The organism is Bradyrhizobium sp. ISRA464 (genome assembly GCF_029910095.1).
Classification (GTDB): Bacteria; Pseudomonadota; Alphaproteobacteria; order Rhizobiales; family Xanthobacteraceae; genus Bradyrhizobium.
The window spans coordinates 2,556,689-2,613,875 of sequence record NZ_CP094526.1; the positions used below are offsets into that span (position 1 = coordinate 2,556,689).

General features: G+C 64.6%; 49 protein-coding genes (2 of these 49 cut by a window edge). 24 read left to right on the plus strand and 25 right to left on the minus strand.

Annotated elements, in window-relative coordinates:
* The 6 genes from MTX19_RS11925 to MTX19_RS11950 all read right to left on the minus strand — a co-directional run.
* Positions 1-16, minus strand: partial view of a SoxY-related AACIE arm protein gene (locus MTX19_RS11925; RefSeq protein WP_280983761.1) — the 5' end (the start) only. 458 nt of this gene lie to the left of the window's left edge; the window shows 16 of its 474 coding nt (coding positions 1-16); the start codon lies at positions 14-16; its stop codon lies off the left edge, out of view.
* A 66-nt stretch (positions 17-82) separates the two neighbouring features.
* On the minus strand, positions 83-496 hold the full coding sequence (gene soxX / locus MTX19_RS11930) for a sulfur oxidation c-type cytochrome SoxX (RefSeq protein WP_280984766.1): 414 nt from the start codon (positions 494-496) through the stop codon (positions 83-85).
* A 28-nt stretch (positions 497-524) separates the two neighbouring features.
* Positions 525-1,796 carry an FCSD flavin-binding domain-containing protein gene (locus tag MTX19_RS11935; RefSeq protein ID WP_280983762.1) on the minus strand — a complete coding sequence of 424 codons (1,272 nt, stop codon included), beginning with the start codon at positions 1,794-1,796 and terminating at the stop codon, positions 525-527.
* A 55-nt stretch (positions 1,797-1,851) separates the two neighbouring features.
* Positions 1,852-4,053, minus strand: a complete 2,202-nt coding sequence (locus tag MTX19_RS11940; RefSeq protein ID WP_280983763.1) for a molybdopterin cofactor-binding domain-containing protein — start codon at positions 4,051-4,053, stop codon at positions 1,852-1,854.
* A 10-nt stretch (positions 4,054-4,063) separates the two neighbouring features.
* A complete protein-coding gene (locus tag MTX19_RS11945) occupies positions 4,064-4,513 on the minus strand; it encodes a (2Fe-2S)-binding protein (protein ID WP_280983764.1) in 450 nt (149 codons plus the stop codon).
* Positions 4,514-4,665: 152 nt separating this feature from the next.
* The gene (locus MTX19_RS11950) at positions 4,666-6,066 is read right to left on the minus strand and encodes an MFS transporter (RefSeq protein WP_280985975.1); all 1,401 of its coding nucleotides are present in this window, start codon (positions 6,064-6,066) and stop codon (positions 4,666-4,668) included.
* Between the two features lie 396 nt (positions 6,067-6,462).
* On the opposite strand from MTX19_RS11950, the gene MTX19_RS11955 reads away from it, so the two are divergent.
* From MTX19_RS11955 to MTX19_RS11965, 3 genes are read left to right on the plus strand one after another with little or no spacing between them, the layout of a single operon-like run.
* Entirely contained in the window at positions 6,463-8,238 is a 1,776-nt protein-coding gene (locus MTX19_RS11955) for an iron ABC transporter permease (RefSeq protein WP_280983766.1), read from the plus strand.
* Positions 8,239-8,262: 24 nt separating this feature from the next.
* The gene (locus tag MTX19_RS11960; RefSeq protein ID WP_280983767.1) at positions 8,263-9,288 is read left to right on the plus strand and encodes an extracellular solute-binding protein; all 1,026 of its coding nucleotides are present in this window, start codon (positions 8,263-8,265) and stop codon (positions 9,286-9,288) included.
* 3 nt (positions 9,289-9,291) lie between these two features.
* On the plus strand, positions 9,292-10,407 hold the full coding sequence (locus tag MTX19_RS11965) for an ABC transporter ATP-binding protein (RefSeq protein ID WP_280983768.1): 1,116 nt from the start codon (positions 9,292-9,294) through the stop codon (positions 10,405-10,407).
* Positions 10,408-10,437: 30 nt separating this feature from the next.
* On the opposite strand, the gene MTX19_RS11970 is transcribed toward MTX19_RS11965, so the two are convergent.
* The 6 genes from MTX19_RS11970 to MTX19_RS11995 all read right to left on the minus strand — a co-directional run bounded on the left by MTX19_RS11970 (position 10,438) and on the right by MTX19_RS11995 (position 16,549).
* On the minus strand, positions 10,438-11,223 hold the full coding sequence (locus tag MTX19_RS11970; RefSeq protein WP_280983769.1) for an ABC transporter ATP-binding protein: 786 nt from the start codon (positions 11,221-11,223) through the stop codon (positions 10,438-10,440).
* Entirely contained in the window at positions 11,211-12,266 is a 1,056-nt protein-coding gene (locus tag MTX19_RS11975; protein WP_280983770.1) for a dihydrodipicolinate synthase family protein, read from the minus strand. The genes MTX19_RS11970 and MTX19_RS11975 overlap by 13 nt, the downstream gene beginning before the upstream one ends.
* Positions 12,267-12,274: 8 nt before the next feature.
* Entirely contained in the window at positions 12,275-13,102 is an 828-nt protein-coding gene (locus MTX19_RS11980) for a GNAT family N-acetyltransferase (protein ID WP_280983771.1), read from the minus strand.
* On the minus strand, positions 13,089-14,126 hold the full coding sequence (locus MTX19_RS11985) for an NAD(P)-dependent oxidoreductase (protein WP_280983772.1): 1,038 nt from the start codon (positions 14,124-14,126) through the stop codon (positions 13,089-13,091). The genes MTX19_RS11980 and MTX19_RS11985 overlap by 14 nt, the downstream gene beginning before the upstream one ends.
* A 15-nt stretch (positions 14,127-14,141) precedes the next feature.
* Positions 14,142-14,912, minus strand: coding sequence for an ABC transporter permease (locus MTX19_RS11990; protein WP_280985976.1), 771 nt, complete (start codon positions 14,910-14,912; stop codon positions 14,142-14,144).
* A gap of 989 nt (positions 14,913-15,901) precedes the next feature.
* A complete protein-coding gene (locus MTX19_RS11995; protein ID WP_280976657.1) occupies positions 15,902-16,549 on the minus strand; it encodes a TetR/AcrR family transcriptional regulator in 648 nt (215 codons plus the stop codon).
* Between the two features lie 100 nt (positions 16,550-16,649).
* Here MTX19_RS11995 and MTX19_RS12000 point away from each other — a divergent pair, with 100 nt between their 5' ends.
* Complete coding sequence (locus tag MTX19_RS12000) at positions 16,650-17,654, plus strand: ABC transporter substrate-binding protein (RefSeq protein WP_280983773.1); 1,005 nt, start codon at positions 16,650-16,652, stop codon at positions 17,652-17,654.
* Positions 17,655-17,823: 169 nt separating this feature from the next.
* On the opposite strand, the gene oxlT is transcribed toward MTX19_RS12000, so the two are convergent.
* Together oxlT and MTX19_RS12010 are read right to left on the minus strand one after the other, a co-directional pair.
* Complete coding sequence (gene oxlT / locus MTX19_RS12005) at positions 17,824-19,134, minus strand: oxalate/formate MFS antiporter (RefSeq protein ID WP_280983774.1); 1,311 nt, start codon at positions 19,132-19,134, stop codon at positions 17,824-17,826.
* A 186-nt stretch (positions 19,135-19,320) separates the two neighbouring features.
* The gene (locus MTX19_RS12010) at positions 19,321-20,109 is read right to left on the minus strand and encodes an IclR family transcriptional regulator (protein WP_280983775.1); all 789 of its coding nucleotides are present in this window, start codon (positions 20,107-20,109) and stop codon (positions 19,321-19,323) included.
* Between the two features lie 123 nt (positions 20,110-20,232).
* Between MTX19_RS12010 and MTX19_RS12015 the strand changes: the two genes are divergently transcribed.
* Both MTX19_RS12015 and MTX19_RS12020 read left to right on the plus strand, forming a co-directional pair.
* Positions 20,233-22,053 (plus strand): NAD(P)/FAD-dependent oxidoreductase, encoded by a 1,821-nt coding sequence (locus MTX19_RS12015; protein ID WP_280983776.1) that lies wholly within the window; start codon positions 20,233-20,235, stop codon positions 22,051-22,053.
* 49 nt (positions 22,054-22,102) lie between these two features.
* Positions 22,103-24,040 (plus strand): alkyl sulfatase dimerization domain-containing protein, encoded by a 1,938-nt coding sequence (locus MTX19_RS12020; protein ID WP_280983777.1) that lies wholly within the window; start codon positions 22,103-22,105, stop codon positions 24,038-24,040.
* Between the two features lie 75 nt (positions 24,041-24,115).
* On the opposite strand, the gene MTX19_RS12025 is transcribed toward MTX19_RS12020, so the two are convergent.
* Positions 24,116-25,183: a glycosyltransferase family 4 protein gene (locus MTX19_RS12025; RefSeq protein ID WP_280983778.1), complete on the minus strand. Its 1,068-nt coding sequence runs from the start codon at positions 25,181-25,183 to the stop codon at positions 24,116-24,118.
* A gap of 315 nt (positions 25,184-25,498) precedes the next feature.
* Between MTX19_RS12025 and MTX19_RS12030 the strand changes: the two genes are divergently transcribed.
* The 4 genes from MTX19_RS12030 to MTX19_RS12045 all read left to right on the plus strand — a co-directional run bounded on the left by MTX19_RS12030 (position 25,499) and on the right by MTX19_RS12045 (position 31,421).
* The gene (locus MTX19_RS12030; RefSeq protein ID WP_280983779.1) at positions 25,499-27,262 is read left to right on the plus strand and encodes an ABC transporter ATP-binding protein; all 1,764 of its coding nucleotides are present in this window, start codon (positions 25,499-25,501) and stop codon (positions 27,260-27,262) included.
* Between the two features lie 69 nt (positions 27,263-27,331).
* Positions 27,332-29,533, plus strand: a complete 2,202-nt coding sequence (locus tag MTX19_RS12035; RefSeq protein ID WP_280983780.1) for an amylo-alpha-1,6-glucosidase — start codon at positions 27,332-27,334, stop codon at positions 29,531-29,533.
* A gap of 57 nt (positions 29,534-29,590) precedes the next feature.
* On the plus strand, positions 29,591-30,094 hold the full coding sequence (locus MTX19_RS12040; RefSeq protein ID WP_280983781.1) for a PRC-barrel domain-containing protein: 504 nt from the start codon (positions 29,591-29,593) through the stop codon (positions 30,092-30,094).
* 4 nt (positions 30,095-30,098) lie between these two features.
* A complete protein-coding gene (locus MTX19_RS12045; RefSeq protein WP_280976667.1) occupies positions 30,099-31,421 on the plus strand; it encodes an MFS transporter in 1,323 nt (440 codons plus the stop codon).
* A gap of 63 nt (positions 31,422-31,484) precedes the next feature.
* Here the strand turns inward: MTX19_RS12045 and MTX19_RS12050 are convergent, their stop codons facing one another.
* Complete coding sequence (locus tag MTX19_RS12050; protein ID WP_280983782.1) at positions 31,485-32,234, minus strand: 2OG-Fe(II) oxygenase family protein; 750 nt, start codon at positions 32,232-32,234, stop codon at positions 31,485-31,487.
* Between the two features lie 270 nt (positions 32,235-32,504).
* The gene (gene glgA, locus MTX19_RS12055) at positions 32,505-33,932 is read right to left on the minus strand and encodes a glycogen synthase GlgA (protein WP_280984768.1); all 1,428 of its coding nucleotides are present in this window, start codon (positions 33,930-33,932) and stop codon (positions 32,505-32,507) included.
* A gap of 182 nt (positions 33,933-34,114) precedes the next feature.
* On the opposite strand from glgA, the gene MTX19_RS12060 reads away from it, so the two are divergent.
* From MTX19_RS12060 to MTX19_RS12075, 4 genes are all read left to right on the plus strand, one after another.
* On the plus strand, positions 34,115-35,320 hold the full coding sequence (locus tag MTX19_RS12060) for a CoA transferase (RefSeq protein ID WP_280983783.1): 1,206 nt from the start codon (positions 34,115-34,117) through the stop codon (positions 35,318-35,320).
* 53 nt (positions 35,321-35,373) lie between these two features.
* Entirely contained in the window at positions 35,374-36,297 is a 924-nt protein-coding gene (locus MTX19_RS12065; RefSeq protein WP_280983784.1) for an ABC transporter substrate-binding protein, read from the plus strand.
* Between the two features lie 67 nt (positions 36,298-36,364).
* Positions 36,365-37,435 carry an alcohol dehydrogenase gene (locus MTX19_RS12070; protein WP_280983785.1) on the plus strand — a complete coding sequence of 357 codons (1,071 nt, stop codon included), beginning with the start codon at positions 36,365-36,367 and terminating at the stop codon, positions 37,433-37,435.
* A 127-nt stretch (positions 37,436-37,562) separates the two neighbouring features.
* Positions 37,563-38,645, plus strand: coding sequence for an isocitrate/isopropylmalate dehydrogenase family protein (locus MTX19_RS12075; RefSeq protein WP_280983786.1), 1,083 nt, complete (start codon positions 37,563-37,565; stop codon positions 38,643-38,645).
* A 43-nt stretch (positions 38,646-38,688) separates the two neighbouring features.
* Here the strand turns inward: MTX19_RS12075 and MTX19_RS12080 are convergent, their stop codons facing one another.
* From MTX19_RS12080 to MTX19_RS12090, 3 genes are all read right to left on the minus strand, one after another.
* Complete coding sequence (locus tag MTX19_RS12080; protein WP_280983787.1) at positions 38,689-38,970, minus strand: hypothetical protein; 282 nt, start codon at positions 38,968-38,970, stop codon at positions 38,689-38,691.
* Positions 38,971-39,157: 187 nt separating this feature from the next.
* On the minus strand, positions 39,158-40,489 hold the full coding sequence (locus MTX19_RS12085; RefSeq protein WP_280983788.1) for a L,D-transpeptidase family protein: 1,332 nt from the start codon (positions 40,487-40,489) through the stop codon (positions 39,158-39,160).
* Positions 40,490-40,934: 445 nt separating this feature from the next.
* Positions 40,935-41,330, minus strand: a complete 396-nt coding sequence (locus MTX19_RS12090; RefSeq protein WP_016844123.1) for a helix-turn-helix transcriptional regulator — start codon at positions 41,328-41,330, stop codon at positions 40,935-40,937.
* A gap of 622 nt (positions 41,331-41,952) precedes the next feature.
* Here MTX19_RS12090 and MTX19_RS12095 point away from each other — a divergent pair.
* Positions 41,953-42,210: a hypothetical protein gene (locus MTX19_RS12095; RefSeq protein ID WP_280983789.1), complete on the plus strand. Its 258-nt coding sequence runs from the start codon at positions 41,953-41,955 to the stop codon at positions 42,208-42,210.
* Between the two features lie 51 nt (positions 42,211-42,261).
* Here MTX19_RS12095 and MTX19_RS12100 read toward each other — a convergent pair whose 3' ends face one another.
* Together MTX19_RS12100 and MTX19_RS12105 are read right to left on the minus strand one after the other, a co-directional pair.
* Positions 42,262-43,581: a dicarboxylate/amino acid:cation symporter gene (locus MTX19_RS12100; RefSeq protein ID WP_280983790.1), complete on the minus strand. Its 1,320-nt coding sequence runs from the start codon at positions 43,579-43,581 to the stop codon at positions 42,262-42,264.
* A 250-nt stretch (positions 43,582-43,831) separates the two neighbouring features.
* Positions 43,832-45,106: a serine hydrolase domain-containing protein gene (locus tag MTX19_RS12105; RefSeq protein ID WP_280985977.1), complete on the minus strand. Its 1,275-nt coding sequence runs from the start codon at positions 45,104-45,106 to the stop codon at positions 43,832-43,834.
* Between the two features lie 144 nt (positions 45,107-45,250).
* On the opposite strand from MTX19_RS12105, the gene MTX19_RS12110 reads away from it, so the two are divergent.
* Together MTX19_RS12110 and MTX19_RS12115 are read left to right on the plus strand one after the other, a co-directional pair.
* Positions 45,251-46,165 (plus strand): intradiol ring-cleavage dioxygenase, encoded by a 915-nt coding sequence (locus MTX19_RS12110; protein ID WP_280985978.1) that lies wholly within the window; start codon positions 45,251-45,253, stop codon positions 46,163-46,165.
* A 282-nt stretch (positions 46,166-46,447) separates the two neighbouring features.
* A complete protein-coding gene (locus tag MTX19_RS12115; RefSeq protein WP_280983793.1) occupies positions 46,448-47,350 on the plus strand; it encodes an SMP-30/gluconolactonase/LRE family protein in 903 nt (300 codons plus the stop codon).
* A gap of 62 nt (positions 47,351-47,412) precedes the next feature.
* On the opposite strand, the gene MTX19_RS12120 is transcribed toward MTX19_RS12115, so the two are convergent.
* Positions 47,413-48,156: a glutamine amidotransferase gene (locus MTX19_RS12120; RefSeq protein ID WP_280983794.1), complete on the minus strand. Its 744-nt coding sequence runs from the start codon at positions 48,154-48,156 to the stop codon at positions 47,413-47,415.
* Positions 48,157-48,365: 209 nt separating this feature from the next.
* Here MTX19_RS12120 and MTX19_RS12125 point away from each other — a divergent pair, with 209 nt between their 5' ends.
* The 6 genes from MTX19_RS12125 (at position 48,366) to MTX19_RS12150 (ending at position 54,723) form a co-directional block, all read left to right on the plus strand.
* Positions 48,366-49,205: an aldo/keto reductase gene (locus tag MTX19_RS12125; protein WP_280983795.1), complete on the plus strand. Its 840-nt coding sequence runs from the start codon at positions 48,366-48,368 to the stop codon at positions 49,203-49,205.
* A 428-nt stretch (positions 49,206-49,633) separates the two neighbouring features.
* Complete coding sequence (locus MTX19_RS12130; protein ID WP_280984769.1) at positions 49,634-50,578, plus strand: DMT family transporter; 945 nt, start codon at positions 49,634-49,636, stop codon at positions 50,576-50,578.
* 214 nt (positions 50,579-50,792) lie between these two features.
* Positions 50,793-51,875 (plus strand): zinc-binding dehydrogenase, encoded by a 1,083-nt coding sequence (locus MTX19_RS12135; protein ID WP_280983796.1) that lies wholly within the window; start codon positions 50,793-50,795, stop codon positions 51,873-51,875.
* Between the two features lie 80 nt (positions 51,876-51,955).
* The gene (locus MTX19_RS12140; RefSeq protein WP_280985979.1) at positions 51,956-52,714 is read left to right on the plus strand and encodes an SDR family oxidoreductase; all 759 of its coding nucleotides are present in this window, start codon (positions 51,956-51,958) and stop codon (positions 52,712-52,714) included.
* Positions 52,715-52,718: 4 nt separating this feature from the next.
* Positions 52,719-53,978, plus strand: coding sequence for an FAD-dependent oxidoreductase (locus MTX19_RS12145; RefSeq protein ID WP_280985980.1), 1,260 nt, complete (start codon positions 52,719-52,721; stop codon positions 53,976-53,978).
* 76 nt (positions 53,979-54,054) lie between these two features.
* On the plus strand, positions 54,055-54,723 hold the full coding sequence (locus tag MTX19_RS12150; protein WP_280976686.1) for an amino acid ABC transporter permease: 669 nt from the start codon (positions 54,055-54,057) through the stop codon (positions 54,721-54,723).
* 183 nt (positions 54,724-54,906) lie between these two features.
* On the opposite strand, the gene MTX19_RS12155 is transcribed toward MTX19_RS12150, so the two are convergent.
* The gene (locus tag MTX19_RS12155) at positions 54,907-55,785 is read right to left on the minus strand and encodes a transporter substrate-binding domain-containing protein (RefSeq protein ID WP_280983799.1); all 879 of its coding nucleotides are present in this window, start codon (positions 55,783-55,785) and stop codon (positions 54,907-54,909) included.
* A 261-nt stretch (positions 55,786-56,046) separates the two neighbouring features.
* Complete coding sequence (gene ppk2 / locus MTX19_RS12160; protein ID WP_280984770.1) at positions 56,047-56,910, minus strand: polyphosphate kinase 2; 864 nt, start codon at positions 56,908-56,910, stop codon at positions 56,047-56,049.
* Between the two features lie 241 nt (positions 56,911-57,151).
* On the opposite strand from ppk2, the gene MTX19_RS12165 reads away from it, so the two are divergent.
* Positions 57,152-57,187: the 5' portion of a fumarylacetoacetate hydrolase family protein gene (locus MTX19_RS12165; protein ID WP_280983800.1), read on the plus strand. The gene runs 1,137 nt beyond the window's last position; 36 of the gene's 1,173 nt are visible here — the first part of the coding sequence; its start codon is at positions 57,152-57,154; its stop codon lies off the right edge, out of view.

The window sequence follows — 57,187 nt, forward strand, 5'->3', positions numbered from 1 at the left end:
GATCCGAATCCGGCATCGGGCTTGTCCTTTGTCTGCGCATGATCTTATCGGAAAACCGGTTTCCACTTTTCCGGATCATGTGCTAGTTCCGCAACGTCACCAGATAGGTGACGATATCCTCGATCTGCTCCGCCGACAGGATCGGCTTGCCGCGCCACGAGGCGCCGACGCGCGTCAGTCCGTCCACGCGATAGTAAGACGGCATGATCGTCGCCGCATTGAGCCGCGAAGCGTCCACCAACCGCAATCGCAATTGTCCCTCGGACCATCGGCTGCCGCTCCCGGCGAGGTTCGGCACGAGGTCGCCCTGAAACGCCTGCTCGGGAAATGGGCCGCTATGGCAGAGGATGCAAGTGTTGGAGCGGTCAACGATCAGGGCGCGGCCACGCGCGGCGTCGCCTTTGGTTCCCGTCAACGGCTCCGGAATGGCGTCGCCGACGACCGTATAATGACGCAGAGCCTGCGCCCCGGCCTGACTGGAGACCGCGAACAGCATCGCCGCGCACAGCGCTATCAACGCGGCCCTAGCCAAAAGTGTCCACCGTGAGCGTCTTGAACCAGTCTGCCGCCTGTTCGGCCTCGCGCTGACGGACGTCAGGCGGCGCGTTGAGCGCGCTCGTCGTCACGTCAGTCTCGGCATATTGGTCGTCCTTCGGCTGATAGATGCCCTTCAACGAAAACCCGTAGCCCGGCGCCACGATGTTGTAGCAGGCGCCATCGAGCCGCGGCGTGTCGATGGGCTTGCCGGCCAACGCATGCACGATTGCGGCCGCGCACGCCTTGCCTTGCGCGCCTGCGGCCGAGGCCGATTTCGGAATCCCGCCGGCGATACAGGCGTCGCCGATGACGTGAACATTGGGCACGAGCTTCGAGGCGAAAGTAATTGGATCGATTGGGCACCAGCCGGTGCGGTCGGCGGCGCCGGCGACCTCGGCGATGCGGCCGGCCCTCTGCGGTGGGATCACGTTGGCGACGGCAGCGGTGTAGTTTCCGAAGTCGGTGACGATCTCCTTCGTTGTCGGATTGACCGACGTCACTCGTCCGCCTTGCGACAGCGCGATCCGCTCGATCATGTCGGGATAGAGCGCCTTCCAGGCATTCTCGAACAGCTTCTGCTGCGAATAATTGTCCCTGGCGTCGAGCACCAGGATCTTCGAGCGCGGTTTCCTCGCCTTCAGGTAATGCGCGATCAGGCTGGCGCGCTCGTAAGGTGCAGGCGGGCAGCGTAGCGGCGCGGCAGGGATGGCGATCACGACAAGGCCGCCGTCGTCCATGGCTTCGAGTTGTCTGCGCAACAGCAAGGTCTGTTCGCCGGCCTTCCAGGCATGCGGCATCTTCTCGGCCGCCCCCTCGTCATAGCCAGTCAGGGCGTCGAAGCGCATGTCGATGCCGGGCGCCAGCACAAGCCGGTCGTAGGACAGCGTGCTGCCGTCCGAGAGGCCGATCGTGCGTGCCTGCGCGTCGATTTTTGTGGCCGCCTGCGCCGCAACCGCAATGCCATCGGCCGCGATCCTGTCGTAGGTGAATTGCTGCACGGGAAGTTCGCGCAATCCGGCGATCACCTCGTTGCTGAACGGGCAGGCGGTGAACGTCCTGTTCGGCTCGATCAGCGTGACTTGAATCCTGGCGTCGAACCGCCGCAGCGCCCGCGCGCAGGCCGCACCGCCAAAGCCGCCGCCGATTACGGCGACGCGCGGTGCGGCTTGCGTGAATGACGGACGCGCCAGTGCCGCCGCTGCTGCGACAGCGGCGCCGCGGACGAGATCCCTGCGCGTCGGACGACGCGTGACGGCCATCATGACAATCCGGAAAAGGGAGCGACGGCGGGTCGGGGCCACCGCTCCTCGTGGCTCAGGCGAAGGTGATGTTCTGGTCGCGGAGTGGGAATGTGCGGATCCGTTTTCCCGTCGCCGCGAAATAAGCGTTCAGCACCGCGGGCGCCGCAACGCCGATGGTCGGCTCGCCGACGCCGCCCCAGAACCCGCCGCTCGGCACCATCACCGCCTCGACCTTGGGCATTTCGTTGATGCGCATCGAGCTGTAGGTGTCGAAGTTGGTCTGCTCGATGCGGCCGTCCTTGACGGTGCAGCCGCCATAGAACAGCGCGCTCAGGCCGTAGACGAAGGAGCCGGCGATCTGCCGCTCCACCTGCGCCAGGTTGACGATGTAGCCGGGATCGGTGGAGGCGACGATGCGATGCACCTTGATCTTGCTGCCGTCGGTCACCGAGATCTCGGCGGCGCCGGCGACATAGCTGCCATAACCCATCACCTGCGCGATGCCGCGATACACGCCCTGCGGCGCCGGCGTGCCCCAGCCGATCTTCTCGGCCACGGCATTGAGCACGGCGAGATGCTTGGGATGTTTCCCCATCAGCTTGCGGCGGAACTCGAGCGGGTCCTGGCCTGCGGCCTGGGCCAGTTCGTCCATGAAGCATTCCATGTAGATCGCGTTGTGATTGACGTTGACGCCGCGCCAGAAGCCCGGCGGAACGTGCGGGTTGCGCATCGCATGTTCGATCAGCAGGTTCGGCACCGAATAGCCGATCGCGGCCTCGCCGGATTGCGCGACGCCCTGGAACGCAGCCGGATCCATCCCGTTCTGCAGCGCTTCCGGGCGCACCGAGAACAGGATCGATTGGCCGGACAGGCGGTAGTGCAGCGCGACCAGGTTGTTGTCGACATCGAACGCGCCGGTCAGCTTGCACTGCGTGATCGGGTGATACTTGCCGTGCTGCATGTCCTCTTCGCGCGACCACAGCAGCTTGACCGGCGTGCCCGGCATCTGCTTGGCGATCGCGACCACCTGGCGGACATAGTCGGTCATGCCACGCCGGCCGAAGCCGCCGCCGAGCATCAGCTTGTGCACGTCGCATTTCTCGGCCGGCAAACCGGACACCTCCAGCACCGCCGCGAAGGCGGCCTCGCCGTTCTGGGTGCCGCACCACACCTCGCATTTGTCAGGCGTGTAGAGCGCGGTGGCGTTCATCGGCTCCATCGTGGCGTGGTTCTGGTAGGGATAGCTGTAGACCGCTTCGATCTTCTTGGCGGCGCCTGCGATCGCAGCCTTTGCGTCGCCATTCTTGTTGCCGACATAGGCCGGCTGGCCGTCATCCAACCCTTCGGCAAGCCATTTCGCGATCGATTCGCTGGAGACCTTCGCGTTGTCACCTTCGTCCCAGACGATCGGCAGTGCGTCGAGCGCGGTCTTGGCGTGCCACCAGGTGTCGGCAACGACAGCGACCGCGCTGTCGCCGACGCGCACCACCTTCTTGACACCCTTCATGTTGGCGATCTTGGCTTCATCGAAGCTCTTCACCTTGCCGCCGAACACCGGGCAATCCTTGATCGCGGCGTTCAGCATGCCCGGCAGCTTGACGTCGATGCCATAGACCATCGCGCCGGTGGTCTTGTCGACGGTGTCGAGCCGCTTCAGGCCTTTGCCCGCGATGGTCCAGTCCTTCGGATCCTTCAGCTTGACGTCGGCCGGCGGTTCGAGCTTGGCGGCCGCTTCCGCGACCTTGCCGTAAGTAGTCGTTCTGCCCGAAGGCGTGTGCGTGATGACACTGTTGGACGCCTTGCATTCCGAGGCAGGTACCTTCCAGTCGTTGGCTGCCGCCTGGATCAGCATCATGCGTGCCGTGGCGCCGCCCTTGCGGACATAGTCCTGCGAGGAGCGGATGCCGCGGCTGCCGCCGGTGGAGAAATCGCCCCAGGCGCGCTTGCGTGCGACGCTTTGGCCGGGCGTCGGATATTCGGTCGTGACCTTCGACCAGTCGCAATCCAGCTCCTCGGCGACAAGCTGGGCGAGGCCGGTGAGTGTGCCCTGGCCCATCTCGGAGCGGGCAATGCGGATCACCACCGTGTCGTCGGGTTGGATCACGACCCAGGCGTTGACTTCGGGCGAGCCGTCGGCGGCGCGCACCGCGGAAGGCCCGCCGAAGGGAAGGTCGAGGCCGAGCGCGAGACCGGCACCGGCGGTGGCCGTGCCGATCACGAAGGCGCGGCGATTGAGCCTTGGCATGTTGAGGTTTGACATGACGTGCTGGTTCATGGCTGCCTCCTCACGCGTTCGCGGCAGCATGGATCGCCTCGCGCACCTGCTGGAAGGTGCCGCAGCGGCAGATATTGGTGATGGCGTCGTCGATGTCCTGATCGGTCGGCTTGGGGTTCTCCTTCAACAGTGCGGCCACCGCCATGATCATCCCGCTCTGGCAATAGCCGCATTGCGGCACGTCATTGCCGATCCAGGCCTGCTGCACCTTGTGCAGCGCGCCGTTGGCGCCGAGGCCCTCGATGGTGATGATCTCCTTGCCTGCGGCTTCGCTGACCGTGACGCCGCAGGAGCGCATCGCGACGCCGTCGATATGCACGGTGCAAGCGCCGCATTGCGCAATGCCGCAACCGTATTTCGTCCCCGTCAGCCCGACATTCTCTCTGATTGCCCAGAGCAGCGGCGTGTCGTCCTCGACGTCTACATTGATTGTCTTGCCGTTTATTTTGAGGTTTGCCATCGCTTCCACCTGATTGGTCCAATCCACCGATTGAACTTCGCCGCGATGTTGGCCGTGAACCCTGAACGGTTCAAATCAAGAAAATTCGTTTTCAGCGCGGGAAGATTGTTGATGGCGCGGTGTTGAGCCGCACTCCTCGCGCCACATAGCTGTCATGCTTTTTTCGGTGAAGTGACTGCCAGCCGCAGGAAGCTCATGACGCTGCCGACCGCCGCAAACCCTGCGCCCAGCGCAAGCGCGAGCGTCGCGCCTTCGCGATCGGCTATCGCAAAGCATAGGGCGGCCAACGCAGCGCCCGTGGTCTGTCCGATCAGCCGCGCGGTTGCGACGATACCGCTGGCGCTGCCGCTGCGATGTGTCGGGGCGCTCGACATGATCGCCTTCATGTTGGGTGTCTGGAAGAAACCGAAGCCGAGGCCGCAGATCATCATGCGCCAGACGATGTTGGCGATGCTGGGCTCCGCCGGCAGCGTCGACAGCAGCATCATGCCAATGCCGAGCAGCAGCAGGCCGATGCCGCCGAGGATGCCGGCCGGGTAGCGGTCGGAGAGCCGTCCGCCGATCGGCGCCATGATGGCGACGACCAGCGGCCAGGGCGTCATAAAGAAGCCGGTTTCGACCTGAGACCGGTGCAATATGTCTTCGAAGTAGAACGGCAAGGACACGAAGCCGAGCCCCTGCACAGCAAATGAGCAGATCGCGGTGGCGGCAGAGAGCGCAAAGACGGGCCGGCGGAACAAATCGATCGGCAGCATCGGCGCGGGATGATCGGCATGCCGCCGGGTGAGGATCCAGCCGAACGCCAGGGCGCCGACGAGTTCGGCGATCACCAGCGCCGGTGCCGCCTTGTGGGCGGCGCTTCCGATGCCGGTGATAAAGAGGCCGAGACAGGCGCTGGCGAGCGCCGCACCGAGGAAGTCGAAGGCGTGGGTGGCGCGCGGCGTCGGCGGCAGCGTCTTCAGGCCGATCACGACGGCGATCAGGCCGAACGGAATGTTGACGGCGAACAGCCAAGGCCATGGTCCGAGCGCAAGAATGCCGGAGGCGATCGTCGGCCCCAGGGTGAAGGCGGTGGCGACGACGAGCGCATTGTGGCCGAAACCGCGGCCGTGCATCCGGCTGGGATAGACGAAGCGGACCAGCGCGGTGTTCACGCTCATCAGGCCGCTGGCACCCAGTCCCTGCAGGGTTCGCGCGACGAGAAGGCTTGGCAGGGACCACGCCAGCGCACAGCCGAGTGACGCCACTGTGAACAGCAGGAGGCCGCACAGATAGATGCGCTGATGGCCGACGATTTCGCCGAGTGCGCCGAGCGGCAGCAGCGTCGCGACCAGGGCGATCTGGTAGACATTGACGACCCAGACGACCTCGGCGGGGCTGACTTGGAGATCGTTGGCGATCGCCGGCAGCGCGATGTTGGCAATCGCCGTATCGAGCGAGGCCATTGCCAGCGCCGTGAAGATCGCGGCCACCGCCCAGCGCCGGCGTTCCCAGGGCAATCCATCGGTCTTGGGCGCCGAGGGTGCGCCGGCCGTCGGGGTCTTTTCGAGCATGTCTTAGATGTCTCCGCGCCCGCCATGTACTACGCCAGCACTTCGTTCCACAGCGGTTCCACTGCATGATGCGTATGCGAAGCGGCCTTGCCGGAGGCCGTCGCGTTCCGGTGCCCTCAATGGCGCGCAGGATCCGGCGGCCGGCCGCGCCGAGCGCCAGGTCATTCTGGAGCGCATGATCCATCATGACGCGGGACATCACGATCAGGTCTTCGATGGCGTCACCCTTGACGGGCCCGCCAATCCCGCTTCGCCGCATGTCATCTTGTGTCCGCCGGTGCGTCACAGAATCGCGCGGTGGCGACTTTCGGATAGCTTGCGTCATCGGAGCGATCGACTACCCTTGGCATACAAGCTCGCCGCGCGTCCAGAACGCGGCTGCAGAGGGGAAGCGCATTGCACGGACAGGCGGACCGGCGCAGCGAAGTCAAGCGTGGCGCCAGCGAGGGCGCTCGTCGCCGTGCGTTCTCCGGCCTCTGGGTCACGGCGCTGCTGGCGCTGCTGACCTTCCTGGTCATCTATCCCGTCTTCATGCTGCTGCTCGGCGCGCTTACCGACACCAATCCGGTGGTCGACGGCATCCGTCTCAGCCTCAGCCACCTGTCGATCACCAACTTTCTCACCGTGCTCGCCAACCCGAATGTCGGAGAGGCGTTGCTCAACACGCTGATCGCCTGCGGTGGGGGCACGGCCATCGCCGTCGCGATCGGGCTTTTGTTTTCCTGGATCGTCGTTCGCACCAACACGCCGTTCAAGGGCTTCATCGCCGCGGCCAGCATCCTGCCGCTGTTCGCGCCGCCTCTTGTGGCGGGCGTCGCCTGGGTCATTCTCGGCTCGCCGAAGACCGGGCTGATCAACACGGTGTTCAAGTGGATGGGATCGGACCTGCGGGTCGATTTCTATTCGATGTGGGGCCTGGTGTTCGTGTTCGGCATCTACTACGCGCCCTATGTCTACATGTTCACCTCGTCCGCGCTGCGCAACATGGATCCGAGCCTGGAGGAGGCCGCGGAAATCTCCGGCGCCAGTGCGTTCGCGACACTGTTCACGGTGACGTTCCCGCTGATCATGCCCGCGATCGTGTCGGGCATGCTGCTGTCCTTCATCGTGATGCTCGGCATCTATGGCATTCCCGCGGTGCTGGGCGCGCCGAGCAACATCAACGTGCTGACGACCTATATCTTCAAGCTTACCAACTGGTCGCCGCCGCTCTACAACACCGCGGCCGCGGTTGCGATCCTGCTGATGGTGGTGACGGGGCTGCTGGTCTATCTCCAGCAGAAGGTGCTGAGCGGGCGCAGCTACACCACCGTCGCAGGCAAGGCGTTCCGGCCGCGCAGCCTCGATCTTGGTCCCTGGCGCTGGCTCACCTTTGCGCTCGGTGTCGTCTACTTGCTTGTCGTCGTAGTGCTGCCGTCGCTGGCGCTGATCGTCGCCGCCTTCCGCAAGTTCATGTTCATCCGCGACGTCGCGAGCCTGTTCGACATGCGGCAGTACTCGCTGATGCATTTCCGGAGCATCTTCGACAATCCGCTGACGGTGAGATCGATTTACAACGCCGTCGAGGTCGGCATCATCACCGCGGTCGCCGGCGGCGCGCTGGCCTTTGCGATCGGCTACACCATCCATCGGACGCGAGTGAGCGGACGGCGCGCGATCGACCTGATCTCGACGTTGCCGGTCGCGATCCCCGGCCTCGTGGTCGGCGTCGCCTATCTCTGGGCCTGGATCGGCGTGCCCGGCGGACTTTACGGCACGATCTGGATTCTCGCGCTCGCCTTCATCGCGCGCTTCATGCCCGACACCGTGAAGGCGCTTTCGACCTCGTTCATGCAGATCCATCGCGAGCTCGAGGAGGCTGCCTGGGTCTGCGGCCGGGGCATGCTCGGCACGATCGGGACGATCGTGCTGCCGCTGGCGCGGCCGGGCGTGCTGGCCGCGATGACATTGCTGTTCGTGCTGGCGATCCGCGAGCTCGGCTCGTCGCTGTTCCTTTACACCAGCAACACCATGGTGATGTCGGTCTTGCTGCTCGATTATTACGAGGGCGGCAATGTCGGAAAGACCGCGGCCTTCAGCCTGGTGCAGACGGTGCTGCTCGGCGTCCTGATCGGCGGGGCCAACTGGCTGTCGCGCGGCGCCGCGCAGCGCAACGTGACGCGAACCGGATAACAACGAGCGAGGGGAGGATTGGCGATGGATAGACGGACCTTCACCACAATGGCCTTGGCTGGTGTCGCGGCGCTCGCGCTGCCGCCGGCTGCGCGAGCCGAGGAGTTCGGCTCGCCCGAGCTGATCAAGGCTGCGAAGGCCGAGGGCAAGCTCGTCTATTACACCGCGAACTTCGCCGAGATCGAGCAGCAGGTGATCAAGGCCTTCAACAAGCGCTTCCCCGAAATCCAGATCGAGATGGTCCGCGCGCCCGGCGGCCAGCTCATCACTCGCGTGAAGACGGAGGCCGCAGCGGGCAAGCTGATCGCCGACGTGGTTGATCATTCCGACCGCGCGCTGATGCAGCCGCTGGAGAATCTGTTCCAGGATTATGCGCCGCCAAACGCGGCCGACTACAGCAAGGACGCGCTGATCTCGCCAAAGCTCTGGCCGCGCGCGACCCTCGCCTGGTCGATCGCCTACAACACCGAGCTGGTGAAGGACCCGCCGAAATCCTGGATGGATCTGACCAAGCCGCAATATGACAAGATGATCGGGCAGGTGTTCGCGCAGTCCGGCGGCACGACCTGGACGCGGATCATGTTCGAGCGCCAGGTGCTCGGCGAGGACTACTGGGCCAAGCAGGCCGCGACACACCCGGTGCTCTATCCCTCCGGCGCGCCGATGGCCGATGCGCTGGTGCGCGGCGAGATTGCGATAGGGCCGCTGCTCTACAACGTGATCTACCAGAAGAAGAAGGACGGCGCCCCGGTCGAGATCTTCTTCCCGCCCGAGGGCGCGCCGGTCAATCCCTACGCCACCGGCATTCCGAAGACGGCCGCGCATCCGAATGCGGCGAAACTGTTCCTGAACTGGTGCCTGTCGAAGGAGGGACAGACCTTCATGATCAAGGAACTCGGCAACCTCACCTCGTTGAAGGATCCGCCGGCCTTCCCCGAGGGGTTCGATCCCAAGGTGGTCAAGCTCTGGTATCCGAACTTCGACCAGTATGTGAAGCTGCATGCCGCGTGGGTGGCGGACTGGGACAAGACGTTCGGCTATCGGCAGTAGGCGATGGGTACGGCGATGACGGCGACGCTCGAGGTCACCGAACTCAGAAAGCAGTTCGCGATTGGCCGCCCGGCCATCGACGGCGTCAGCTTCACAGTGCCGGCCGGCGAGATCGTGGTGCTGCTCGGCCCGTCGGGCTGCGGCAAGACCACGACCCTGCGCTGCGTCGCCGGGCTCGAGCATCCGACCGGCGGCGAGATCAGCATCTCCGGGCGCGTGGTGTCGTCGCCGGCGCGCGGCATCCTGGTGCCGCCGCGATCGCGCGACCTCGGCATGGTGTTCCAGTCCTATGCGGTGTGGCCGCACATGACAGTGCGGCAGAACGTGGTCTATCCGCTGAAGCACCGGAGCATCGGGCGCGCCGAGGCGAACCGCATGGTCGAGGAGGCGCTCGCGCTGGTTGGGTTGTCCGAATATGCCGACCGCCCGGTGGTGGCGCTCTCGGGCGGGCAGATGCAGCGCGTGGCGCTGGCGCGCAGCATGGTCTACCGCCCGCAGCTCTTGTTGCTCGACGAGCCGCTGTCGAACCTCGACGCCAAGCTGCGCCTGCGGCTGCGCGATGATCTGCGCGTCATCCTCAAGCAGACTGGCATGACCGCGCTCTACGTCACCCACGACCAGGCCGAGGCGGTCGTGCTCGGCGACCGCATCGGGGTGATGCGTGACGGCAGGCTGCTGCAGATGGATACGCCTGATCGGATCTACAATCGTCCGGCCGACCTGTTCGTCGCCAACTTCACCGGCGCCACCAATGAACTCGCGGGCACGCTGGTCGCATGCAACGGCGGCTACGGCGTGGTCGATTTCGGCGATGGTAGGCAGGGCGAGGTGGCGCTGCTGCAGGCGCTCGGACCGGACGACAAGGTGCGCGTGGCGTTGCGGCCCGAGAACATCGCGATCGGCCGCCCCGACGGCGCCAACACGTTCGCGGCCAAGGTGCTCGACCGCCGCTATCAGGGCACCCAGACCGCCTACAGCATCGAGTTGTTCGGCAAGCGGCTGGAGGCGATCGAGCTCGGCACGGCCGCCCGCCATCAGGTCGGCGTCGAGGCGCCGGTCTCGCTGCCGCGCGAATGCCTGTGGGCCTATCGCGACAGCGGCACGACGTCCTATGACTAGCGATGGCTGGACGATTGGTCCTCCAAAATACTAGCTGTGTGCGCCGAGCCCCAGGCTCGCATAGATCCGCCGCGCATAGGCGCCGAACGCATCCGTCGTCTTGATCGGCAGGTCGCGCGGGAGGGGCAGGTCGATCGGAAAATACTCGGACATGCGGGCCGGCCCCGCTGTCAGCACGGCGCAATGCGAGCCCAGGAATACGGCTTCCTGGATGCTGTGCGTGACGAAGATGATGGTCTTGCCGCTCTCGCGCCAGATGCGCAGCATCTCCAGATTCATCTGCTCGCGGGTCAGCGCATCCAGCGCGCCGAACGGCTCGTCCATCAGGATCAGTTTGGGATCATGGACGAAAGCGCGCGCGATCGCGGTGCGCTGCTGCATGCCGCCGGAGAGTTGCTGGGGATATTTGTCCTCGTAGCCGGCAAGGCCGACCATGTTGAGCAGGTCGCGGGCCCGCTCGCGCGCCGCCTTGATGGGCAGACCGACGATCTCCGCCGGCAGCAGCACATTGTCGAGGATGGTGCGCCACTTCAGCAGCAGCGCCTGCTGGAACACCATGCCGATGTCGCGGGCTGGATCGAATGGCGTCTTTGCGTTGCCGATTCTGACCGTGCCGCCGTCGGCCGCATGCAGGCCGGCCAGGATCTTCAGCACGGTGGTCTTGCCGCAGCCGGAGGGGCCGACCAGCGACACCAGCTCGCCTTCCTGCACGTCCATGGTGACGTCGGACACTGCGAGGAATTCGGCGCCCTTCGACCGGTAGAGCTTTCGGACGTTGCGCAGGCTGATGAAGGGCTCCGCCGTCATGCCAGCCATTTCTCCAGGTTGGCGGCGACGAAGGCGTCGTCGGAGAGATCGGCATGCTCGCGGCAGACGCGATCGATCTCGGCCATCTGGCCGGGGCTCAGGCCCTCATTCGGATCGAGGCACCAGATGCCCTGCATCAGTCCCTGGCGCCGCAGGATCTCGTGGCAGCCGGCGATGCAGCCGTGGAAATTGTTGGCGACGTCGAAGAAGGCGCTGTTGCAATCGGTGACGCGGGCGTCGAGCGCAAGCAGGTCTGCCGGCACGGTCTCCTTGTGGCGCGCCGCCTTGCAGGCCTCGAACTGCTTGATGGCGCTCGCGGTCCACACCGACCAGTGGCCGAGCAGGCCGCCCTTGAAATAAGTCCGCGTGGTGACGCCCTGCTCGCGCAGGTCGAACGGCAGCGTGAGGTCGAGCAGGATGTGGTCGTCATTGCCGGTGTAGAGCGCGACGCGATCGAGTGCGCCGGCGGCGGCGACGCCGCGCAGCACGTCGAGGGTGCGGTAGCGGTTGAACGGCGCGATCTTGATCGCGATCACGTTGTCGATCATGGCAAAGCGCCGCCAGAAATCGGTGCTGAGGATCACGCCGCCGACCGCTGGCTGCAGGTAGAAGCCGACCAGCGGGATCTCGTTTGCCACCGCTTCGCAGTGGGCGATGATCTCGTCCTCGGAGGCGGACTTCATCGCCGCAAGGCTGAGCAGGCCGGCGTGATAGCCGATGCCGCGCGCGACCTTCGCCTCCGCAACCGCCTGGCTGGTCGGGCCGGCGAAGCCGGCGACCAACGCGAGCGGTCGTTTGCTCCAGGCCGCGGCCGTCTCGGCGGCAAGCTCCAGCACCGGTCTGTAGAGGCCGACGTCACGGATCGCGAACTGCGTGGTGTGGACGCCGACGGCGAGCCCGCCTGCGCCGGCGTCGATGTAGTAGCGGGTCAGCGCGCGCTGGTGCCTGACGTCGAGCCGGCGATCGGCATCGAGCGCGAGCGGATGCGCAGGCACCACCGTGCCATCGGCGATCAGCTTGCGGATCTCTGGCTTGATGTCGCTATGGTGCATGGCCTGTCCTATCCAAATTCCGGTCCCGCGACGGCAAAGGGTTGCTCCGCACCCGGCGTTGTCCGCGGGCCGAACCGCATCCGCTGGAACGGCCGTTCGATGGTCCAGCCCGCGGCGACGAGACCCTTCAGGAAATCGGTTTGCGAATGCACGGCGTCGATGATCAGCGGCCGCGTCTCGGATTGCGCGATGGCTTCGACCAGCGCGATGGCACCCGCGGCATCATCCGCAAACAGCGGCCCGACATGGCGGGCGACGCGTCCGTCGCGGACAAGCGCAATCGCCTTGTCATTCGACGCGAGGCGCGAGCCGGAGCGACCGCAAAACTCCTGCAGCAACGTTTTGCGTTCAAAGCCGTATGCGCTGCGATCGCGCCTTATCAGATCGTCAGCCTGTCCAGCTAACGACGCTTTTGTGCCTTCACGTCCTCCCGTCGCATTGGTCAGGCGAAGCCGGCGCAGCTCCAGCGTCGGCGTGAAGCCGAGTGGGCCGTAGACCCCAGTACCCGCCGGCGTCGCGTCAAGCCATGTCGTCAGCTTCCGCTGCCGCGCCGCGTCCAAGCAGGCATCCACAAGCCGGGTCGCGAGGCCGCGGCGCTGCCAGCTCGCGGTGACCAGCACCATGCTGATCCAGGCGTTGCCGTCGGAGTAGGGCAATAGCGCTGCGGTCGCGATCAGATGATCTCCGTCGCGCACGCCGAACACGATGCCGTGGCTCAGGAAAAATTGCCAGTCGGCCTCGTTCTGGTTCCAGTGCGCTTCCGTCGACAGCGCAAGGCCGGCCGGCGCGTCATCGACGCCCAGCTCGACGATTGCGAGGTCGTCAGTACCGGCCATCGCGCACCTCATATTTGGTGGGCTTGCCGAAGCTCGGCATCGACCGCGCAACCCAGTCGGCGGTCCAGGCGACGAGCTGGTCGGTATCGACGATCGGCAGGCCGAACAGTTTCACGGCCTGCGCGGTATTGGTGAGCCAGGCGGTCGGTTCCTCCTTGCCGACGATCACCGGCGCGCGGCCAAAACGCTGGCCGAATTTGGCGGCGAGGTCGCGCACCGCGAGGATCTCGTGACCGCTGACATTGATCGGCGAGGTCGGCGTGTCGCAATGCGCGAGGCAGCGCAGCGCCTGCGCCGCCGCATCGCCCTGCCAGATGAAATTGACATGGCCGAGGCTGACGTCGATCGGCTTGCCCAGATACACCTTGCTGGCGATATCGTGCAGCACGCCGTAACGCATGTCGATCGCGTAATTGAGGCGGAACAGGCGGCCGGGCGTCGAGAACTTGCGGGAGAAATACTCGAACATGCGCTCGCGCCCGACGCAGGACTGCGCGTATTCGCCGGGCGGGTTCGGCGCCATGTCTTCGTCGGAGCCCTTGCCGTCGACCGGCACGAAGGGATAGACGCAACCGGTCGAGAACGCCACGATCCGCGATCCCGCGAAGGCCTGCGCGACCAGCGCCGGGACATGCGCGTTCATCGCCCAGGTCAGCGAGAGATCGCCTTCGGCACCGAACTTGCGGCCGGCCATGAAGATGACGTTCGGGCTCTTCGGCAACGCCTTGATCGCGGCTTCGTCGAGCAGATCGCAATTGATGGTTTCGATGCCGCGGGCCTGCAGCCAGTCCTTCACGCTCGCGTCGCTGAAGCGCGCGACGCCGATCACGCGGCGATCGGGCAGGGCCTGCTTGGCCAGTCCGGCCAGGGTCGGGCCCATCTTGCCGGCGACGCCGAGGATCATGATGTCGCCGTCGACCTTGCCGAGATCGTCGATCAGCGCCTGGCTCGGCCGGCACAAGAGCTCGTCGAGCGCGGCGACGTCGGGGATCGTGTCAGGCAGGGTGTCGCGGGTGAGCAGCATGGGTCGTTCCTGTTGTTATTGCAGCCTGACGTCGCGGACCACGAACAGCCGTTCGAGGCCGAGCACGAGGCCGTAGAGGGCCACGCCGAGCAGGGTGAGCAGCACCACGGCCATCACCATCGCGGGCGTATCGAGCGAGGACTGCACCTGGATCATCAGGTAGCCGAGCCCGCGCTCGGAGGCGATGAATTCGCCGACGATCGCGCCGGCGACCGCGAGGATGGCGCCGACCTTCATGCCGGAGAACACGTAGGGCAGCGACCCCGGCAGCTGGATCTTGCGGAACACCGTCCAGCGCGAGCCGCGCAGCGATTTCACCAGATCGAGCAGATCCGGCTCGACCTCGCTCAGGCCGCGCGCGGTGGTCAGCAGGATCGGGAAGAAGCAGATCGAGAACGCGATCAGCATGTTGGGCACGATGCCGTAGCTGAACCACACGATGACCAGCGGCCCCAGTGCGACCTTCGGGATCATGTTCATAGTCACGAACAGCGGCAGCAGCAGCAGGCTGACCAGCGGCGACCAGGTGAACACCACGGCGAGCGCGACGCCGACCAATGCCCCCAGGCAGAAGCCGCCGAGGATCTCGGCCGCGGTCACCAGCAGATTTTGCAGCCAGGCATATTTGGCGGCGCCAAGCGTCGCGATGGTTTCCAGCGGCGAGGGCAGGATGAATTTCGGGATGTGGAAGGCGTCGACCACGATCTGCCAGACCACGATCACGGCCAGATGCGCGATCAGGATGATCGCAAATGACCGCGCCGACCGTCCTCCGCCGTTGAACACCTGGTTCCTCCCTGTCGTTGCGCATGTCCTTCGGGCGCCCGGGCAACCTATCGCGGTCTTCGATAGCTTTCAACCATCTGGTTGATTAGAGGTTCGTCCCACCGAAAGCATATTCAGGTCCTTCCCGACGCGATTTGTGCGAGGGCACGTGCCGCGCGCATTCGTCGTCCTGGCGAAAGCCAGGACCCATAACCACCGCATTTGATTGTGAAGGGGATCGTGGCCCTGGCGTTGCGCAGCAACGAGCACTTGGGGTAATGGGTCCTGGCTTTCGCCAGGACGACGCCGAGTTTGTTGCGTTGCGCAACGTCACATCTTCCGCCTTCGCCAAAGGCTTCGGCGGACAAGTCGCTTCGCTCGCAATGACGGAGACACAAAACACCGTTCTCGCGACACGATCTGTCCGAGGTTTGCTTATATCTTCGCCGCTCTTCGATCAGAGGGCGCAGGGAAAGCCGGGTGCCGATCGCACCCATGGGTCCCGTGCGAATAGAAAGCACGGGAGGTAGGACCACAGGTGAAACCGGAGCAATCCCGGCTTTCCCTGCGCGATGGTTTACGGCTTATACGTGCTCTCCCCGGCGAGACTGGGCTTTGTTGTCACCGTCATCAGTGAGAGATTTTGCCCCCTAACTGATGAGACACCTGCCACTAGGGCGTCAGGCCTGCACGACTTCGCCGTCCGCTATCTGCCACGCTCGTCAGCCGTGACATCGGCGTCCACCGCATCTCGACCCAGCACTCGTGACGATCGCGAAGCGCCCCTCAAGCGGGTGAGACGGGTGGATCATAGACTGAGTTGTACTTCTGGAAAACAGAAATATTTTTGCTGTGAGGGCTTGCCACGTCGGGCAACTCAGTGATTGGCAGGTTAGGGACGCACCGGCGGAAGGGTTCGAACGCGCAGCATAACCGGCATATGCGATTGCCCTGCCGCAAGGGGGGAGGGAGCCTGAGCCGCGTGCTCACCTTACTGTTGTGACCGCCCGCTACGGCCGCAGCGACTGCATCACGAGATCGACGACATGCTTGCGCCGCGCGCGTTTCTCGGTCGGGCTGGAGAGGTCCTTGCCGAAGATTGCCGACAGCGTCGGCGTGTTGGAGAAGAAGAAGTAGCTCAGCCCCGCAATCGAGATGTAGAGGTGCACGGGGTTGACGCCCTTGCGAAAGGTCCCGGCGCGGACGCCTTCGGCGAGGATCTTCGAGACCATGCTGACCAGTGGCGAATGCATCGCCTCGAGCCTGCGGGAGCCGCGGACATGGCGCGCGCCGCCGCGGTTCTCGTCGTTCAGCAGCACGATGAAGTCGGGGTGGGCGGCGAGATGGTCGAACGAGGCCTCGATCAGCGTCTTGATCGCCGCGTCGGGCGGCAAGCCTTCGAGATTGAGCTTGCGCTCCTGCTCGCGGATCTCCTCATAGACCCATTCGAGCACGGCGAGGTAGAGCGCGTCCTTGTCGCCGAAATAGTGATAGACGAGTTGCTTGTTGACACCGGCGCGCGCCGCGATCTCGTCGACCCGGGCGCCGGCCAGCCCGTTCTCCGCAAACTCGCGCCGCGCCGCGGTCAAGAGCTTCTTCCTTGTGGCGACGGGGTCGCGGCGCTGCGGCTTGGTGTCGTCCGATTGTCTCTTGAGCATTTCCAACCAAACAGTTGACAACTCGTCTCGTCCTCTGTTGCATTGGTAGCGTCAGGGAGGTGCGGCGACAAGGCCAGCCTTGTGGCTTGAGGAGGATGCGATGAGAGGTTTGAGAGCGGTGGCTTTGGCGATCGCGCTCGCGATGCCGGCGGCACCGTCCGTTGCGGGCGAGGCTGTCAACCTGATCCTGAACTGGACGCCGACCGCGGATCACTCGCCGTTCTATTATGCCAAGGCGCAGGGCTGGTACGAGAAGGCCGGCATCGATCTCACCATCGAGGTCGGCAAGGGCTCCGGCGTCTCGGCGCTGAAGGTCGGCTCGGGCGGCTCGCCATTCGGCATCGCCGACCTCGCGACCATGCTGGTGGCCAAGGGCAAGGGTGCCGACGTCGTGGCGCTGATGAGCATCTACGCCAACACTGGCCAGACCTTCTACTGGCTGAAGAGCTACAGCGTGAACGGGCCGAAGGATTTTCCTGGCCACAAGATCGGCAACCCGCCCGGCGACGCCTCGCGCGTGATGTGGCCGGCCTTCGCCAAGGCTGCGGGGATTGCGCCCGACTCCGTGACGTTCGTGAATGTCGGCCCGACCGCCAAGATCGCCGCGCTGAAGAGCCACACCGTCGATATCATCAGCGACTTCTACAACGAGCACGACCTGAAGGTGATCGAGTTCGGCAAGGACCTCGGCTTCCTCAACTGGAAGGACATCGGCCTCAACCCCTACGGCAATTCGCTTGTCGTCAACGGTGCCTACATGGCGAAGCACCCGAAGCTGGTGGAAGACTTCGTGCGGATCACCCAGAAGGCCTATGCCGCCTGCGTCGCCGACGTCGCGCCCTGCCTGAAGGCGCTGCTCGACCAGGCCTCCGGCCTCGACAAGGAGAACCAGGAGCGGCAGTGGGAGCGCATCAAGCACCTGATGACCGACGAGTTCACCACAACGAAGGCGCTCGGCTGGATCGACGGTGAGCGGATGAAGAAGGACTACGAGCTGGTGCAGACCTATCTCGGCATGGAGAAGCCGTTCGACGTCAACACCGCGTTCACGACCAGGATGCTCGACGGCAGCATCAAGATGGATGCGAGCAAGGTGAAGAAGTGAGTCCAAGCCGCGTACTGATAATTTGAAGCAGACATGCCAAGATCGACGCCATCGGCGAGGGGACATGCCACCCGTGCGCGCCGCGGCAGTCGAACGTGAATCTGATGCGCGGCTTCACCTTTGCCATCCGGGCAAACCCAACCCAAGCCGCCAAACGGCCAGGCTCTTGTCAGGTCGGCTGCGTTCCCTCAACCCACGCTTGCTCTTCGCTTGAGCGCGTCAGGAGCTTGTGCCGCATCGGCTTGAGAACAAAGATGGCCATCAGCGCGGCAATGATGTTGAAGAGCGAGGCGATGATAAAGGCGCCCTTCCAGCCGCCGGTCTCCACCACCAACACGTTGGCGAGCGGCACAAGCAGTGACGCTGTTCCTTTCGCGGTGTACAGCAAGCCCGCATTGGTCGTAGCGTACTTGACGCCAAAGCAATCGGTGCAGGAGGCGGGAAAGAGGCTGTAAATCTCGCCCCAGGCGAAAAATACGACCCCGCTCAGAAGCACAAATCCCAGTGGGTTTTGCCCATACACGTACAGGGCCCATATGCCGATGCCCTCCAACAGGAAGGCAATGAACATGGTGTTCTCCCGACCGAGAAAATCGGAGACCCAGCCGAAGAACGGCCGTGTAAGTCCATTGAGGACTCGATCGATCGTCAACGCAAACGTCAGCGCCGGCAGGGTGATGCCGATCAACGCGACTGGCGTGGTGTCGAGATGAAAGTCCTTGGCGATGGGCTTGAGTTGCGCCGTTGCCATCAATCCCCCCGCCGCCATCAGCATGAACATCAGATACATGACCCAGAAGGTCGGTTCTCTGAGCACCTGCAACGGTTGATATTGAAGGCGACCTTGCTGCACGAGTCGCGAGGCTTCCGGTGCTTGTCCGCGCCGCGGTGCAAACAGCAACAACGAGAGTACAACGACGATGACGCCTTGGCCGATGCCGAAGGTCAAAAACGTATTCTCGTAGCCATGCGTTGAAATCATCCTTTGAATGGGAATGATCGTAAGCGCCGAGCCGATGCCGAAGCCGGCGGCGGTCAATCCGGCCGCGAGCCCGCGGCGGTCCGGAAACCATTTGAGTGCGTTGCCGATGCAGGTGCCGTAAACAGCTCCTGCCCCGAGACCGCCGATGATCTGGGCTATGTATAACATCCAAAGCGAGGCTGCGAAGGAGTTGAGAACCCAGGCGAGCCCGGTGAGCCACCCACCCGCGAAGACGACGATCCGCGGCCCGAAGCGATCGACGAGGTAGCCCTCGGCGGGTACCAGCCAGGTTTCAAAGAGCACGAAGAGCGTGAACGCCACCTGGATCGACGCCAGGCTCCAACCAAATTTCTGGCTGATGGGAATCGTGAAGAGTGTCCAGCCATATTGGAGGTTGGCGATCATCACCATGCAGATGATGCCGATTACGAGCTGGCTCCAACGGGTTGCTTCGGAAGCCCGCTCCACGGGCGGATCGGTTTGTGAGGTTGCGGTCATTGGGGTCACTCCTCGCCCTGCGAACTAACGCCCGGAACCTTGCTCAGGTTCCCTGGAATGCCATATGCATCACCCAAATCCGCTCTGGGGCGGCATTGGGCAGTTGCAGCTATCTCACGAGCCCTCAAGGGCCGTCGCGAGCAGCATCGCCGGCGTCGCGCCCGTGCCTAGTCGCCGACGTGTACTCTAGCCTTCCACGACCAGCGCGCGGATGCTACGGGCGAGCCCGAGGATGCGCGGGCCGCATTCGCGCTCGATCTGCTCCGGGCTGAAGCGGAATGAGGGAACGCCGCAATTGACCGACAGGCATTCGCCGGTCGGCGTGCGATAGAGCGGTGCCGCGACGCCGAAGATTTCGCGCCGCCATTCGCCGATCGAGACGGCGAAGCCGCGCTCCCTGCACAATTCGATGTCGGGCAAGGTCCGCTTCCGGACGTAGTCGAGGTCGTCGGGCCGCTCGGCCTTCACGCGCGCCACATAGGTGTCGAGCTCGTCCCTGGTGAACAGCGACAGCAGCGCGCGTCCGACCGCGGTCGGCGCCAGCGAAGAGACGAAGCCGACGTCAGGCACGTGCGGCGCGGCATCCGTCGTGCGCAGTGTCTCGACATAGATGAAGTCGAGCCCGAACGGCATCGCGATCGACACGGTGCCGCCGGCATAGGCCGCGAAGTCGCGCATCAGCGGGCGCGCGAGCTGGCGGACCTTCAGCGACGACAGGACGGGGTAGGCGGCGGCGAGCACGCCGAGCCCGAGCACGAAGCGGCCCTTGGCGTCGCGCCTGAGATAGCCGAGCTGCTCGAGCGTATAGGTCAGCCGCGACACCGTCGGCCGCGACAGGCCGGTATGCAGCGCGAGCTCGGCATTCGACAGCGAGCCGGGGTGATTGCGGAAGGCCGCCAGCACATCGAGCCCATGCGCCAGGGTGGTCGCAAAGGAGGGATTCGCTTGAACTTCGGCCGAGGAGGAGGCTGTCATGCAAAATAATGGTCTTAGATAGCAGTCTCTGTCAATATATCGAAATATATTTGCCAATCGTTCCAATATCGGCTTATGTCCCGCGGACAACGACAAATGACCGCTGGAGTGAGGCGCCTTCCGATGACGACGACCGACCAGGTCCGGGACGCAAAACCCGCCGCGATCGACAAGGAGCGGCTTCGGCAAAAGTATGTGGAGGAGCGCAACAAGCGGCTGCGTCCGGACGGCAACGACCAATATCTGCAAATCAAGGGACAGCTCGCGCATTACCTCGATGATCCCTACACGCCGGTCGCGGAGCGCGCGCCGAAGACCGATCACGTCACCTTCGCCTTCATCGGCGGCGGCTTCGCCGGGCTCGCCACCGCGGCGCGGCTCACCGAAGCCGGCGTCAAGGACGTCCGCATCGTCGAGAAGGGCGGCGATTTCGGCGGCACCTGGTACTGGAACCGCTATCCCGGCGCGCAGTGCGACACGGCGTCGATGGTCTACATGCCGCTGCTGGAAGAGACCGGCCACATGCCGTCAGAGAAATACGCGCATGCGCCTGAGATCCTCGCGCACTGCCAGCGGATCGGCCGGCATTTCGGCCTCTACGACAACGCGCTGTTTCATACCGAGGTGACGAGCCTCGATTGGGATGAGGCGCAGTCGCGCTGGCTCATCCGCACCAACCGGGGCGACGCCTTCACCGCGCAGTATGTCGGCATCGGTACCGGCCCGCTGCATGTGCCGAAACTGCCCGGCATTCCCGGCATCGAGAACTTCAAGGGGCATTCGTTCCACACCAGCCGCTGGGACTACGACTACACCGGCGGCGATCCCAATGGCGCGCCGATGCGGAAGCTCGCCAACAAGCGCGTCGGCATCATCGGGACCGGCGCGACCTCGGTGCAGTGCGTGCCGCATCTCGCACGCGCCTGCAAGGAGCTCTACGTGTTCCAGCGCACGCCGTCATCGGTCGATGTGCGCGGCAATGCGCCGATCGACCCTGAATGGTTCGCAGGCATCGCGACGCCCGGCTGGCAGCAGCGCTGGCTCGAGAACTTCACCGCCAACCAGGCCGGCGGCTCGGCGGAAGAGGATCTGGTGCAGGACGGCTGGACCGATCTGTCGAAGCGGATCCGCGCCAAGATCGTGCTGCTGCCGCGTGAGCAAAGGACCGTGGAGAACATGCGGGCCGCGTTCGAGGACTCCGACTTCGAGAAGATGGAGGAGATCCGCAACCGGGTCGACGCCATCGTCCGCGATCGCGAGACCGCCAAAAACCTCAAGGCCTGGTACGGCCAGCTCTGCAAGCGGCCGTGCTTCCACGACGCCTATCTTCAGGCCTTCAACACGCCGGGCACGCATCTGGTCGATACCGACGGCAAGGGTGTTGAGCTAATTACCGAGCGCGGGGTCGTCGTCGCCGGCAAGGAATATGAGCTCGACTGCATCATCTACGCCTCCGGCTTCGAGGTCGGCACCGAGTACAAGCGCCGCGCCGGCTTCGACCTGACCGGCCGCGACGGCGTCAAGCTGTCGGACTATTGGGGGCAGGGCATGCGCACCAAGCACGGCATCCACGTCCACGGCTTCCCCAATGTGTTCTTCGTGCAGCCGACGCAGGGCGCCAATCTCATTTCCAACGTGCCGCACAATCTGACGGAGGCCGCGCGGACCATCGCCCTGATGGTCAGCCACGCGCGGGACAACGGCTTCAAGGCCATCGAGGTCAGCAGGGAAGCCGAGGATCGCTGGGTCGAACTGCTGCTCACCGGAGTCGGCCGGATGATCGGCGGGCCCGATTGCACGCCCGGCTATTACAACAATGAGGGTCGCGAGCCGGGGCCGGCCGCCCGCCTCAATGTCGGCCATCCCGCCGGCGCCTCGGCCTACTTCAAATATATCGACGAATGGCGCCGCAGCGGCCGGTTCGAAGGTGTGCAGTTCCGTTGAGCGACGCGCGATCGCAATCCGATCTCCATCTGCGAGGGAGTACACGAGTATGACCCAGACAACCGACGTGACGCAGGAAAGCCCGAAGGCCGCGTCCGCCTCCGTCATCGCGCAGCACGCGGCGACGCTGACGACGCTGCCGTTCTCCGACACCGGGGATTTCGACGATGCCGCACGCGGCTTCCTCGGCACCATCGAGAACGCGAAAATCACCTCCGCGCAGGGCCGGGTGGTCTGGAGCCTCGAGCCCTACGGCTTCCTCTCCGAGGAGACCGCGCCGCCGACCGTCGATCCCAGCCTGTGGCGGCAATCGCGGCTCAACATGCATCACGGCCTGTTCGAGGTGGTATCAGGCGTCTATCAGGTGCGCGGGCTCGACATCGCCAACATGACGCTGATCGAAGGCGACAACGGCGTGATCGTGGTCGACACGCTGACCTCGATCGAGGGCGCGCGCGCCGCGATGGAGCTGTACTTCCAGCACCGCGGCAAGCGGCCGGTCGCGGCCGTCATCTTCACTCACACCCACACCGACCATTGGGGCGGCGCGCGGGGCGTGGTCGATGACGCGATGCTGGCGGCCGGCGTGCCGATCATCGCGCCGAACTTCTTCATGGAGCACGCGGTCTCCGAGAACATCATCGCCGGGCCGGCGATGCTGCGTCGCGCGCAATACCAGTTCGGGCCGTTCCTCGCCAAGGGCGTGCGCGGTCACGTCGATTGCGGTCTCGGCAAGACCATGGCCGCGGGCGGGGTGGCGTTGTTGCGGCCGACCGACCTGATCATCGCGACCGGCGACAAGCGCATCATCGACGGCGTCGAGTTCGAATTCCAGATGGCGCCGAACAGCGAGGCGCCGGCGGAGATGCATTTCTTCATCCCGCGCTACAAGCTTTTGAACCTCGCCGAGAACTGCACGCACAATTTCCACAATCTGCTGCCGTTCCGCGGCGCCGATGTGCGCGATGCGCTGGCCTGGTCGAAATATCTCGGCGAGGCATTGCAGATGTGGGGCGGCAAGGCGGAGGCGATGTGCGGCCAGCATCACTGGCCGGTGTGGGGGCGGGAGCGGATCGACACCATGATCCGCCAGCAGCGCGACCTCTACAAATACGCCCACGATCAGACCATCCGGCTGATGAATCATGGGCTCAACGCCGCCGAGATCGCCGAGACGATCCGCCTGCCGCAGAGTCTCGAAGGCGCCTGGCACGGCCGCGGCTATTACGGCCACATCAGGCACAATGTGAAGGCGATCTATCAGAAGTATCTCGGCTGGTACGACGCCAATCCGGTCAACCTCGATCCGCTGCCGCCGGTCGCATCCGGCAAGAAATATGTCGAGTATATGGGCGGGGCGGACGCGATCCTGAAACGCGCGGCGGCGGACTTTGCCAGGGGCGAATTCCGCTTCGTGGCGCAGGCCGTCAGCCACCTCGTGTTTGCCGAGCCCGACAATGCGGCCGCCCGCGCGATGCTGGCCGACACCTTCGAGCAGCTCGGCTACGCCGCGGAGAGCTCGACCTGGCGCAACGCCTATCTGTTCGGCGCCCAGGAGCTGCGGCAGGGCATGCCGAAGACGCCGCCGCGGTCGGCGATGCCGCGCGAGACGCTGGCCGCGCTGCGCACCGAGCAGATGTTCGACGTGCTCGGTGTCCGCCTCAACGGTCCCAAGGCCGAGGGCAAGCACATCGTGCTGAACTGGAATTTCACCGACACAGGCGAGACCTTCGTCCTGAACCTGGAAAATTCGGCGCTGACCTACATGAAAGGCGCGCAGGCGTCCGACGCCCATGCCGGCTTCACGCTGGCGCGCGGCACTCTCGATGAGGTCATCGCCAAGCTGACCACGTTCCCCGACGCGGTCAGCGCCGGCAAGATCAAGGTCGCGGGCGATCCGGCGCGGCTCGGCGAGCTGATGGCGCTGATGGATGAATTTCCGCGGATGTTCGAGATCGTCGAGCCGAGGCGCACAGTGCTGACGTGACAATCGAACGACCCGACGGACCGGCACGGAAGTGCCGCCCGGCCCGCCGGATCATTCGATCGACCGCTGCAACTGTTACTCGGCGCTCGCCACCAGCTTGAAGCGCGGCTTGGCTTCCATCAGGCCGCGATAGGTGGCGAGATAGTCCAGCGCCATGCGGCGTGCGGTAAAGCGGGTCTCGAACTGCTTGCGGATCGCGTTGCGGTCGAGCGTGGCGAGACGGCCGACGGACGAGATGGCGCTGATCTCGTCCTCGACGATGAAGCCGGTGACGCCGTCCTCGATGATCTCGGCCACAGAGCCGCGGTTATAGGCGATGACCGGCGCGCCGCAGGCCATCGCCTCGATCATCACAAGGCCGAACGGCTCCGGCCAGTCGATCGGAACCAGGAGCCCGACCGCGCCGCTGAGAAAATCCGGCTTCTCGCGGTCGCTGATCTCGCCGATGAACTCCACCAGCGGATTCTCCTTGATGAGCGGCTTGATCAGCTCGTCGTAATATTCCTGGTCGGCGCGATCGACCTTCGCCGCGATCTTCAGCGGAATGCCGCAGCGGGTCGCGATCTTGATGGCGCGATCGACGCCCTTCTCCGGCGCGATGCGCCCGAGCACGGCGAGATAGGACGGACTGCTCGGCTGCGGCGTCAGCAGATTCTCCGGCAGCCCGTGATGAATCGTGCGTACCCAATGCGCCTGCGGTACCGGCCGCCGTTGCGCGTTGGAGATCGAGATGACGGGAATTTTGGAGAACGTGTTGAACACGGGCTGATGTTCGGGGAGATCGAGCCGTCCGTGCAAGGTGGTGACGAACGGCGTCGGCTGCCTCGCGAACAGCGACCACGGGTAATAGTCGAGGTGGAAGTGCAGGAAATCGAACTCGTCCTCGTCGCACTTCTGCCGGACGCGTTCCAGCATGACCATGTGCAGCGCATTGGGATCGCGCACGGAGCCGTCGAGGCGCAACGCCTTGGACCAGGTCGCATCGAGCTTCGCCGACGTCTTGGAGTCGCCGCTGGCGAACAGGGTGACGTCATGGCCGAGAGCCACAAGTTCTTCGGTCAACCAGTGCACGACCCGTTCGGTCCCGCCGTACAACTTGGGGGGGACAGCCTCCGTCAGCGGGGCCACCTGCGCGATGCGCATTTCTCCATCTCCTTTGTGTAATGTGGATGAACAAGACCCTCAGCCCTCTGATGGCACTGGCATGCCGAAGACGGGAACGTTCTCGCACGTGCGAGGTTCCTTAGGTATGCAGGTTCTGGCGCTTCTTTCTTCCATCACACTGTGGTCTTGCTGATGCCATCTCGCTCCAACAGGTTTTTGCCGACGCCAGAGTTGCAAAATTGTTGCGCAGTGATGGCTGCATCAAGGAATCCAACCGCCGCCCTTCACGTCATCGTGCACGAGAGGAGCGATTAGAAGTTTCTCGTTCACCCTCAACAGGTTTTGCAGGACGTCATGGACCATCTCTCAGGATATGCGCACCGCCCCTTTCCATTCGTGTTGCGCTATCTGCGCCGGCGGCTCGCCTCGCATGTTGTAATTTTGTCGGCCGTCGTCGCGGCAGTCGCCTGCTCCGTGGGCACGCAGTACGGCGTGAAGAGCTTGGTCGATGCCTTGTCGGCCGGACCGTCCTACGCAGGTGGCGTATGGCTGGCATTCGCTTTGCTCATGTCGCTGATCGCGGCTGACAATTTCCTGTGGCGAATTGCAAGTTGGACAGCAAGCTTCACCTTTGTCGGCGTCACCGGCGACCTTCGTCGCGACATGTTTCGCCATCTTACCGGCCACGCGCCGAGCTACTTCTCGGATCGGCTGCCGGGCATGCTGACCAGCCGGATCACCGCGACCTCAAACGCAGTGTTCACCGTCGAGAACATGTTCGTTTGGAACGTTCTGCCGCCGTGCATCGCGACCTTCTCGGCAATCGCGCTGATTGGAACCGTCAGCGCGACGATGTCCTCCGTCCTGATCGTGATATCGGGAACCATGGTGGTGGCGATGTTCCGGATGGCCGCCGCCGGCAGGCCTCTGCATGACGACTACGCCAACAAGGCTGCCTCGGTCGACGGCGAAATGGTCGATGTCATCAACAACCTGCCGCTGGTGCGGGCGTTCTGCGGTCTGGGCTACGAGCACGATCGCTTCGATGCGACCGTGAACCGAGAACTCGTCGCCCGCGGCCGTTCTCTTCGTTATCTGGAGAAACTGCGCCTCACTCACGCAGCCGTGACTGTGGTGCTGACGGTCGCGATGCTCGCCTGGGCCATCAATCTCTGGCAGCAGGGCGCGGCGACCACCGGCGATGTCGTGCTGGTCTGCACGCTCGGCATCTCGATTCTCAGCGCGACCCGTGATCTTGCGGTGGCGCTGGTCGACGCCACCCAGCATCTGGCACGGCTGACCGAAGCGCTTGCGACGCTGCTGCAGCCGCACGAGCTGAAGGACCATCCGGAGGCCGAGCCGCTGGTGAAGAGCGGTGCGGCGGTTGCGTTCAACAATGTCTCGTTCGGCTATCCTGGCGGGGTGCAGGTGTTCGAGCGCTTCAGCCTGCGCATCCAGCCCGGCCAGAGGCTCGGCCTGGTCGGCCAATCCGGCGGCGGCAAGTCCACTCTGTTCACGCTGCTGCAGCGCTTCTACGACGTGGACCGCGGCAGCATCACGGTCGACGGCCAGGACATTTCCCGCGTCACCCAGCAGAGCCTACGCGCGGCGATCTCCGTGGTGCCGCAGGACATCTCGCTGTTCCATCGCTCGATCATGGAGAACATCCGCTACGGTCGTCCCGATGCCACCGATGACGAAGTGCTGCGGGCGGCGATCGCGGCGCGCTGCGACTTCATCGAAACTCTGCCGGAAGGCATGAACACCATCGTCGGCGACCGCGGCGTCAAGGTCTCCGGAGGCCAGCGGCAGCGGATTGCGATCGCGCGCGCCTTCCTGAAGGACGCGCCGATCCTGCTGCTCGACGAGGCCACCGCCGCGCTCGATGCGGAATCCGAGGAGGCGATCCGAGAGGCGTTGTCGCGGCTGATGCGCGGGCGTACGGTGGTGGCGATCGCGCACCGACTCGCGACGTTGCGCAGCTTCGACCGTGTGGTCGTGCTGCAGGATGGCCGGATCGTCGAGGACGGCCCGCCCGATATCCTCGTGAAGGGAAGGGGCCCCTATCGCGACCTGGTCACACGGGAGATGGGCCGCCTCTCCACCAGCGCGGCCTGACCGCGCGTCATCACGTGTTGTTGCGTTCCGGTGCGTTCGTCGCAGCAATAAGGGTCGCCCGAGGTTCAGATGGCAACCGACGTCGTTACGCAAATGATTACCGCCCGCATCGTCGAGCGGATCGCAGAATCGCCGTTCTATATTCCAATGACCGGGCCCGCGGCGCGGCCGCGGCGCTCGCTCAAGCATGACGACACCTTCATCGTGCTTGACAGCCATGGCGATATCGGCGCCTCGGCCGGCGGGCCGGACGGTCTGTTCAACGCCGATACGCGCTATCTTGCGCGCTTGGAAATGGTGCTGGAGGACGTGCAACCGCTGCTGCTCGGCTCCAATCTGCGCGACGACAATTCGGCGTTGACGGTCGACCTCACCAATTCCGACGTCTATCGCAACGACCGTCTCACCCTGCAGAAAGACACGCTGCATATCGTGCGCTCGATCTTCCTGTGGCGCGGCACCGCCTACCAGCGCATCGGGCTGCAGAACCACGGCGACCATCCCGCGAGCTTCGATCTCACCCTGCTGTTTGACAACGACTTCGCCGACCTGTTCGAGGTCCGCGGCGAGCGCCGGGCGCGGCGGGGCACAGGCTCGAGCAAGCTGTTGGGGCCGACCGATGTCGTGCTCGAATATCGCGGCCTCGACGAGCAGTCGCGGGTCACGGCGCTGCATTTCGATCCGCGGCCGACACGGCTGTCGGTGAATGCTGCGACCTATCATTTCGACCTCACGCCCGGCAAGGTCACGTCGCTGTTCGTCGCGGTCTCCTGCAACAAGCCGATCATGCACAAGCCGCCGCCGTTCTTCCGCGGGCTGCTGGCCCACCGCCGCGAGATGCGGAAGCTGTCGGGCGGCGCGGCCAACGTCGAGACCTCGAACAACATCTTCAACGAGGTGATGTGCCAGGCGATGGCCGACCTCAACATGCTGATGACGGAGACGCCGCAGGGCCGTTATCCCTATGCCGGCATCCCCTGGTATTCGACGACATTCGGCCGCGACGGCCTTGTCACCGCGCTGCAGATGCTGTGGATCGACCCGCGCATCGCGCAGGGCGTCCTGAAGCGGCTCGCCGTCTTCCAGGCAAAGGCGGTTGATCCGCTGGCGGATGCCGCGCCGGGCAAGATCCTGCACGAGATGCGCGGCGGCGAGATGGCGGCGCTGCGCGAGGTGCCGTTCGCGCAATATTACGGCAGCGTCGATTCGACGCCGCTGTTCGTGCTGCTCGCCGGGCTCTATCTCGAGCGCACCGGCGACGAGGCGACGCTGCGCGAATTGTGGCCGGCGATTGAGGCCGGGCTGCAATGGATCGACGGACCGGGCGATCCGGACCATGACGGCTTCATCGAATATCAACGCGCGACCGAGCAGGGCCTGCAGAATCAAGGCTGGAAGGACTCCTACGACGCCATCTTCCACGCCGACGGCAGGCTCGCCGAGGGATACATCGCGCTGTCCGAAGTGCAGGGCTATGTGTTCGCCGGCAAGCGGCTTGCTGCGAATGCGGCGCGCCGGCTTGGCATGCCCGAAAAGGCCGCCAGGCTCGAAGCCGAGGCCGAGCGGCTGTGCGAGCGCTTCGAGGACGCCTTCTGGTGCGAGGAGCTCGGCACCTATGCCCTGGCCCTCGACGGCGCCAAGGAGCCGTGCAAGGTGCGCACGTCCAATGCCGGCCAGCTGCTGTTTTCCGGCATCGTGCGCGAGGATCGGGCAGCCCGGGTTGCCGCCGACTTAATGAGCCAGAAGTTCTTCTCGGGCTGGGGCATCCGCACCGTCGCGGTCGGCGAAGCGCGCTACAATCCGATGTCCTATCACGACGGCTCGATCTGGCCGCATGACAACGCGCTGATCGCGCTCGGCTTTGCGCGCTACGGCCTGAAGCATTCGCTGGCGCAGCTGTTCAAGGGGCTGTTCGACGCCGCGAGCTATATGGAGCTGCGGCGGTTGCCGGAACTGTTCTGCGGCTTCCGCCGCGAGCTCCGGCGCGGTCCGGTGCTCTATCCGGTCGCCTGCGCGCCGCAGGCCTGGGCGAGCGCGACACCTTTCACCCTGCTGGAAGCGGCACTCGGGCTCGAGTTCGACACGGCACGCGGCGAGATTCGCCTGCGCAATCCGCGCCTGCCGGATTTCCTCAACGAGGTGGTGGTGCGCGACCTCCGGCTCGGCGCGTCCAGCGTCGATTTGAGGTTGCGCCGCCATGACGATGAAGTATCGCTCGAAGTGCTGCGCACGCGCGGGCAGATCCAGGTGTCGATCGTGCTGACGCATTGAGCGGCGTCGCACCACCGCCTCGCGCGAGGCCGGAAAGAAAGATTGTGGGAGAGTTTCATGCGTTCGAGGATCATCATCTCGCTCGTCGCGATGGCATTGGTCACCTGCGCCGGCGTTCGCGCTGCCGACGAGTCGCCGTCACCATCGCCGTCGCCATCGCCGCCGGCAGCCCAGGCAACCCCCAAGGAGCAGGCCAAGGAACCGTCGCCGCCGCCATCGGTCACCGTGATCGGGGCCCGCGATGCGCACGGCATTCTCGGACGCGACGTCCGCAGCACGGCCAATGAAGACATGGGCCGCATCGTCGACGTCATCGTGGACCGCGATGGCCAGGTTCGCGCGGCCGTGATCGATTTCGGCGGATTTCTGGGTGTCGGCAGCCGCAAGATTGTGGTCGACTGGAAGGCGCTGCGTTTTTCCGGCGTCAGCAACAAGAGCGACAGCATCACCCTTGATCTGACGAAACAGCAGGTCAGCGCGGCGCCCGAATACAAGGAAGACGCGCCACTGATCGTATTGGGTGCGGCCGGAAGCCTCCAACCGTGGGATAACGAGCACTAGGGGAATGGATCTGGTCGCGCGTCCGAATTCTTCCTTCGAGACGGTTGACGACGATCGTGGCAAGCGATCAGCCGGCAGCACCAACCTTGTGCCTCCGGTTCCGAATTCGCCCAAGCCGGAGCAGCCGGGCACGCCTTCGCGCGAAAGCCAGCGCGGCCTCGACTGGTTCATCTTCTTCCTGGCCGACGTGCAAACCGGCTTCGGTCCGTTCCTCGCGGTTTATCTGACGACGCAGAAATGGACCCAGGTCGAGATCGGCTTCGTGCTCTCGATTGGCGGCATCATCGGCCTTCTTGGCCAGATGCCGGGCGGCGCGATCGTCGATGCGGCGCGTTCGGAGCGGATCGTCGCGGGGTTTGCGGTTGCCACCATCGGCAGCAGCGCGCTGGCCTATGCGCTCTGGCCGATCTTTCCCGTGGTGACGCTGGCCGCGACGATGCACGCGCTGGCAAGCTGCGTGCTCGGCCCCGCGATCGCCGCCATCAGCCTCGGCCTGGTCGGGCCACGCGTGATCGGGGAGCGGCTGGGCCGTAACGCGCGTTTCGCTTCGCTCGGCAACGGCTCGGCCGCGGCGCTGATGGGCGCCTGCGGTTATTTGTTGTCGAGCCGCGCGGTGTTCCTCGTCACCTTCATCCTTGCGGTCCCGACGCTGTTGTCGCTGTCGCGGATCCGCGAACGCGAGATCGATATCGCCCAGGCCCATGGCGAGGTGAAGCGCGAAGTCCCCGACAAGAATGCGACCAGCGTCTGGAGCCTGGTGGGGCAGCGGCCACTCCTGATCTTTGCCGGCGGCATGATGCTGTTCCAACTCGCCAACGCCGCGATGCTGCCGCTGATGGCGGGTGTGGTCACGTCGCGGTCGAGCCAATGGGCGCCGATCCTGATCGCGGCCTGTATCATCGTGCCTCAGGCGATCGTGGCGTTGTCGTCACCATCGGTCGGGCGCAAGGCGCAGGAATGGGGCCGGCGACCGCTGCTGCTGATCGCGTTCGGCGCGCTCGTGGTCCGCGGCCTGCTGTTCGCAACCGTGCGCGATCCTTATCTGTTGGTGGTGGTGCAGGTTCTTGACGGCATCACCGCAGCTGTTTTCAGCGTGATGGTGCCGCTCGTGGTGGCCGATGTCGCGTTCGGCAGCGGCCATTTCAACCTGGCGCAGGGCATTGTCGGCACGGCCGTCGGCATCGGCGCATCGCTCAGCACGGTGCTGGCCGGCTATGTCAGCGACAAGCTCGGCAGCAGCGTTGCCTTTACGGGCCTCGCCGGCGTCGCCGGGCTCGGGCTTCTCTTGATCTGGCTGATCATGCCGGAGACGCGGCGGACCGAGTGACGGCGAGAGCGCGCACTCAAACTCCGGGAATGGATATTTGCGCAGCCAGATCGACTGCCAAAATCAGAACCCGACGGTCTCGTTCATGTAGAACGTGTTCAGGATGGATATCCGCTGCCGATCGGTCTTGATCGGCGGGCGGCCATGCCAGCTCATCTTTGAGAGCGAATGATAGGCCTTCAGGACCACGAACGCGTATCCGAGGTTGGGCAGGAAGGGAATGGTCTTCACCGGCTCGAGGCAGTAGGAGTCGACGTGAAACAGTCCCTTGAGCGAAGCCTGATACAGCGTCGTCCCGAGCGCCTCCATGCTGGCATCGGTGGGACAATAAAGCTGCATCGTCACGACCTTCTTGCGCGTATCCGGATGCGGCTTGATCTGGTAGCCGTCACGGTCGACATAGAGCACCGGCTTCGCCACAAGCTTGACGTCGTCGACGCCCGACACCTTGTCGCCGCGGGCACGAATTTCGAGCCCATCGTGCAGCTTGGTGCGGATCGCCTGTTCGACCGGCTTCGAGGTCAACATGGTCGACGCTGCGGCCCAGAGCGGGCGCAGATCTGCATCGATCTTGTCGACATTGTCGCCGTAGAGGCGAAGCGCCATGCGGGTTCCCGTGCCCGTGATCGGATCATAGCCCTCGGTGGGGATGCTTTTCGTCAGATCCCGATAAAAGTCGGCGGGAAAGAAATTGCGAAACACGATGTGGGGGAAGGGTGCCGCAAAATAGTCGGCCGCCTCGATGCTCGCCACGGCGTGCGCGGTCAGCTCGTCCGCAAGGCTCGTGGGCGAGGTTTTGACAAGGACGTTCATCGGGTGCCCCCTTTGGATCGCAAGACAAGGAAAACTGATGATCCCCAACGCTCCAACTATATCACATGGCGGTCGGGCGACGGAAACAATTGGCCGTGTGCCTCTATGCCGGCTGGCCCTCTGTTTCAACATGTTGCGGCGCAGCGCTGGGTCGCGTTCGGAGCGGTATGTTGGATAGTATCTGTGGCGCGCTGAAGGCCAATCCTCGGACGGACGCTTCTCCCGCGTGCATCGTGGAGAAAGCGGCCTGAAATGCCGGGATTGTGCTCGTTAGGTGGCCGCCCGTGGCATGACCAGCTTCTTGTAAAGGGCACCGTAGCAGGCGGCCGACAGGCTCCAGCTATAGGACTTCGCCATCGCGCTGCGGCGCATGGTGTCGAGCCGATCCTTGGCGCGGAAGGTGTCGAAGGCGCGCCTGACACCGCCGAGGAAGGACTCCGCCGAGGGCCGCGGGAACAGGAACCCGGTCTCGCCGTCGGCGATGGTCTCGGCAAGGCCGCCGGTCTGGTGACCGATCGGCAGCGAGCCGAAGCGCTGCGCGTACATCTGGCTGAGGCCGCAGGGCTCGAAGCGAGACGGCATCAGGGTGAAATCGCTGGCGGCAAAAATCCGCCGCGCCTGCGCGTCGTTGAAGCCGATCATGACGCCGATCGCATCGGGCCGGCGCCGGTGCGCAGCCACCAGCGCATCCTCGATGGCGGGCTCGCCGCTGCCGGTAACGACGATCTGTCCGCCGGCGGCGACGATCTCGTCGGCAGCCGACAGCACGAGGTCGACGCCCTTCTGATGCACGAGACGGGCGACGAGGCCGAAGATCGGCCCGCGCGAGACCGCAAGTCCGAACTGCCTGCGGACATAGTCGGCGTTGGCCTGCTTGCCCTTCCAGTCGCCGGCGCCGAACGGCTGGGCAAGCTGCGCGCAATGGCGCGGGTCCCAGCTCTCGTCGATACCGTTCAGGATGCCGGTGAGCTGGTCGGCATCCGAGCGGATGCGCAGCAGGCCTTCGAGCCCGCAGCCGAGCTCCGCGGTCGTGATCTCCTTCGCATAGGTCGCGCTGACCGTGGTCAGGTGCGAGGCATAGACAAGACCGCCCTTGAGGAAGGACAACTTGTCGTAGAATTCCAGCCCGTCGATGTGGAAGGAGCTCTCCGGTGCGCCGATCCGCCGCAGCGAGTCCTTTGGAAACAGGCCCTGATAGGCGAGGTTGTGGATCGTCAGGATCGATGGAATCCGCAAGTTGCGCCAGGCGAGGTAGGCCGGTGTGAGCGCGGCCTGCCAATCATTGGCGTGCACGAGATCCGCTGCCCAATCCTTGTCCAGCATGCCTGCTGCAAGTTCGGCAGCGGCGGAAGCGAAGCGGCCGAAGCGGATGTCATTGTCGGGCCAGTCGCGGCCGGACTCATCGCCATAGGGATTGCCGGGCCGATCATAGAGCTGCGGGCACAACAGCACATAGACCGGCAGCCCGTCTTTGGTCGATGCGCGCCCCAGCGTGCATGCCGGCATCTCGGCGAGAGCGGGGCATTGGCCAACGATTTCAATGTGAGTGAACTGTTCGACCACGTTCCGGTAGCCCGGAAGCATGATCCTGACGTCGCTCCACGCGCGAAGCGCCCGGGGCAGCGCTGCGGAAACGGCGGCGAGCCCGCCCACACGGACGAAATCGTCCATCTCCGTCGTGACGAACAAGACCTTCAACAAGCGCCCCCGTTCCTGCCCATAACTGGGCTATGCAAGATTGGGTCCAGTTTGCCGTTGAGTAAAATGCAACACGACCCGCGGGCCTGATCTGGACGAGACGCTTTCCTGCCGGCACGGCTCACTTTAGGGTCACGCAGCGCCGAACAATGATGCACCGCGCGACAGAGGAAGCCTTGGGAATGACAATAGCCGACAACGATGAGGGGAATTTGACAAGGAGCTTTGGCGGCCTTCGCGCGCTCGATTTTTCGACCACGATCGCCGGACCTCATTGCACGCGGATGCTGGCCGACATGGGCGCGGAGGTGATCAAGATCGAGCCCGCCGAAGGCGAGACGATGCGGACCCGCCCGCCGGTCAGGAACAACTGCTCGACCGCCTTCGGCCAGCTCAACATCGGCAAGAACAGCCTGGTGCTCGATTTGAAGTCGCCGGCTGGCATCGAGGCGGTGCGCCGGCTGATCGCGACCGCCGACGTGCTGGTCGAGAATTTCCGTCCCGGCGTGATGCGGCGGCTGAAGCTCGATTACGCCTCGGTGAGCGAGATCAACCCGAAGCTGATCTATTGCTCGATCTCCGGCTACGGCCAGACCGGGCCGTCGGCGGAATTGCCGGCCTATGCGCCGGTGATCCATGCCGCCTCGGGCTATGAGATGGCGCATCTCGCCTATCAGCCGGGCCGCAGCCGGCCGGACTATTGCGGCATCTACCACGCCGATGTGCTGACCGGCGTCTACGCCTTCGGTGCGATCTCGGCCGCGCTCTATCAGCGCAGCGCCAGCGGGAAGGGGCAGCACATCGACGTCTCGATGCTGGAATCGATGCTGAGCCTGACCCTGAACGAGTTGCAGTGGTCGCAATTCGAGGTGAAGCCGGCGCAGCGGCCGATGTTCGGACCGATCGAGACCACTGACAGTTACGTGATGGTGGCGATCGCCAGCGAAAAGACCTTCCAGAGCCTGATGCAGGTGATCGGCCACCCCGAATGGGTGACCGATCCGCGCTTTGCGAAATATTCGGATCGGCGCGAAAACTGGGCGAGCCTGATGGAGGGCGTGGAGGCGTGGTCGCGCGCCGTCAGCACGCAGGATTGCCTTGCCGCGCTCAATGAATATGGCGTGCCGTCATCGGCCTATCGCACCGTGCGCGAAGCGCTCGCCGATCCGCAACTCGTGCATCGCGGCGGGCTTGCCGAGGTCGAGGATGGCGGCGGCACATTCAAGGTGCTCAATCTGCCGTTCCGCCTGTCGGGGGCGACGGTTGCCGCCGCAAAGTGCATGTCGACGCTTGGCGAGCACACGCTGTCCTACCTGAAGGAGATCGGTCTCACTGAGGACGAGATCGCAGGCTTCGCCACGCAGCGGCCGAAAGCGGCGCGGAGTTAACCTGCGGCCTTTCATCCTGGCTACGGTCTTGCCGCGCGCGGCGATTCCGGCCAATGTTGCCGCCTATAACACGACGATCCGGAACACCGGACGTTGCACCTTGGGAGGGAGCATATGAGGCCGGTCAACCGCGCGCACGCGCGTTCTATATCACCAACATCAAGAGCGTGGATGCTGTCGACGACCTGACGGTGCGCTACAATTTCACTGATCCTGCAGTGAACTTCCCGGCAACGCAGACCATTCAAAGCTCCAACAACGTCATGCAGTCGCCGACCGCCTGGAAGACCAAGGGCGACGACTACAACCGCAATCCGGTCGGCACCGGCCCCTACATCCTGAAGTCCTGGACCGCCGGCGACCGCATGGTGTTGGAGAAGAACCCGGACTATTGGGACAAGGGCAGGCCCTATCTCGACCGCATCATCTTGAAGCCGCTGCCGGATGCGCAGTCGCGCTTTGCCTCGCTGCAATCCGGCGAGGCCGACATCATCTGGGACGACGAGGCCGACGCCGACAACATTATCAAGGCGCGCAAAGACGCGAGTCTAACCGTGCACACCTACCAAGGCTCGGGAGCTGCGGTCTACGCATTCAACACCAAGGTGGCGCCGTTTGACGACGTGCGTGTGCGGCAGGCGCTGGTGATGGCGCTGGACCGCAAGAAGATGTCGCAGGCGACCACCAACGGCTTGGCGCGACCGGCCAGCAATCCCTACGGGGACGGCTCCTGGGTGAAGTGCAAGGATGACGGCGCGTTGCCCTACGATGTCGAAAAGGCCAAGGCCTTGATCAAGGATTACGGCAAACCGGTCGAGTTCAAGATGCTGGTCACGGCGACGCCGCGCGGCCGCACCGGCGGTCAGGTGTTGCAGCAGTTCTGGAAGCGGATCGGCGCCAATATGGAGATCGAGCAGGTCGATCAGGCCACTATTCCGCCGCGCGCCTTCATGCGCCAGTTCCAGCTCACGCCGTAACGTTTGTCCTCGGCGCGCGGGCGTGGCAAGGTCGGCCGCAACGAACAAGTCTCTCGGGAGAACAGCGATGAAGAGCTTTCAAGTTGTCGATTTCAACGCGCCCTTGAAGGAGGTCGACCGTCCGACGCCGCAGCCGGAGGGCACGCAGGTGCTGATCAAGGTCAAGGCGGCTGGCGTCTGCCACAGCGACCTGCACATCTGGGAAGGCGGCTATGATCTCGGCCACGGCCGCAAGCCGCTGTCGCTGAAGGATCGCGGTGTCTCGCTGCCGCGCACGATGGGCCACGAAACGGTCGGTGAAGTCGTCGCTTTCGGGCCCGACGTCAAGGAGGCCGACAAGGGCGGCCTCAAGATCGGTGACGTCGCGCTGGCCTATCCGTGGCTCGGCTGCGGCAAATGCCCGACCTGCCTAGGCGGCGACGAGAACATGTGCGCGATCAAGCCGAACGCGCTCGGCGTTTATTGCGACGGCGGCTACGCCGATCACATGACGGTGCCGCATCCGAAGTATCTGCTGAACCTCAAGGGGCTCGATCCGGTCACGGCCGCGCCCTATGCGTGCTCCGGCGTCACGACCTACAGTGCGCTGAAGAAGGTCGAGAAGGACCTTGACACCCCGATCGTGATCTTCGGCGCCGGCGGCCTCGGCCTGATGGCGCTTTCGCTGTTGAAGGCGATGGGCGGCAAGGGCGCGATCGTGGTCGATATCGATGCCAAGAAGCGCGAGGCCGCCGAGGCGGCCGGCGCGCTCGCCACCGTCGACGGCAAGGCGCCGGACGCGCTGGAGCAGTTGATGAAGAAGGCCGGCCAGCCGATCCGCGCCGCGATCGATCTGGTCGGCAACGCCCAGACCACGCAGCTCGGCTTCGACTGCCTGACCAAGGGCGGCAAGCTCGTGATCGTCGGCCTGTTCGGCGGCGGCGCGACCTGGGCGTTGCCGCTGATCCCGATCAAGGCCGTCACGATCCAGGGCAGCTATGTCGGAAACTTGCGCGAAACGCAGGAGCTACTTGATCTCGTGCGCGAGAAGAAGATCCCGGCAATCCCGGTCACGCCGATGCCGCTCGCCAAGGCGAATGATGCGCTGGTCAACCTGCAGAAAGGCCAGCTCGTCGGGCGCGCCGTGCTGACGCCGTAACTCTCCGCCGTTATTGCGAGGAGCGTCAGCGACGAAGCAATCCATCTCTCCCGTGCGGTGATATGGATTGCTTCCCTTCGCTCGCAATGACGAAAACATCTTTCTCCGCTCAACCCAAGGGAATCCCATGTCCGCCAACAACGCATTCCATATCGCCGTCCTCGGCGGTGACGGCATCGGCCCGGAGGTGATGGCGCCCGCGCTCGAGGTCCTGCGGAGGATCGAGGCGACGACCGGTCTGAAATTCCGCTTCACCGAGGCGCCGGCCGGCGCGGGCCATTACAAGGAAACCGGCAAGTCGATGCCGGACAGCACGATCAGGCTGTGCGAGGAGGCCGACGCGATCCTCTTGGGCGCCTGCGGCCTGCCGTCGGTACGCTACCCCGACAATACCGAGATCGCGCCGCAGATAGAACTGCGCATGATCTTCGACCTCTATGCCGGCGTGCGCCCGGCACGGTTGATCCCGGGCGTCTCGAGCTCGATCGTCGGCGCCGATCAGAAGGGAATCGACCTCGTCGTGATCAGGGAATCCACCGAAGGCCTGTTCGCTTCGATGGGCAAGGGCGTCGTCACCGACAGCGAGGCGCGCGAGACGATGGTGATCACGCGCCGGACCTCGGAACGGCTGTTCGAATTCTCGTTCCGGCTCGCCGAACGCCGCAAGGCGCGCGGCCGCGTGGGCGGCGGGCTGACCTGCGTCGACAAGGCGAACGTGTTCAAGGCGTTCGCTTTCTTCCGCGAGATCTTCGACGAGACAGCGAAGCGTCATCCCGACGTCCGGGCCGATCACCTCTATATCGATGCGACCGCTGCCGCGTTGGTGAAGCGCCCGTGGGACTTCGACGTCATGGTCACGGAAAACATGTTCGGCGACATCCTCTCCGACCTCGCCGCCGGCCTGATCGGCGGCATGGGCATGGCGCCGTCGGCCGACATCGGCGATCGCTACGCGGTCTTCCAGCCGTGCCACGGCACCGCGCCCGACATCATGGGGCAGGGTAAGGCCAATCCGACCGCGATGATCCTGTCGGCGGCGATGATGCTGGATTGGCTTGCCGACAGGCATGATCTGGACAGCGTGGCCGCCGCCGGCGAGCGGATCGAACGCGCGGTCGACAAGGTCTATGCCGAGGGCATCAAGCCGTTCGAGTTCGGCGGCCGCAACGGCACTGCCGATGTCGCGAAGGCGGTGCTGGCGGCGCTATAGTCTTTATCAGGGAGGGGGCCGAAGCCTCCTCTTTTTCCGGTCGTCAGTAACCCCACCGCCATCCCGGGTGACGCCACCGCCACCCCGGGTGACGCCATCGCCAGCCCGGGCGAGGCCCGCCATAGGCATACGCGCCATAGTAGTTCGGACGCCACCAGCAGTGGCCCCGGGGGCCGCAGACCCAGCGCACCTGGTTGACATTCGCAGCCTGGCCAGTGATCAGCTTGGCCTGGGGGAGTCCATTGGGCATTGCCGAAGCTGAGCCGGATACGAGCACCGCACATCCCAGAGCGGCCAGTCCCATAACCGCAAGCTTTAGTTTCATTGCAGTCACTCCTCGGTTGCAGACTTGGAGAACTTCCGTGAGATCAATTGGTTGCTATGGCGAAATGCAGGTTGAAGGAATTAATCTTCCTGAACATCGGTTCAGCCGCGGCAAGCGACTCTGAGTCAGCGTCCGCGTTGTTGCGCGATCAATTCCCGTTTCGGTGCAATTGACGGAACGAATCCGTCTACTGGGCAAGATGCGCGGCCAGCGGATGGTCGGCGGCCTTGTTGAAGAAAGCGGCTTCCTCGGCGGTGGCCTCGAGGAGCTGCTGGTCCTGGTCGTAGACGTCGTTGCGGAATTGGATGGTCCGGTCCTTCGTCATCCACGCCGTGAGGTAGATCCATGCCACCGGAACCTTCTTCAGCATGCGGATGTCCTGCCGCTGTCCGGTGGCGATTGCCGCATCGATGGCGGCGCGCGTCCACTGCGGCTGGTCCTTGAGCAGCCATGCCGCGAGATCGCGGACATTGTCGACGCGCGAGCAGCCATGCGAATCGAAGCGATAGTCCTCGCTGAACAGGCTGCGCTGGTTGGTGTCGTGCATGTAGACTGAATAGGAGTTCGGCATGTCGATCTTGACCGCGCCGAGCGCATTCCACGTACCGCTCTGCTGTCGCACCGTGACGTTCGGCGCCGACCAGTCCACCGAACGCGGATCGATCTGGTTGTCGTGGGCGTCGAGCACGTCCATGTGCATGCGCGACAGATAGGTCGGGTCCTTGCGCATATGCGCCGCGATCTCGGTCTTCGTGATCGACGACGGCACCGTCCAGGTCGGATTGAGGATGATGTCGGTGATCTCGGACGTCAGAGTCGGCGAAGGCTTCTCGGTCTTGCCGACGATGACGCGATAGCGTCGCACGACCTTGTCGTCCTCGACCGCCTCGGCGAAGGTGGCGGGAATGTTGACGACGACGTAGCGCTGGCCGAACTGGAAATCCATCTGGGCGAGCCGCTCCAGCGAGGCCTCGATCTGCTTGATCCGCTTCTGCACGGGGACGTTGAGCGCGGCCAGCGTCCGCGGCGTCACCGTGCCGGTCGCTGCCAGACCGTGGCGTGCCTGGAAGTGCTTCACCGCCTCGGCCATCACCTCGTCAAAGGCGCCGCTGGCCCTGTCGGCGGCGAGGTCGCCGGTGATGATCAGACGCTTGCGCAAGAGATCGTCGTTGGCGCCCGGAACGCCCAATGCGAATTTCGCGTCCGCCGGGATCGTGGGCCAACCGCCACGGGCGGCGAGATCGGAATAAGCCGTCAGCGCTTCGCGAATCCGTTGCGCGCTGCCCGTGTCGTAGGTCGGCTCGCGCGACAGCGCGAGCGCGGCGGCCGACCGCGTTTCGGCAGCCGAAGTGGGTGCGGCCGGCTTGGCCTGGTTTGACGGCGTGGTCGCCGTCGCCGCAGCCGGCGCAGTGTGATGAGGCGGGACCGCCGCGGCCGGACCGGGCGCGCCGGCGGTTTGGGCAACTGCCGGCAGAGCCGCGAGCATCGTGGCCATGGCGACGAGTGTCACTCTCTGCATATCGCGTTTCCCCGGACCGCGGCGCGTGCGTCGAAATCGGAAAGCCTGGCCTCCGGCCCGACGAACGCTGGGGCGGCACATTCGTACGGAGGCGATGATCTATCCCAAGACCGTTGCGTCTTGATTAAGTTTTGGTTTCCGCCCCCTGCGTTGCCGTAATCTTCTCGCCGCGCTGGGGCTGCAGTGTTGCCGGCATCGACGCCGGATGGTTTTGCGGCCTACATCAAGGCAGAGACCGAGCGCTGGGCCATGATCGTGCAGAGGTCCGGCGCCCCGATCCAGTAGCGTCGGCGCAAGAAAAAAGCGCCGCCATTCACGATGGCAGCGCTTCGATGGTCTCCGAGCCCAGCCCGCGGATCGCGTGTCGCGGCGGTCGGTTGCCGGCCGAATCCGCTCAAGCTGGTCGATCGCGTCCACGGCGCCGCGATCTGACGTTGAGTGTCGCTCAGTCCTCGTTGGCGGCGATCGATTCCATCAGCGACACCAGCTGGCGCTGAACGGTCTGATCCTTGATCTTGCTGTAGGCGCGCAGCAACCGCAGGCTGAAGGCGCTGTCGAGGAACAGGAGGCTCTCGACTTCGCGAGCCTTGTTGTCACCGTCGTAGAAGAAGGTCACAGGCACATCGAGCGCGGTCGCAATCTGCTGAAGGCGGGCAGCGCCCACGCGATTGACGCCCTTCTCGTACTTCTGGACCTGCTGGAAGCTGACGCCGAGCTTGTCGCCGAGTTCGGCCTGCGAAATCTTCTGCTCCACACGCCGTAGGCGGATCCGCTTGCCCAACTCGATGTCAGGTTTGCCGGCACTGCGCTGCTTCATCTTCTTTGCTGCTGATCTGTTCATTCTGGTGACCCGTCCTTCAATCGGGAAGCCCTGGCCCGGATAGGTCAGGGATTCGTCCATGATGTACCGCGTTAAGTTTCGTGTGGACCGTCAGTTCGTCGTGAGAACCACGAAAATCCAAGAAGACCGCGGGATTGTATCCAAACGCATTCGCGCATTTGGAGACACCCTAGTAACGGCGCTCTCGACTACCTGAAGTCGATTGCGCCAAGGTGTCTGTCGACACCCCGCCCTCTACATTTGGCAAAATATTGACCGAACCACAACTAGCGCGAGTTTGATCGTAACAGATTTTGCGAATGCTTACCGGGCGGCAATGATATGTTACCCGTATTTCTACGGGCCGAAACTATTGTACGGGCATCGAGGATTGGATGCAACCCCTGCTGGTGCGGTCGCGGATCACGAAGGCCGGCGCAGTTGCGCGGGACGGCCCCCTTCGACAGAGTTTGACGTAAGTGCAAGTCAGGCTTTCGGAATGTTGCTGGACAATTGCCCAAAAGTTCTCGATCATCGGTAAGAGATGGACGCCTACCACAAGCCGGCGAATTCTTGCGGAGAGGCAATGAAGCGAAAGAGGGAGCCACCTTGGCTCGACCTCAGGGCTTCGGGAGTGGACGATATGCCGGTCGCAAGCACGGAAGAACGGTTGCTGGCGCTGCTAGCGACCTTGGAAGAATGTCAGACATTTCTGGTCGACCGGGCGAACGCGGAGACCGCGCGACTGCTGTCGCTTGCCATCCTTGAGCTTCGGATGGAACTGCATAAGGTCACGGACTCCGAGCTGAAGGCCTTGTGTGACATGGTGGCGTCGGAGAGGCAGTTGCAGGAGCCGGCCACAGCCAGGCGGTTCCCGCCATATCTGAAGCTCGTCAAGTAGCGCTCAATCGGCGGTGGCGCGCCCCGCGCGGGGGGCGCCATGCCGCGCGCCTCAGCCCGCGGTCACATCCACCGTCTCGGTGCCGTCGAGCACGCGGCGGGCCTGGTCGCGGTCCAGATCGCCCTCCCATGCGGCAACCACGACGGTCGCCACGCAGTTGCCGATCAGGTTGCCGACCGCGCGCGCCATGCCGATGAACCAGTCGACCGAAAGCACCAGCACGAGGCCGATCGCGGGAATGCTCGGCACCGCGTTCAGCGTTGCCGCCAGGATGACGATCGCCGAGCCCGGCACGCCATGCGCGCCTTTCGAGGTGATCAGCGACACGCCGAGCACCAGGAGCAGGTCGCCGAATGACAGCGGCGTGTTGGTCGCCTGTGCGATGAACACGACGGCCAGCGTCAGGTAGATCGAGAAGGCGTCGAGGTTGAAGGAGTAGCCGGTCGGGATCACGAGGCCGACCACCGAATCCTTGATGCCGAGCCGTTCCAGCTTGCGCATGGCCTGCGGCAGTACCGCGTCGGAGGAGGCGGTCGCGAGCACGATCATCAGCTCCTCGCGCAGGTAGGCGAGGAATTTGAGGATGTTCACGCCGGCAAGCGCCATCACGGCACCGAGCACGCCGAGCACGAAAATCGCGACCGAAACGTAGAACAGCGCGACCAGCGACAGGAGCTGCTTCAGCGAGCCGACGCCATATTTGCCGACGGTATAGGCGACCGCGCCGAGCACGCCGATCGGCGCGAACCGCACGATGAGGCCCATGGCGCGGAACAGCACGGTCGAGAGCGCGTCGATGAAGGAGGAGATCTTCTCGCCCTTTTCACCGCCGACCAGGGCCAGGCTGACGCCGAAGATGATGGCGAAGAACAGCACCTGTAGCACGTCGTTGCGCGACAGCGCATCGAAGGAGGTGGTCGGGATGATGTTGAGCAGGAAGCTGCCGATGCCTTCGCCCTTCAGCTTCTGGGCATTGCCGGCATAGCTGCCGAGCGCCTTGGCATCGAGCGTGGAGGTGTCGATGTTCATGCCGTGGCCGGGCCCGAACAGATAGGCGAGCAGCAGCCCGACCACGAGCGCGACCGTCGTCATCGCCTCGAAATAGACCAGCGCCTTGACACCGACGCGTCCGACCTTCTTCAGGTCGCCGGCGCCCGCGATGCCGTGCACCACGACGCAGAACACGATCGGCGCCACGATCATCGAGATCAGCTTCAGGAAGGCGTCGCTGAAGATCTTCAACCCGATGGCGAAATCGGGCGCGGCCACGCCGATGATGATGCCGAGCAGGAGCGCGGCCAGCACCTGAACGAAAAGCGAGGTGTAAAGCGGCTTGCGCGTCTCGGCGACTGCGGTTGCGATGGTCGACATGTCTTCCCCCTCGATTTGGGCTGGCCCGGAACCCCGCTCCAGCTTAGCAACTTGCGTGCCAGAATGTCGCGTGATCCGACGTTTCGGCTTTGCCCGAAACCTGCCCGCTGCATCGCAGCAGGCCGCGCAAGCCATTCCGTAGTTGAATGGCATCAGTTCAGTCAGGAAAGAAGCGGAAAATCCGCCGGGGAGCGGCCGACTGCCAGGAGAGCGCCGCGGCGCTCGGCGCGCGCCGCGGCATGGCGTCGTCTCAGAGATTGCTTTCGGTGATCGCCGCGTAGACCATCGTGCGCAGCTCGCGCCGCAGCGGATAGGCGCTCGACGGCAGCACCTGGGTCATGAAGATGGTGATGAGCTCTTCGGCCGGATCGATGAAGAACGACGTCGTTGCGGCGCCGCCCCAGTTGAATTCGCCGGGGCTGCCCGCGATCAGCGTCTGCGCCGGGTTCATCGTGACGGCGAAGCCGAGGCCGAATCCGATGCCGTTATAGGCCGCCTCGCTGAACATCGAGCGCGACATCGCCGGCAAGTCGACGCCACCGGGCAGATGGTTCGAGGTCATCAGCTTCAGCGTCTTCGGGCCGATCAGCCTGATGCCGCCGAGCTCGCCGCCGTTGATCAGCGCCCGGCAGAAGGTGAGGTAGTCGGCCGCGGTCGAGCACAGCCCGCCGCCGCCCGAGATCAGCGAGGGCGGCGAGAGGAATGAGCTGGTGGCCGGGTCGTCCTGCAGCGTGAGCGTGCCCTTGCGCTCGGCGGCGAGCGGGTTGAAGCCGCCCTGCGGATCGGCGGAGTAACAGGCGGCCAGACGATGCGCCTTGTCGGCCGGCACGAAGAAGTCGGTGTCGTTCATGCCGAGCGGCTTGAAGATGCGCTCCTTGAGGAACTGCGCGAACGGCTGGCCCGAGATCTTGCCGACGAGGTAGCCGAGCACGTCGGTCGAAACGGAGTAATTCCAGGCCTCGCCCGGCGAGAACTCCAGCGGGATCTTCGCCAGATCCTCGATCATGCTGTCGAGCGTGCCGGCCTTGACGACCTCGCCGATCTTCTTTTCGCGATAGGCCGCGTCCACATTGGAGCGCTGCTGGAAGCCGTAAGTGAGGCCGGAGGTGTGGCGCAACAGGTCGACGATCAGCATCGGCCGCGACGGCGGGCGGGTGAGGAAGGCCGGCGGGGTGCCGGCGGCGAACACGCCGAGGTTCTTCCATTCGGGGATGTACTTGGCGACCGGCTCGTCGATCGCGACGCGGCCTTCCTCGACCAGCATCATGAAGGCAACCGATGTGATCGGCTTGGTCATCGAATAGATGCGGAAGATGGTGTCGTCCTTGACCGGCACCTTGCGCTCGAGATCGGCAAAGCCCTGCACCGTGGAATGGACGAGCTTGCCGCGGCGGTGGATCAGGAGCTGCGTCCCGGGAAAGCGGCCGGACTCGATGTAGCGGCTCTTCAGATGCGCTTCGAGGCGGTTGAGCGCGGCGGTCGACATTCCCGCGGATTCGGGGGAGGCAAGGGTAGGGGCTGACATCAGGCTCTTCTCCGGCTGGCGAGTGCGCCTTGATAGCCGAAAAGTGTGTTCTGCACCAATCGGTCGCCGCTTACCTGCCCAGGGTTGGTGGTGTACGCTGGGACCTGCAATCGCGCCCCAAAGGGATCGCCAGGGAAACGCCAGATGACCCAGTTCAACGACACCGAGCTCACCGCCGCCGTCATCCGCAGCTTCGACCAGACGCCCAGTCCGCGGGCCAAGTTCCTGCTGCAGGAACTGGTGAAGTCGCTGCACGACTATGTGCGCAAGACCGATCTCACCTTCGAGGAGTGGGACTACGCGATCGATTTCCTCACCCGCACCGGCCAGAAGTGCACCGACATCCGCCAGGAGTTCATCCTGCTCTCGGACGTGCTCGGCGTGTCGATGCTGGTCGACGCGGTCAACCACCGCGATCGCGACGGCGCCACCGAGACCACGGTGCTCGGCCCGTTCTATGTCGGCGAGCACAAGGTGACGCCGCATGGCACCGACATTTCCGCGAACCTGCCCGGCGAGCGCATGTTCGTGCAGAGCCGCGTCACCGACCTCAACGGCAAGCCGCTGGCCAATGTGCCGGTCGACGTCTGGCACGCGGACGACGACGGCTTCTATGATTCGCAGAAGGCGAGCTACGCCACCGAAGGGCCATCATCGCGCGCGCGCTTCATCACCGATGCCGACGGCCGCTTCTATTTCCGCACCATCCTGCCGTGCAGCTATCCGATCCCGACTGACGGTCCGGTCGGGCAGATGATCACGCAGACCAACCGCCACCCGATGCGGCCGGCGCATGTGCATTTCCTGGTCAATGCGAAGGGCTACGAGCCCCTGATCACGCACGTCTTCATCGATGGCGACAAATATATCGACTCCGACGTCGTGTTCGGCGTGAAGGACGAGTTGATCGCCAAGGTCGAGCAGCGCAGCGATTCCGTGATGCCGGACGGCAAGACCACGGACGGTCCGTGGCATCTGATGACCTACGAATTCCACGTGAAGCCGGGCGGCGGAATGGCGCCCGCGCCGCTGGGCACGAAGGTCGCCGAGGACGCCTGATTCAACGGCTTGAGCAAGGCCTGTGGCAGCGCGCAGGCTGCGGAGCAGGTCGGTCATCGTCTTGGTGCTTGCCGCGCGGCATAGTTCCGCGATGAACTGAACGCCTTTCCATGTCATTGCGAGGCACCCGGTCGGCGCGAAGCGCCGCCGGATGATAGGCTCCGCAAAGCAATCCATACCTCCATGCGTTGGGAGGTGTTGATTGCTTCGTCGCGATCGCTTCTCGCAATGACGAAAGGATCGATCTATGGTCCACCCGTTCCGCCAACGGGTGAACCAATAATGATGTACCTGGAAACGCCGCCAAAACTGATCCCGACCGAAATCTTCTCCGCCGTGCCGGCCGAATTCCGCCGCAAGGTATCGACCGAATGGGCCGATGCCAACCGGCCGGGCGCGATCACCGACTGCTTCATCGAGGGACCGTCATTCGATGCATCGGGCAATCTCTACATCGTCGATATCCCGTTCGGCCGCATCTTGCGCATCGCGCCGGACAAGACCTGGTCGCTGGTCGCGGAGTATGACGGTTGGCCGAACGGGCTGAAGATCGACGCCAGGGGCCGCATCCTGATCGCCGATTACCGGCACGGGTTGATGGAGCTCGACGCCAAAGCGGGCAAGGTCGCGCCGGTGCTGCGGTCGCGCAACTCGGAATCGTTCCGCGGCTGCAACGACCTGCACATCGCGTCGAACGGCGACATCTATTTCACCGACCAGGGCCAGACCGGCCTGCACGATCCGACCGGACGCGTCTATCGCTTGCGGACTAACGGGCAGCTCGATTGCCTGATCGATACCGGGATCAGCCCGAATGGTCTCGTGCTCGATCCGCACGAGACGGTGCTGTTCGTTGCCATGACGCGCGACAATGCGGTGTGGCGCGCGCCGTTCATGAAGGACGGCAGCATCTCCAAGGTCGGGCGCTTCTGCTCGCTGTTCGGCCCGAGCGGGCCCGACGGCATGACGATGGACAAAGACGGGCGGCTGTTCGTCGCGCACGCCTCGCTCGGCCACGTCTTCGTGTTCGCGCCGAACGGCGAGTGCATCGCGCGGATCAAGTCCTGTGCCGGGCAGAGCTGCACCAATGTCGCGATCGGCGGCGCCAACCGCGACCGGCTCTACATCACGGAGTCGGTGACGGGCTCGGTGCTGGTGGCTGATATCAGCAGGCTGGATCGGTAGCGGAACCGCCCCAAGACGCGCGTCCTGCGCTCGCAAGCAGGCGCATCACGACGCAAACCCGCCTATGTGCTTGCGCCGGGCCGAAGTGCGTCATCGGTCTGCGCGGTGGTCTGAAGCCAACAGCTGAAGACCTGCTCGGCCTGTACGGCGACTGTCCTGGCGAGCGCCTGCGTCGTGGCGCGCAGCGCCGGAATCGAGATGTTTGCGGCCGACAGTTCGACGGCATGCCCGACATACCATTCCTCGAGCTGCCGCGGATCGGCCTCGAGATGGAATTGCAGTGCGAGCGCGTTGCGGCGATAGGCAAACGCCTGGTTCGCGTAATTGGCGTTCGATGCCAGCCGTACGGCGTCCTCAGGCAGATCGAAGGTGTCGCCATGCCAATGCAGCACCTTGGGGTCGGTTCCCAGCTTGTTGAGGCAGGATGACGCGCCCTCACGCGTCAGATCGATCGTTCCCCAGCCGATTTCTTTGACGTCGCCGGGGAAGACGCGACCGCCCAGCGCCTGCGCCATCAACTGGGCGCCGAGGCAGATGCCGAGCGTCGGCAGGTCGCGGCGCAGCCGGTGCTCCAGCAGCGCGATCTCGGTGGCGAGGAACGGATATTTGTCGGTCTCATAGACCCCGATCGGGCCGCCCAGCACGATCAGCAGATCGGCATCCCTGATCGCGCGATCGGTGAGGTCGTCGACCGGCGCATCGCAGAACGACACGCTCCAGCCCGCACGCTCCATGATCGGGGCGAGCAGTCCCAGATCCTCGAACGCCACGTGGCGGATGGCGATGGCGGAGCGGCGTGGTCGCATCTGATGTCCAGTCCTTTCGTTATATAATCTGAAATATAGCGTAGCGGATTGCGGCGAGTCCAGCCGCCGGGAGCGTAACTGATCGGCGCGCGGAATGCATCGACTGGCGTGATCGTGCCCCTTGCTTTCGCGGGAGCTGCGACGTGGCGACATCATTTGCCTGTATGGTCTATGGTTGACGCGCAGTTCCATGGAGCGACGAGGCGATCGTGCAGACAAGATCATTCGGCAAAGGCGGCCCGCAGGTTTCGGCGATCGGGCAGGGCACCTGGTATCTCGATCACGGTGACCGCAAGGCGGCCGTCGCCGCGCTGAAGCGCGGCATCGACGCCGGCATGACTCATATCGACACCGCGGAGATGTATGGCGACGCCGAGCTTGTGATCGCGGATGCCATTGCCGGCCGGCGCGACGAGCTGTTTCTGGTGTCCAAGGTGCTGCCGAGCAACGCCTCGCGGCGCGGCACGATCACCGCCTGCGAGCGCTCGCTGAAGCGGCTGAAGACCGATCGGCTCGACTGCTATCTGCTGCACTGGCGCGGATCCTATCCGCTTGCCGACACGGTTGCGGCCTTCGACGATCTGATCGCGGCCGGCAAGATCCGTTCCTGGGGCGTCAGCAATTTCGACGCCGACGATCTCGACGAGCTGCTCGATGTCGCGGGCGAAGGCAGGATCGCCTGCAATCAGGTGCTCTATCATCTGCAGGAGCGCGCGATCGAGCATGCCGTGATCCCGTGGTGCGCGCAGCATGCCGTCGCCGTGGTCGCCTACTCGCCGTTCGGCCACGACGATTTCCCCTCGCCATCCAGCAAGGGCGGTGCGGTGCTGCAATCGATCGCGCAGGCGCACAAGGCGACCGCGCGCCAGGTCGCGCTGAGCTTCCTCACCCGCAATCCATCGGTGCTTGCGATTCCGAAGGCGTCGAGCGCGGACCACGCGGCCGAGAATGCCGCAGCCGGAGACCTGAAGCTCAGCGACAGCGAGATCGCGGCGCTCGACAAGGCGTTTCCGCGCGGGCCGAAGCCGCGTTCACTGCCGATGCTGTAGAGCGTGAGATTGCGTTGAGCTGTCTCCGCAATGCCGCTGTGAAACCTCTCCGATAGGGGAGAGGTCGCGCCGAAGGCGCGGGTGAGGGGTAGCGCCCTATCGTGGGACCTGAACCCCCTCACCCGATTTGCCGCGCAAATCACCTCTCCCCGTTGGGGAGAGGTGAGCAGAAGCTGCAGTCGCGTTGCTTCAATGCGAATGCGAGGCCTCGGCGCGCACACAGTTCTTAACAAACTGTTTCAGTCGCGCTTGCGTGTTGCCCGTGACAGGCCGCCGCGCACGCTGGCGCATATCCGAGTCCCGTTTTCGGGCATTGTCCTTGCGGCGGAATTGGCGTTTTCTGGCCATCAGCAGATTCGCTTTATTTTGTCTTCGAGATTGCCGTGACGCCGCCCCCCGCCGCAGCCGCCAGGCTGGACAGCGCCCTTCTGCCATTGCCTGAAAAGAAGTCCGCCGCGCCGAAGGCGCCGGCGCGCACGGACCGGCCGTTTAGGGGCATCGCGCTGATCCTGCTGTCGACGGTGTTTCTGGGCACCTCCGACGTCACCGCGAAATATCTGTCGTCGACGCTGCCCGCGATCGAGATCGCCTGGATCCGCTTTCTGGTGTTCGCGCTGATCATGTCGCCGGCGATGCTGCCGGGCACGCCGCTGTTTGCGATGCAGAGCCGCCGTCCCGGGTTGCATGCGCTGCGCGGTGCGGCGCTGCTTGGTTCCTCGCTGATCTTCATCACAGGGCTGGGCTTTCTGCCGATCGCGGAGGCGTCAGCCACGAGCTTCGTCTCGCCGCTGTTCGTCACCGCGCTGTCGATCGCCTTCCTCGGCGAGAAGGTCGGCCTGCGCCGCTGGATCGCAACCGCGGTCGGTCTGGTCGGCGTGTTCATCATCCTGCGGCCCGGCACCAGCGCGTTCCATCCGGCGGCGTTCTTCCCGATCGTCTCGGCGCTGGCGTGGGCGGTCACGCTGATCATGACGCGGATGATGAGCGGCGGCGAACGCTCCGTCACCATCATGGCCTATTCGGCAATCGTCGGAGTTGCCATCGTCAGCGCGCTGGTGCCGTTCGTCTGGGTCACGCCGACCTGGCACGACATCATGTTCGGCATCCTGATCGGGGTGGCCTCCACCGCGGGGCAGTGGATCGTGGTGCTGGCGTTCCGGTACGGCGACGCCTCGGTGCTCGCGCCGTTCTCCTACACGCAATTGCTGTGGGTCAGCATCCTCGGCTTCCTGATCTTCGGTGAAGTGCCCGACGGCTGGACCATCGTCGGCGCCGCCTTCATCGTCGCCTCCGGCCTCTACACTGCGCATCGCGAGCGCGTCCGCCGCTCGCAATTGCTCGCCGTCGCGGGCGAGCCGTCGCCAAACGCCTGACCGCCACAGTGTGCCGGGCACGAATCCCGGCAACGGCGCGGTGCGTAGTGATCCTCGGTCGCGTTTTCGAGCGAAAAGCCTGTCGCGAACTTGATCCGGAATGGCGACCGGCTGACGGGAAGAAACGCCTCAACGCAAGAATCGGGAGCTTCGGTTCTGATTCAATCAGAACCGATAGGCTCTATAGGTGGGAAAAGCCCACATGGGAGGAATCATGCGCGCAGCCATCTTCAGGAACGGTGAGATCGTCGTCGACACCTTGCCCGAGCCGAAGCCGGGCGCCGGCCAGGTGCTGGTCAAATCGCTTGCCTGCGGCATCTGCGGTTCCGATCTGCACGCGCGCAAGCATGCCCACCGCATGGTGGAGCTGACGAAATTCTTTCCCGGCCGCCAGCCGATGGACCTCTCCCGCGACGTCGTGTTCGGCCACGAGTTCTGCTGTGAGATCCTGGATTACGGGGCCGACACCACGCGCAAGCTGAAGCCCGGGACGAAAGTGTGCTCCGTGCCGGCGCTGCTCACGCCAGAGGGCCCGCGGGGCGTCGGCTATTCCAACGAGAATGTCGGCGGCTATGCCGAGCAGATGCTGCTCAGCGAGGCGCTGCTGCTTGAAGTGCCGAACGGGCTCGCCGCCGAACATGCCGCGCTGACCGAGCCGCTTGCGGTCGGCGTGCATGCGGTGGCGAAGGCCGACATTCGCGGCGGCGAGGTGCCGCTGGTGATCGGTTGCGGCCCGGTGGGGCTCGCGGTGATCGCGGCGCTAAAGATCAAGGGTCTCGGTCCGATCGTCGCCGCCGACTACTCGCCCGCGCGGCGCCGGCTCGCGGAAAAGATGGGCGCCGACGTCGTCGTCGATCCTGCGAAGACGCAGCCCTATGCGAGCTGGGCCGAGCATGCCCAGATGACGGCGGAGGAGAAGGCCGCGCGGCCGCCCCTGCAGGCGATGCTGCCGGCGCTGAAGCCCGCGCTGATCTTCGAATGCGTCGGTGTGCCCGGTGTGTTGCAGCAAGTGTTCGAAGGCGCGCCGCGCGATGCCCGCATTATCGTGGTCGGCGTCTGCATGGAGACCGACCGCTCCGAGCCGATGCTCGGCATCCTGAAGGAGCTCAACGTCCAGTATGTGCTTGGTTACACGCCGGAGGAGTTCGCCTTTTCGCTGCGTTTGATCGCGGAAGGGCAGGTCGATGCCGCCTCGCTGGTAACCGGCTGCGTCGGCATCGATGGTGTGGCGCAGGCCTTTGCCGATCTCGCCAATCCAGAAGCGCACACCAAGATCCTGGTCGAGCCCTGGCGTTAGACCTTTCGGCGATGCGCGTGCCGATTTGCATTTCGTGACACCGAACCTATAGTTCGCTGTCCTCGAAAGCGCAGCGGTTCATGCGGGTTTCAATCATCACGGGAGGCGGCTCGGGCATTGGTGCTGCGATTGCGCGCCGTCTTGCCGGCCCCGATCAATGCCTGATGCTGCACGGGCAGGGCGCCGAGGCGGCCGGGCGCGAACGGCTGAATTCGGTCGCCGAGACGTGCCGGCGCGCCGGTGCAAAGGTCACTGTCCGCGGCGGTGATCTTGCCAAGGCCGGGACGGGCGCCGAATTCGTCAATGCGGCGCGCGCGGAATTCGGGCCGATCGATACGATCGTGCACGCGGCGGGATTTGCCGACCGGCGCGATTTCGCCAGCCTGCCGCGCGAATCGCTGGAGCGGGCCTTCGCGGTGATGGCTGCGGCATTCCATGAAATGGCGGCCGCCGCGCTGCCGGATCTCGTGCGCAGCGCAGGCGGGCGGGTCGTCGCGGTCTCGAGTTTCGGGGCGCATCGCTTCGTGCCCGGCGGCACCTTTCCCGGATCGGCCGCGGCCAAGGCCGCGCTCGAAGTGCTGGTGAAGTCGCTGGCGATCGAGCTCGCCGCCTCGGGCGCCACCGCCAACGCCGTGGTGCCCGGCTATACGCAGAAGGATCCCGGCCTGGTCGGAGCGCTGGATCCTGCGGCCTGGGAACGCGTGGCGAAAGCCAATCCGATGCAGCGGCTGGGGCAGCCCGACGAGGTCGCAGCCGTGGTCGCGTTCCTGTTGTCGCCGGAGGCGGGACATGTCACCGGCGCTATGCTGCCGGTCGATGGCGGCCTGACCTTGATGTGATGGCATGACGGAGGACGCCCCGGGACAACAGGTTGATGTCGCCGTGCTTGGCGCCGGCATGGTCGGCATCTCCGCGGGCCTCGCGGCGCGGCAGCGCGGACTGTCGGTCATCGTCGTCGACCGCCGCGAGCCCGGCAGCGAAACCTCTTACGGCAACGCCGGGATTCTCTCGTCGGGCTCGATCTTCCCGCTCAACACGCCCGCGCTCTGGAAGAACCTGCCGAAATACCTGACCAACCAGCATCCGGCGCTGCGCTGGAATATTCCCTGGGCCATTGCCAATGCCGGCTGGATGATGCGCTTCCTCGCCAGCACCGCGCCGTCGCAGACCAAGCCGCGCGCGGTCGCGCTGCGCGGGCTGATCGGGATGTCGCTGCAGCTGCATCGCGACTGGATCGTGCAGGCGGGCGCGGGGAGCCGCATTCGTGAGACCGGCTGGCTGAAGGCCTGGCGCGGCGATGGGCTCGCGAACGCCAGGGCGGAGCAGGCGGCGCTCGCCGAATACGGCATCAAGAGCGAGGTGCTGGATCGCCAGGCGATCTCCGCGCTCGAGCCCAACATCATTCCTGCCTACAGCGTCGGCCTCCTGCACACGCAGACGGCATCGGTCGATTCGCCAGGTGCGGTGGTCAAGGATTACGCGAGGATGCTGGCGGGTGGCGGCGGCGTGATCCGGCAATCCCAGATCAGGCAGATCGCGTCGCAAGGCAACGGCTGGCGCGTGCAACTCGCGGACGGCGAGATCGCGGCGCGCCATGTCGTGGTCGCGCTCGGGCCGTGGTCGGCGGAGCTGTTGCGGCCACTCGGCTATCGCGTGCCGCTGGCATTCGAGCGCGGCTATCACCAGCATTTCGCGCCGAACCCGGCACGCAAATTGCTGCGGCCGATCCATGATGCGGACGGCAGCTTCGTGATGACGCCTATGGAGCAGGGCATTCGCGTGACCTGCGGCGTCGAACTGGCGGCGCGCGACGCGCCATCGAATTTCTCCCAGCTCGACACGGTGGTGCCGCTGGCGCGCAGCGTGATCGAGTTCGGTGACGCCGTCGGCGAGCGCTGGCGCGGCGCGCGGCCGACGTTGCCCGACAGCCTGCCGATGATCGGCCCGGCGCCGCGGCATCGCGGCCTCTGGCTCGCCTTCGGCAACCAGCACATCGGTTTCACGACGGGCCCCGGCACCGGCGCTGCGATCGCTGCGATGATCGCAGGCAGTGCGCCGCCGTTCGATACACAGGCCTTTGCGCCGAGCCGCTATATCGCGTGACTCCCGCCGGTTCGCCTGCAATGCTGGAGCATCGGATGATCGACGGGCGCGGGACTCCCGGCAATCGAGGGGCAGGATGAACTACGTTTGGGATTTCGGCATCCTTGCCAAATACAGCCATCTGTTCTGGCTCGGGCTTGGCTGGACCATCGCCTACACGCTCGGCACCATCATCCTGGGAACGCTGATCGGCCTGATCGTCGGCATGCTGCGCCTGCGGCGGATCCCGGTGATCGACTGGCTCCTGATCGCCTATATCGAAGCGTTCCGCTGCACGCCGCTGCTGGTGCAGATCATCTGGTTCTATTACGCCTTTCCGGTCGTGATCGGCGTCAACATCCCGGCGCATGTCGCGGCGATGAGCGTGCTCTCGCTCTATGGCGGCGCGTTCTATGCCGAGATCGTGCGCGGCAGCATCGAGAGCGTGCCGGTCGGGCAGTGGGATGCGGCGAAGGCGCTCGGCTTCCGCGGCTGGCCGCTGATGCGGCTCGTGATCCTGCCGCAGGCGCTGAAGCCGATGATGGCGCCCTATGTCAACCAGTCGGTGACGCAGCTGAAGAACACCTCGCTGGTCTCGATCATCGCGGTGCCCGATCTCGTCTACAACGCGACCCTGATCAACGCCGACACCTACCGGCCGCTCGAGGTCTACACGATCGTGGCGCTGATCTACTTCGCGATCCTGTTCCCCTCGACGCTGCTGGCACGGCGGCTGGAGCGCGGGCTGACCTATGACAAGGTGTGAGCGATCCTACAGAGTCGCCACATCGGTGGTTCACCTCTCCCGCTTGCGGGGGAGGTCGGATCGCATCGAAGGTGCGATCCGGGTGGGGGCTTTCCCCACACAAAGAGCGTCGCGCGCGGCGGCACCCCCACCCCGACCCTCCCCCGCAAGCGGGAGAGGGGGATCACTTGCGGCAAGCCCACCTCAAATATTCAACTCGACCGGCACGTCCTCCGGCTTGACGCCGGCGAGGCCGAGGCCCTTGACGAACCATTCGCGCATCTGGCCGATGCCGCGGTTGTAGTCGATCCACACCGACAGGAAATCGCGCCAGCGCTTGTCGGGCTCGCGGCGCACCGCGGTGCCGCTCGCGATCGTCACCGAGGGCGACTGCAGGATCTTGTAGGTGCCGAGGTTCGGATTCTTGGCGATCGCGGTCAGGCCCAGCACCAGCGCGTTGACGACGCAATCGACGCGGCCGGACGACATCTCCAGCATCACCTCGTCGCGCGACTTCAGCGACTTGATGGTGGCGTTGGGGGCAAAGCGCCGGGCCACCGCCTCGTTGGCCGAGCCGACGTCGACGGCAATCTTGACCTCGGGCTTGTTGATGTCGGCCCAGGTCTTGGCCTCCAGGCCCTTCTTCAGCATCGCGCCGAACGGATGTGGAAACACCAAATTGGTGAAATCGACCACCAGCGCGCGCTGCGGTGTCGGATTGAGCGCGAAGCCGAGATCGATCTTGTTGGCCTGCAAATCGAGGATCGAGTTGCCGTAGGTCGATTCGACATATTCCAGCTTGACGTCGAGCAGCTTGGCGAGGTCGTTCGCCATCTCGATCGAGAAGCCGGACCAGGTGCCGGTGGCGAGATCCTTGTTGAAGTAGGGCAGCTCGCCCGGCAGCACGGCGATGCGCAGCACCTTGTTGGCTCTGATACGGTCGAGCGTGTTGTCGGCTTGGGTATCAGCCGAAGCCGGGGTTGCCAGCGCGGCCGCGAGCGCGGCGCCGCTGCCGATCCCGAGCGCATAGCGCAGCGCGTCGCGGCGGTCTTCGGAAATCTTCAGGTCGTCGGATTGAGTCACGTGGGCCTCCCTGCACCAAATCGGGGAAGCCTAGCGTCGGCCTATGGTTGCAGCAATAGTGCCCGCCTGCGCCATTAGTAGGCGAGGTGGCGTCATTGCCTATGTCTTGATCTTCACCTCTCCCGCTTGCGGGGGAGGTCGCAACGCATCGATAGATGCGTTGCGGGTGGGGGCTCTCTCCACAGTACGACTCGCGGTGAGACCCCCACCCCAACCCTCCCCCGCAAGCGGGAGAGGGGGCGTAGGTTGCGTGTGGATAGATCAGTACCTCGCCGGCACGTACATCTCCGGCGGGATCGGGCCGCGGTGATAGTCCGGGTTGCGCACCCGCGGCGGCAGCACGACGGGATCGTGCGCGACCTGCTGATAGGGGATCTGGCTCAGCAGATGCGAGATGCAGTTGAGCCGGGCGCGCTTCTTGTCGACGGCGTCGACGATCCACCACGGCGAGTCGGGCAGATGCGTGTGCTCCAGCATCGTCTCCTTGGCCTTGGTGTACTGCTCCCAGCGACTGCGGGCCTCGACGTCCATCGGGCTCAGCTTCCACTGCTTCAGCGGATCCTGGATCCGCATCGTGAAACGGAACTGCTGTTCTTCGTCGGTGATCGAGAACCAGTATTTCAGCAGAATGATGCCGGAGCGGATCAGCATGCGCTCGAACTCGGGGACCGATTTGAAGAACTCCTGATACTGCTCCTCGGTGCAGAATCCCATCACCCGCTCGACGCCGACGCGGTTGTACCAGCTGCGGTCGAACAGCACGATCTCGCCGCCGGCCGGCAGATGCGCGACGTAACGCTGAAAGTACCATTGCGTGCGCTCGCGCTCGCTCGGCGCCGGCAGCGCCGCGATGCGGCAGACGCGCGGGTTGAGCCGCTGGGTGATGCGCTTGATGACGCCGCCCTTGCCGGCGGAATCGCGCCCCTCGAACAGGATGACGACCTTCTTCTTCTCGTGATGCACCCAGTCCTGCAGTTTGACCAGCTCGCCCTGCAGCCGCAGCAGTTCGCGGAAATAGAGCTTGCGGTCGAGCGCCGGTTCGCCGGACCTCGCCTCGTGGTCGAGGTCGTCGAGCCTGGTATCGTCGAGCTCGAGCTCGAGTTCCTCGTCGAGATTGTCGGCCATCTCCTGGTGGATGCGCGCGCGCAAGGCTTCGTCGTGCAAGGCTTGCTCGTTCAAGGCTTGATCGTGCGAGGCTTCTTCGGCGAGGGCGGAGGCAGTCATGACATCCGTCTTTCCATGTCAGGTGGATCGCGCGGGAGCATTGACGGGGCGTGTTATCATCGTGTGACATCGCGATGACGACCACCTCACATCGCAGCCATGGCTGTGCTAGGAAGCGCCAAGATCAAAAAGGGAGAAACCGATGATTTCACTCACGCCAAAAGATGTCCTGCCGGAG

What these genes read in the sequence shown, in the direction of transcription:
- MTX19_RS12060 (WP_280983783.1), top strand. Translation starts at nt 34,115, where the DNA reads ATGACAATAGCCGACAACGATGAGGGGAATTTGACAAGGAGCTTTGGC.
- MTX19_RS12105 (WP_280985977.1), bottom strand. Translation starts at nt 45,106, where the DNA reads ATGTCAGCCCCTACCCTTGCCTCCCCCGAATCCGCGGGAATGTCGACC.
- oxlT (WP_280983774.1), bottom strand. Translation starts at nt 19,134, where the DNA reads ATGACCGCAACCTCACAAACCGATCCGCCCGTGGAGCGGGCTTCCGAA.
- MTX19_RS12020 (WP_280983777.1), top strand. Translation starts at nt 22,103, where the DNA reads ATGACCCAGACAACCGACGTGACGCAGGAAAGCCCGAAGGCCGCGTCC.
- MTX19_RS12070 (WP_280983785.1), top strand. Translation starts at nt 36,365, where the DNA reads ATGAAGAGCTTTCAAGTTGTCGATTTCAACGCGCCCTTGAAGGAGGTC.
- MTX19_RS12145 (WP_280985980.1), top strand. Translation starts at nt 52,719, where the DNA reads ATGACGGAGGACGCCCCGGGACAACAGGTTGATGTCGCCGTGCTTGGC.
- MTX19_RS11980 (WP_280983771.1), bottom strand. Translation starts at nt 13,102, where the DNA reads ATGGCCGGTACTGACGACCTCGCAATCGTCGAGCTGGGCGTCGATGAC.
- MTX19_RS12090 (WP_016844123.1), bottom strand. Translation starts at nt 41,330, where the DNA reads ATGAACAGATCAGCAGCAAAGAAGATGAAGCAGCGCAGTGCCGGCAAA.
- MTX19_RS11970 (WP_280983769.1), bottom strand. Translation starts at nt 11,223, where the DNA reads ATGGCTGGCATGACGGCGGAGCCCTTCATCAGCCTGCGCAACGTCCGA.
- MTX19_RS12000 (WP_280983773.1), top strand. Translation starts at nt 16,650, where the DNA reads ATGAGAGGTTTGAGAGCGGTGGCTTTGGCGATCGCGCTCGCGATGCCG.
- MTX19_RS11940 (WP_280983763.1), bottom strand. Translation starts at nt 4,053, where the DNA reads ATGAACCAGCACGTCATGTCAAACCTCAACATGCCAAGGCTCAATCGC.
- MTX19_RS12110 (WP_280985978.1), top strand. Translation starts at nt 45,251, where the DNA reads ATGACCCAGTTCAACGACACCGAGCTCACCGCCGCCGTCATCCGCAGC.
- MTX19_RS12050 (WP_280983782.1), bottom strand. Translation starts at nt 32,234, where the DNA reads ATGAACGTCCTTGTCAAAACCTCGCCCACGAGCCTTGCGGACGAGCTG.
- MTX19_RS12035 (WP_280983780.1), top strand. Translation starts at nt 27,332, where the DNA reads ATGGCAACCGACGTCGTTACGCAAATGATTACCGCCCGCATCGTCGAG.
- MTX19_RS11995 (WP_280976657.1), bottom strand. Translation starts at nt 16,549, where the DNA reads ATGCTCAAGAGACAATCGGACGACACCAAGCCGCAGCGCCGCGACCCC.
- MTX19_RS12025 (WP_280983778.1), bottom strand. Translation starts at nt 25,183, where the DNA reads ATGCGCATCGCGCAGGTGGCCCCGCTGACGGAGGCTGTCCCCCCCAAG.
- MTX19_RS11975 (WP_280983770.1), bottom strand. Translation starts at nt 12,266, where the DNA reads ATGCACCATAGCGACATCAAGCCAGAGATCCGCAAGCTGATCGCCGAT.
- MTX19_RS12080 (WP_280983787.1), bottom strand. Translation starts at nt 38,970, where the DNA reads ATGAAACTAAAGCTTGCGGTTATGGGACTGGCCGCTCTGGGATGTGCG.
- MTX19_RS12075 (WP_280983786.1), top strand. Translation starts at nt 37,563, where the DNA reads ATGTCCGCCAACAACGCATTCCATATCGCCGTCCTCGGCGGTGACGGC.
- MTX19_RS12150 (WP_280976686.1), top strand. Translation starts at nt 54,055, where the DNA reads ATGAACTACGTTTGGGATTTCGGCATCCTTGCCAAATACAGCCATCTG.
- MTX19_RS12065 (WP_280983784.1), top strand. Translation starts at nt 35,374, where the DNA reads ATGTTGCCGCCTATAACACGACGATCCGGAACACCGGACGTTGCACCT.
- MTX19_RS12140 (WP_280985979.1), top strand. Translation starts at nt 51,956, where the DNA reads ATGCGGGTTTCAATCATCACGGGAGGCGGCTCGGGCATTGGTGCTGCG.
- MTX19_RS12100 (WP_280983790.1), bottom strand. Translation starts at nt 43,581, where the DNA reads ATGTCGACCATCGCAACCGCAGTCGCCGAGACGCGCAAGCCGCTTTAC.
- MTX19_RS11935 (WP_280983762.1), bottom strand. Translation starts at nt 1,796, where the DNA reads ATGGCCGTCACGCGTCGTCCGACGCGCAGGGATCTCGTCCGCGGCGCC.
- MTX19_RS11985 (WP_280983772.1), bottom strand. Translation starts at nt 14,126, where the DNA reads ATGCTGCTCACCCGCGACACCCTGCCTGACACGATCCCCGACGTCGCC.
- MTX19_RS12120 (WP_280983794.1), bottom strand. Translation starts at nt 48,156, where the DNA reads ATGCGACCACGCCGCTCCGCCATCGCCATCCGCCACGTGGCGTTCGAG.
- MTX19_RS11950 (WP_280985975.1), bottom strand. Translation starts at nt 6,066, where the DNA reads ATGCTCGAAAAGACCCCGACGGCCGGCGCACCCTCGGCGCCCAAGACC.
- MTX19_RS12085 (WP_280983788.1), bottom strand. Translation starts at nt 40,489, where the DNA reads ATGCAGAGAGTGACACTCGTCGCCATGGCCACGATGCTCGCGGCTCTG.
- MTX19_RS12010 (WP_280983775.1), bottom strand. Translation starts at nt 20,109, where the DNA reads ATGACAGCCTCCTCCTCGGCCGAAGTTCAAGCGAATCCCTCCTTTGCG.
- MTX19_RS12015 (WP_280983776.1), top strand. Translation starts at nt 20,233, where the DNA reads ATGACGACGACCGACCAGGTCCGGGACGCAAAACCCGCCGCGATCGAC.
- MTX19_RS11965 (WP_280983768.1), top strand. Translation starts at nt 9,292, where the DNA reads ATGGGTACGGCGATGACGGCGACGCTCGAGGTCACCGAACTCAGAAAG.
- MTX19_RS11960 (WP_280983767.1), top strand. Translation starts at nt 8,263, where the DNA reads ATGGATAGACGGACCTTCACCACAATGGCCTTGGCTGGTGTCGCGGCG.
- MTX19_RS12115 (WP_280983793.1), top strand. Translation starts at nt 46,448, where the DNA reads ATGATGTACCTGGAAACGCCGCCAAAACTGATCCCGACCGAAATCTTC.
- ppk2 (WP_280984770.1), bottom strand. Translation starts at nt 56,910, where the DNA reads ATGGCCGACAATCTCGACGAGGAACTCGAGCTCGAGCTCGACGATACC.
- MTX19_RS12135 (WP_280983796.1), top strand. Translation starts at nt 50,793, where the DNA reads ATGCGCGCAGCCATCTTCAGGAACGGTGAGATCGTCGTCGACACCTTG.
- MTX19_RS11945 (WP_280983764.1), bottom strand. Translation starts at nt 4,513, where the DNA reads ATGGCAAACCTCAAAATAAACGGCAAGACAATCAATGTAGACGTCGAG.
- soxX (WP_280984766.1), bottom strand. Translation starts at nt 496, where the DNA reads ATGCTGTTCGCGGTCTCCAGTCAGGCCGGGGCGCAGGCTCTGCGTCAT.
- MTX19_RS12040 (WP_280983781.1), top strand. Translation starts at nt 29,591, where the DNA reads ATGCGTTCGAGGATCATCATCTCGCTCGTCGCGATGGCATTGGTCACC.
- MTX19_RS12030 (WP_280983779.1), top strand. Translation starts at nt 25,499, where the DNA reads ATGGACCATCTCTCAGGATATGCGCACCGCCCCTTTCCATTCGTGTTG.
- MTX19_RS12095 (WP_280983789.1), top strand. Translation starts at nt 41,953, where the DNA reads ATGCCGGTCGCAAGCACGGAAGAACGGTTGCTGGCGCTGCTAGCGACC.
- MTX19_RS12045 (WP_280976667.1), top strand. Translation starts at nt 30,099, where the DNA reads ATGGATCTGGTCGCGCGTCCGAATTCTTCCTTCGAGACGGTTGACGAC.